Annotated in this window: 51 protein-coding genes and 1 pseudogene (1 of these 52 only partly in view); 20 read left to right on the forward strand and 32 right to left on the reverse strand. The window is 70.1% G+C overall.

Going from position 1 to position 56883, the window contains the following annotated elements; genetic code table 11:
* Window positions 1-232: 232 nt before the first annotated feature.
* The 11 genes from QSK25_RS23760 to QSK25_RS23810 form a co-directional block, all read right to left on the reverse strand.
* Window positions 233-1693 carry a UbiD family decarboxylase gene (locus tag QSK25_RS23760; protein WP_285641361.1) on the reverse strand — a complete coding sequence of 487 codons (1461 nt, stop codon included), beginning with the start codon at window positions 1691-1693 and terminating at the stop codon, window positions 233-235.
* Window positions 1677-2324 (reverse strand): UbiX family flavin prenyltransferase, encoded by a 648-nt coding sequence (locus QSK25_RS23765; RefSeq protein WP_352236269.1) that lies wholly within the window; start codon window positions 2322-2324, stop codon window positions 1677-1679. Before QSK25_RS23765 ends, QSK25_RS23760 begins: the two co-directional genes overlap by 17 nt.
* The gene (locus tag QSK25_RS23770; RefSeq protein WP_285641362.1) at window positions 2321-3364 is read right to left on the reverse strand and encodes an ABC transporter permease; all 1044 of its coding nucleotides are present in this window, start codon (window positions 3362-3364) and stop codon (window positions 2321-2323) included. The genes QSK25_RS23765 and QSK25_RS23770 overlap by 4 nt, the downstream gene beginning before the upstream one ends.
* Before the next feature lie 73 nt (window positions 3365-3437).
* Window positions 3438-4349, reverse strand: a complete 912-nt coding sequence (locus QSK25_RS23775) for an ABC transporter ATP-binding protein (protein ID WP_285641363.1) — start codon at window positions 4347-4349, stop codon at window positions 3438-3440.
* A 230-nt stretch (window positions 4350-4579) separates the two neighbouring features.
* The gene (locus QSK25_RS23780) at window positions 4580-6766 is read right to left on the reverse strand and encodes an MMPL family transporter (RefSeq protein ID WP_285641364.1); all 2187 of its coding nucleotides are present in this window, start codon (window positions 6764-6766) and stop codon (window positions 4580-4582) included.
* A 190-nt stretch (window positions 6767-6956) separates the two neighbouring features.
* Window positions 6957-7409, reverse strand: coding sequence for a winged helix-turn-helix domain-containing protein (locus QSK25_RS23785; protein ID WP_285641365.1), 453 nt, complete (start codon window positions 7407-7409; stop codon window positions 6957-6959).
* Window positions 7410-7480: 71 nt separating this feature from the next.
* Complete coding sequence (locus tag QSK25_RS23790; RefSeq protein ID WP_285641367.1) at window positions 7481-8413, reverse strand: ABC transporter substrate-binding protein; 933 nt, start codon at window positions 8411-8413, stop codon at window positions 7481-7483.
* A gap of 10 nt (window positions 8414-8423) precedes the next feature.
* Complete coding sequence (locus QSK25_RS23795) at window positions 8424-9149, reverse strand: amino acid ABC transporter ATP-binding protein (protein ID WP_285641368.1); 726 nt, start codon at window positions 9147-9149, stop codon at window positions 8424-8426.
* The gene (locus tag QSK25_RS23800; RefSeq protein ID WP_285641369.1) at window positions 9146-10018 is read right to left on the reverse strand and encodes an amino acid ABC transporter permease; all 873 of its coding nucleotides are present in this window, start codon (window positions 10016-10018) and stop codon (window positions 9146-9148) included. The genes QSK25_RS23795 and QSK25_RS23800 overlap by 4 nt, the downstream gene beginning before the upstream one ends.
* Before the next feature lie 196 nt (window positions 10019-10214).
* On the reverse strand, window positions 10215-11486 hold the full coding sequence (locus tag QSK25_RS23805) for an LLM class flavin-dependent oxidoreductase (protein ID WP_285641370.1): 1272 nt from the start codon (window positions 11484-11486) through the stop codon (window positions 10215-10217).
* Window positions 11487-11498: 12 nt separating this feature from the next.
* On the reverse strand, window positions 11499-12350 hold the full coding sequence (locus QSK25_RS23810) for an LLM class flavin-dependent oxidoreductase (protein ID WP_285641371.1): 852 nt from the start codon (window positions 12348-12350) through the stop codon (window positions 11499-11501).
* A gap of 177 nt (window positions 12351-12527) precedes the next feature.
* Between QSK25_RS23810 and QSK25_RS23815 the strand changes: the two genes are divergently transcribed.
* From QSK25_RS23815 to QSK25_RS23845, 7 genes are read left to right on the forward strand one after another with little or no spacing between them, the layout of a single operon-like run.
* Window positions 12528-13526: a DUF6745 domain-containing protein gene (locus QSK25_RS23815; RefSeq protein WP_285641373.1), complete on the forward strand. Its 999-nt coding sequence runs from the start codon at window positions 12528-12530 to the stop codon at window positions 13524-13526.
* Window positions 13527-13530: 4 nt separating this feature from the next.
* Complete coding sequence (locus QSK25_RS23820; protein WP_285641374.1) at window positions 13531-13923, forward strand: DUF8820 family protein; 393 nt, start codon at window positions 13531-13533, stop codon at window positions 13921-13923.
* 42 nt (window positions 13924-13965) lie between these two features.
* A complete protein-coding gene (locus tag QSK25_RS23825) occupies window positions 13966-14346 on the forward strand; it encodes a MerR family transcriptional regulator (RefSeq protein WP_285641376.1) in 381 nt (126 codons plus the stop codon).
* Window positions 14337-14645 (forward strand): thioredoxin, encoded by a 309-nt coding sequence (gene trxA / locus QSK25_RS23830; RefSeq protein WP_285641378.1) that lies wholly within the window; start codon window positions 14337-14339, stop codon window positions 14643-14645. The genes QSK25_RS23825 and trxA overlap by 10 nt, the downstream gene beginning before the upstream one ends.
* Before the next feature lie 19 nt (window positions 14646-14664).
* Window positions 14665-16248 carry a Na+/H+ antiporter gene (locus QSK25_RS23835; protein WP_285641381.1) on the forward strand — a complete coding sequence of 528 codons (1584 nt, stop codon included), beginning with the start codon at window positions 14665-14667 and terminating at the stop codon, window positions 16246-16248.
* 10 nt (window positions 16249-16258) lie between these two features.
* Window positions 16259-17263, forward strand: coding sequence for a gamma-glutamylcyclotransferase (locus QSK25_RS23840; protein ID WP_285641383.1), 1005 nt, complete (start codon window positions 16259-16261; stop codon window positions 17261-17263).
* Between the two features lie 16 nt (window positions 17264-17279).
* Window positions 17280-17846, forward strand: coding sequence for a dihydrofolate reductase family protein (locus QSK25_RS23845; protein ID WP_285641385.1), 567 nt, complete (start codon window positions 17280-17282; stop codon window positions 17844-17846).
* On the opposite strand, the gene QSK25_RS23850 is transcribed toward QSK25_RS23845, so the two are convergent.
* From QSK25_RS23850 to QSK25_RS23860, 3 genes are read right to left on the reverse strand one after another with little or no spacing between them, the layout of a single operon-like run.
* The gene (locus tag QSK25_RS23850; protein ID WP_285641386.1) at window positions 17839-19416 is read right to left on the reverse strand and encodes a hypothetical protein; all 1578 of its coding nucleotides are present in this window, start codon (window positions 19414-19416) and stop codon (window positions 17839-17841) included. The two genes, QSK25_RS23845 and QSK25_RS23850, sit on opposite strands and share 8 nt — an antisense overlap.
* A 59-nt stretch (window positions 19417-19475) precedes the next feature.
* Window positions 19476-19709: a DUF397 domain-containing protein gene (locus QSK25_RS23855; RefSeq protein ID WP_352236275.1), complete on the reverse strand. Its 234-nt coding sequence runs from the start codon at window positions 19707-19709 to the stop codon at window positions 19476-19478.
* A complete protein-coding gene (locus QSK25_RS23860) occupies window positions 19624-20472 on the reverse strand; it encodes a helix-turn-helix domain-containing protein (protein ID WP_285641388.1) in 849 nt (282 codons plus the stop codon). Before QSK25_RS23860 ends, QSK25_RS23855 begins: the two co-directional genes overlap by 86 nt.
* 131 nt (window positions 20473-20603) lie before the next feature.
* On the opposite strand from QSK25_RS23860, the gene QSK25_RS23865 reads away from it, so the two are divergent.
* Genes QSK25_RS23865 through QSK25_RS23890 form a run of 6 tightly spaced genes read left to right on the forward strand, consistent with a single transcriptional unit; the run spans window position 20604 to window position 26023 of the window.
* Window positions 20604-21731 carry an efflux RND transporter periplasmic adaptor subunit gene (locus QSK25_RS23865; RefSeq protein WP_285641389.1) on the forward strand — a complete coding sequence of 376 codons (1128 nt, stop codon included), beginning with the start codon at window positions 20604-20606 and terminating at the stop codon, window positions 21729-21731.
* Window positions 21728-22408 (forward strand): ABC transporter ATP-binding protein, encoded by a 681-nt coding sequence (locus tag QSK25_RS23870; RefSeq protein WP_285641392.1) that lies wholly within the window; start codon window positions 21728-21730, stop codon window positions 22406-22408. The genes QSK25_RS23865 and QSK25_RS23870 overlap by 4 nt, the downstream gene beginning before the upstream one ends.
* Window positions 22405-23595, forward strand: coding sequence for an ABC transporter permease (locus QSK25_RS23875; RefSeq protein WP_285641393.1), 1191 nt, complete (start codon window positions 22405-22407; stop codon window positions 23593-23595). Before QSK25_RS23870 ends, QSK25_RS23875 begins: the two co-directional genes overlap by 4 nt.
* 12 nt (window positions 23596-23607) lie before the next feature.
* Entirely contained in the window at window positions 23608-24096 is a 489-nt protein-coding gene (locus QSK25_RS23880) for a hypothetical protein (protein ID WP_285641395.1), read from the forward strand.
* Window positions 24096-24785: a response regulator transcription factor gene (locus tag QSK25_RS23885; RefSeq protein ID WP_502881893.1), complete on the forward strand. Its 690-nt coding sequence runs from the start codon at window positions 24096-24098 to the stop codon at window positions 24783-24785. Before QSK25_RS23880 ends, QSK25_RS23885 begins: the two co-directional genes overlap by 1 nt.
* Window positions 24782-26023, forward strand: a complete 1242-nt coding sequence (locus QSK25_RS23890; protein ID WP_285641397.1) for a sensor histidine kinase — start codon at window positions 24782-24784, stop codon at window positions 26021-26023. Before QSK25_RS23885 ends, QSK25_RS23890 begins: the two co-directional genes overlap by 4 nt.
* Here QSK25_RS23890 and QSK25_RS23895 read toward each other — a convergent pair.
* A complete protein-coding gene (locus tag QSK25_RS23895) occupies window positions 25979-27193 on the reverse strand; it encodes a YbiU family protein (protein WP_285641398.1) in 1215 nt (404 codons plus the stop codon). The two genes, QSK25_RS23890 and QSK25_RS23895, sit on opposite strands and share 45 nt — an antisense overlap.
* A gap of 89 nt (window positions 27194-27282) precedes the next feature.
* On the opposite strand from QSK25_RS23895, the gene QSK25_RS23900 reads away from it, so the two are divergent.
* Window positions 27283-28368: an ROK family transcriptional regulator gene (locus QSK25_RS23900; protein ID WP_285641400.1), complete on the forward strand. Its 1086-nt coding sequence runs from the start codon at window positions 27283-27285 to the stop codon at window positions 28366-28368.
* Here QSK25_RS23900 and QSK25_RS23905 read toward each other — a convergent pair.
* The 3 genes from QSK25_RS23905 to QSK25_RS23915 all read right to left on the reverse strand — a co-directional run bounded on the left by QSK25_RS23905 (window position 28331) and on the right by QSK25_RS23915 (window position 30873).
* Window positions 28331-29374, reverse strand: a complete 1044-nt coding sequence (locus QSK25_RS23905) for a DUF1684 domain-containing protein (RefSeq protein WP_285641403.1) — start codon at window positions 29372-29374, stop codon at window positions 28331-28333. The two genes, QSK25_RS23900 and QSK25_RS23905, sit on opposite strands and share 38 nt — an antisense overlap.
* Window positions 29371-30210 (reverse strand): class I SAM-dependent methyltransferase, encoded by an 840-nt coding sequence (locus QSK25_RS23910; protein WP_285641404.1) that lies wholly within the window; start codon window positions 30208-30210, stop codon window positions 29371-29373. Before QSK25_RS23910 ends, QSK25_RS23905 begins: the two co-directional genes overlap by 4 nt.
* A gap of 90 nt (window positions 30211-30300) precedes the next feature.
* Window positions 30301-30873 (reverse strand): XRE family transcriptional regulator, encoded by a 573-nt coding sequence (locus QSK25_RS23915; RefSeq protein ID WP_285641405.1) that lies wholly within the window; start codon window positions 30871-30873, stop codon window positions 30301-30303.
* Between the two features lie 48 nt (window positions 30874-30921).
* On the opposite strand from QSK25_RS23915, the gene QSK25_RS23920 reads away from it, so the two are divergent.
* Window positions 30922-32220: an MFS transporter gene (locus QSK25_RS23920; RefSeq protein ID WP_285641407.1), complete on the forward strand. Its 1299-nt coding sequence runs from the start codon at window positions 30922-30924 to the stop codon at window positions 32218-32220.
* On the opposite strand, the gene QSK25_RS23925 is transcribed toward QSK25_RS23920, so the two are convergent.
* From QSK25_RS23925 to QSK25_RS23940, 4 genes and pseudogenes are all read right to left on the reverse strand, one after another.
* The gene (locus tag QSK25_RS23925) at window positions 32207-33259 is read right to left on the reverse strand and encodes an FAD-dependent oxidoreductase (protein WP_285641409.1); all 1053 of its coding nucleotides are present in this window, start codon (window positions 33257-33259) and stop codon (window positions 32207-32209) included. The two genes, QSK25_RS23920 and QSK25_RS23925, sit on opposite strands and share 14 nt — an antisense overlap.
* A gap of 110 nt (window positions 33260-33369) precedes the next feature.
* Complete coding sequence (dgoD, locus tag QSK25_RS23930; RefSeq protein WP_285641410.1) at window positions 33370-34512, reverse strand: galactonate dehydratase; 1143 nt, start codon at window positions 34510-34512, stop codon at window positions 33370-33372.
* Window positions 34509-35189, reverse strand: a pseudogene (locus QSK25_RS23935) (SDR family NAD(P)-dependent oxidoreductase). The gene dgoD and the pseudogene QSK25_RS23935 overlap by 4 nt, the downstream one beginning before the upstream one ends.
* Window positions 35190-35199: 10 nt before the next feature.
* Window positions 35200-37215 (reverse strand): DUF8189 domain-containing protein, encoded by a 2016-nt coding sequence (locus tag QSK25_RS23940; protein ID WP_285641412.1) that lies wholly within the window; start codon window positions 37213-37215, stop codon window positions 35200-35202.
* A 73-nt stretch (window positions 37216-37288) separates the two neighbouring features.
* Between QSK25_RS23940 and QSK25_RS23945 the strand changes: the two genes are divergently transcribed.
* A complete protein-coding gene (locus QSK25_RS23945; protein ID WP_285641413.1) occupies window positions 37289-37882 on the forward strand; it encodes a bifunctional 4-hydroxy-2-oxoglutarate aldolase/2-dehydro-3-deoxy-phosphogluconate aldolase in 594 nt (197 codons plus the stop codon).
* Here the strand turns inward: QSK25_RS23945 and QSK25_RS23950 are convergent.
* From QSK25_RS23950 to QSK25_RS23965, 4 genes are read right to left on the reverse strand one after another with little or no spacing between them, the layout of a single operon-like run.
* Window positions 37869-39815 carry an alpha-galactosidase gene (locus QSK25_RS23950; protein ID WP_285641414.1) on the reverse strand — a complete coding sequence of 649 codons (1947 nt, stop codon included), beginning with the start codon at window positions 39813-39815 and terminating at the stop codon, window positions 37869-37871. The genes QSK25_RS23945 and QSK25_RS23950 overlap by 14 nt on opposite strands.
* On the reverse strand, window positions 39812-40636 hold the full coding sequence (locus tag QSK25_RS23955; RefSeq protein ID WP_285641415.1) for a carbohydrate ABC transporter permease: 825 nt from the start codon (window positions 40634-40636) through the stop codon (window positions 39812-39814). Before QSK25_RS23955 ends, QSK25_RS23950 begins: the two co-directional genes overlap by 4 nt.
* A gap of 1 nt (window position 40637) precedes the next feature.
* Entirely contained in the window at window positions 40638-41474 is an 837-nt protein-coding gene (locus tag QSK25_RS23960; RefSeq protein WP_285641417.1) for a carbohydrate ABC transporter permease, read from the reverse strand.
* Window position 41475: 1 nt separating this feature from the next.
* A complete protein-coding gene (locus tag QSK25_RS23965; protein WP_285641419.1) occupies window positions 41476-42738 on the reverse strand; it encodes an ABC transporter substrate-binding protein in 1263 nt (420 codons plus the stop codon).
* 76 nt (window positions 42739-42814) lie between these two features.
* Between QSK25_RS23965 and QSK25_RS23970 the strand changes: the two genes are divergently transcribed.
* Window positions 42815-43504, forward strand: a complete 690-nt coding sequence (locus QSK25_RS23970) for a FadR/GntR family transcriptional regulator (protein ID WP_285641422.1) — start codon at window positions 42815-42817, stop codon at window positions 43502-43504.
* Between the two features lie 77 nt (window positions 43505-43581).
* Window positions 43582-44502, forward strand: coding sequence for a sphingomyelin phosphodiesterase (sph, locus tag QSK25_RS23975; protein ID WP_285641424.1), 921 nt, complete (start codon window positions 43582-43584; stop codon window positions 44500-44502).
* Here sph and QSK25_RS23980 read toward each other — a convergent pair.
* From QSK25_RS23980 to QSK25_RS24000, 5 genes are read right to left on the reverse strand one after another with little or no spacing between them, the layout of a single operon-like run.
* Window positions 44495-44797, reverse strand: a complete 303-nt coding sequence (locus QSK25_RS23980; RefSeq protein WP_285641425.1) for a DUF6968 family protein — start codon at window positions 44795-44797, stop codon at window positions 44495-44497. The genes sph and QSK25_RS23980 overlap by 8 nt on opposite strands.
* 5 nt (window positions 44798-44802) lie before the next feature.
* Window positions 44803-47271: a DUF6493 family protein gene (locus QSK25_RS23985; RefSeq protein ID WP_285641426.1), complete on the reverse strand. Its 2469-nt coding sequence runs from the start codon at window positions 47269-47271 to the stop codon at window positions 44803-44805.
* The gene (locus QSK25_RS23990) at window positions 47268-49739 is read right to left on the reverse strand and encodes a DUF7825 domain-containing protein (RefSeq protein ID WP_285641427.1); all 2472 of its coding nucleotides are present in this window, start codon (window positions 49737-49739) and stop codon (window positions 47268-47270) included. Before QSK25_RS23990 ends, QSK25_RS23985 begins: the two co-directional genes overlap by 4 nt.
* Entirely contained in the window at window positions 49736-52153 is a 2418-nt protein-coding gene (locus tag QSK25_RS23995; protein WP_285641430.1) for a DUF7824 domain-containing protein, read from the reverse strand. Before QSK25_RS23995 ends, QSK25_RS23990 begins: the two co-directional genes overlap by 4 nt.
* Window positions 52150-53430: an SWIM zinc finger family protein gene (locus QSK25_RS24000; RefSeq protein WP_285641431.1), complete on the reverse strand. Its 1281-nt coding sequence runs from the start codon at window positions 53428-53430 to the stop codon at window positions 52150-52152. Before QSK25_RS24000 ends, QSK25_RS23995 begins: the two co-directional genes overlap by 4 nt.
* Before the next feature lie 103 nt (window positions 53431-53533).
* Here QSK25_RS24000 and QSK25_RS24005 point away from each other — a divergent pair, with 103 nt between their 5' ends.
* Window positions 53534-54955: an FAD-dependent monooxygenase gene (locus QSK25_RS24005; protein WP_285641432.1), complete on the forward strand. Its 1422-nt coding sequence runs from the start codon at window positions 53534-53536 to the stop codon at window positions 54953-54955.
* Here the strand turns inward: QSK25_RS24005 and lysA are convergent.
* A complete protein-coding gene (gene lysA / locus QSK25_RS24010; RefSeq protein WP_285641434.1) occupies window positions 54935-56245 on the reverse strand; it encodes a diaminopimelate decarboxylase in 1311 nt (436 codons plus the stop codon). The two genes, QSK25_RS24005 and lysA, sit on opposite strands and share 21 nt — an antisense overlap.
* Before the next feature lie 309 nt (window positions 56246-56554).
* Here lysA and QSK25_RS24015 point away from each other — a divergent pair, with 309 nt between their 5' ends.
* Window positions 56555-56883 carry the 5' portion of a nucleoside/nucleotide kinase family protein gene (locus QSK25_RS24015; protein ID WP_285641436.1) on the forward strand. The gene runs 301 nt beyond the window's last position, so only the first 329 of its 630 coding nucleotides appear in the window; its start codon is at window positions 56555-56557; the stop codon falls past the right edge of the window.

The raw sequence follows: 56883 nt of genomic DNA on the forward strand, positions 1-56883 counted from the left end.
GGTGAACACCCTGGCAGCGGTCCCCACCAGACCAGACGACAGATCTTCGGAAAGACACAAGGTCAGTCAAGCCACGAGTCAGACCAGCCCAGCGAGAACCACCACACACATCCTCACTGTCAAGCCCCGATCCCCATCGTCGCGAAGCGGCGATGAAACGACCCGGCTCGTCCAGAACGACGGAAGAGGCGTGTCCACACAGGACACGCCTCTTCCGTCAACGCAACAGTTCTCAGACCCAGTTCTCCACCACCCGCTGCTGCAGCTCGCGGGGGTAGGACGCAGCGAACGACGTGTGCCCCAACCGTTCCCCGATGGGCGGCAACAACCCGTCCAGCACGGTCCGCGGCCCCCACCCGCGCTCGTGCTCAGCCTCGGTGTGGCTGACGAACAACGGCAACACGGCACTGTCCAGGTGCACCCGCCCGTCAACCGGGTGAACGCGGGTGGCGATCGCCCAGGTGAGCTCGGCGAGGTTGGTGGCGTCGATGTCGTCGTCGAGCAGGTAGATCTGCGGGAAGTACAGCCCGGCCTTGTCGTAGAACAACGTCTGCCCGACCCACGTCGCCAGCTGCTCGCTGCTGGTCCCGGGTTCCACCAGGTCGCGCCAGTTGGGCGGCACGGTCACCACGAGCCACATGCCCGCGGCCTCCATCGGTGCCCACACGCGGCTGACCGGCAGTCCCGCCGCGCGCAGCCGCACGAGGCACTGGCTGGCGGCACCGACGCAGGTGACCGTGTGGTACTCGTCCGGTGGGCGGCCTTCCGCCACCAGCGGCCAGATCGGGTCGTCGCGGTGGGTGATCGTGTAGACGTGGAACGTCGGCTGCGGTGAGGACCCGACGGGCTGGTAGCCGGCCGCCTCGCCGAACGGTCCTTCCAGCGCGTCGCGTTCGGTGGACACGTGGCCCTCGATCACGACCTCCGCCGTGGCGGGCACCTGCAGGTCGACGGTCAGCGCCTGCACGAGCTCGATCGGCTCGCCGACCAGGGCACCGAGGAAGTGGGCCTCGTGGGCCGAGTCGGGCAACGGCATTCCCGCCACGTACGGGATGCCGGGCTCGGCGCCCTGCACCAGCGCGTACGGCATCGGCTTGCCGATGGCCGCCCACTGGTTCCAGATCTGCCCGATGTGCTGGCCGTTCGGCACGAGCGCCGTCATGCGCTTGCCGTCGATCTTCATCACGCGCGCGATGGACCAGTTCGTCCACGACCCGTCCGGGGTGCGGACGATCAGCACTCCCCACGTGTTCGCGTACCGGCCGCCGTCCTGCATGTGCACGATCGGGATCGGGAAGCTGTCCAAAGTGGCCGCCGGCCCCATCAGGACGTTGTCCTGACAGGGCCCCCTGGACACGACCACCGGCGCGATCGGCTCGCGGACGGCGGCGTCGGCCAGCGCGTCGACGATCTGGTAGCCCGAGCTGTCGGCGGGCAGCCCGAGCGACAGCGCGATCCTGGCGAACGGCAGGTCCTTGCGGGACGACATGGCCGCAGGCGCGCCGAGGATCCGCTGGCCCTCGCGGGCTCCCCTGATGTTGGTGAACAGCGGTGCGCGCGCACGGACCTCGTAGCTGCGTCTGGTGATCGCGGCGGTCTCCATGTCGCCGTCGACCTCGCGGGAGATCGTCACGAGGTCGCCGAGGTCCTCCAACGCGTTCAGGTAGCTGCGCAGATCAGTGAAGTGCTTCATCGCTGTGCTCCTTCCGCTCCCGGCGCGCCTCTCTGCCGCCGTCCCAGCGCGTCGTCAGGTCGTTGTAGACGTCGAACAGGTCGAGCACCCGGCTGGTCACGTGGTTGACCACGTCACCCATCCCGGTGGGGGCGTTGTAGAACGCGGGCATCGGCGGGACCATCACCGCGCCCATCCTGGTCAGTGCCAGCATGTTCTCGAGGTGGATCTCGTTGAGCGGTGTCTCCCTGGGCACGAGCACCAGCCGGCGGCGTTCCTTCAGGGTGACGTCCGCGGCGCGCGGGATCAGGCCTTCGCCGTAGCCCATCCTGATGGCCGCCAACGTCTTCATGCTGCACGGCGCCACGATCATCCCGTCCGTGCGGAACGAACCGCTGGAGATGGCCGCGGCCTGGTCGTGCGAGGAGTAGACGTGGTCGGCCAGCGACTGCACCTGGCGGACCGAGAAGTCGGTCTCCATCTCGATGGTCGCGCGGGCCCACTTGCTGAGCACCAGGTGGGTCTCCACCCCGACCGCGCCCAGCGCCTCCAGGACCCGGATGCCGATCGCGGCTCCGGTGGCGCCGGTCATGCCCACGACCACCCGGGACGGCATCCGGTTCCCACCGAAGATCCGCCCGCGGTCGCTCACGCGTCCTCCCAGCGGAAGAACACCGCGGCGAACACGCTGATGACGACCGTGAACCCGAGCAGCACGGCGCCGGGCACGAGCAGCGCGTCGATGCCCTTCCCGCGCACCAGGACGTCGAGCATGCCCTCGTTCATGTGCTTGAGCGGCAGCAGGTTCGTGAAGAACTTGACCCACTCCGGCGCCTTGTCCACCGGGAAGAAGCTGCCGCCCAGCAACGCCATCGGCAGCACCACCAGGTTCGCCGCGCCGGACACCGAGTCCTCGGTCTGGCAGACGGCACCCGTCAGCATGCCGACGGAGAAGAAGGCGAAGGTTCCCAGCACCAGCAACGGAATCGCGAGCCACCAGTCGTTGGACAGCTGGAGCCCGAACACCGGCAGCGTCGCCACGGCCACGAACAGCACGGCCTGCATCAGGGAGATGCCGGTCGCGATCGCCAGCCTGGCCGTGAGCACCGAGACGCGGCCGACGGGGGCGAGCTGGAGGCGCCGCAGCACCTGCTTGCGACGCCACGCCACCAGGGTCAGCGCGGAGCTGAACACGGCGGCGGACGCCACGCCCCAGGACAGGATGCCGGGCGTGAGGTACTGGATCGGGGCGTAAGCCGCCTCGATGGGTTCCTGCCGCATCGCGTACTTCGGCGTCGTGTTGCTCGCGCCGGCGTTGGCGCTCGCCACCGCCTCGGAGACCTTGGCGAGCGCCGGAGCGGTCTCCGGGCGGTCTCCGTTGGCGTAGCGGACGTCGACGCGGTCGCCCTGCGCCAGCACGACCGCGCCCACGTCGCCGTCGCGCAGCTGGTCGATCGCCTCGCCGGACTCGTCGAACCTCACCAGGTCGACGCCCTCGGCCTGCGACAGGGTGGAGACCACCTGGCCGTCGCCGACCACGGCGATCTTGACCGAACTGCCCATCCCCCCACCGAACAGCACCGCGAACACGACGAGGAACATCAGGGGGAAGAAGAAGGTGAGGGCCAGCGCTGCCTTGTCCCGGATCGAAGCCTTGAACATGGCCAGCGACAGGCTGGTAAACGCGGTCATGGCGCTGTCTCCGCTCGGAGGGCTGACGACGTCGGGGGCTCGGACACCGTGGCGACGCCGGTTGGGTGGACGTTCATTCGCGGTACGCGCGACCGGTGAGGTGCAGGAAGACGTCTTCCAGCGTCGCCGTCCGGACCTGGGCGTTGCTGAGGGCGTCCAACTCCCCCAGCGCCTTGATGGTCACGCCCGCGTCGGAGGTGGAGATGGTGACCGACACGCCGTCGTCCACGACGGCCTCGGCACCCGGCAGCGTGGTTGCCAGTTCCGCCGGCACCACACCGTGTTCGATGATGACCTGGGTCTGCGCGTTGAGCGCGCGCACGAGCTGGGCGGGCGGACCCATCGTCATGATCCGGCCGGAGTCGATGATCGCCACCCGGTCGCACAGGATCTCGGCCTCGTCAAGGTGGTGCGTGGTGTAGACGATCGTCTTGCCGCGCTGCTGGATGGCGCGCAGCACGTCCCAGAGGTTGCGGCGGGCCTGGGGGTCCAGCGCCGCCGTCGGTTCGTCGAGGAACACGATCTCCGGGTCGTGCACCAGCGCGCAGGCGATCGACAGGCGTTGCCGCTGCCCACCGGACAGCTTGGTGTCCTGCACGTTCGCCTTGTCCGTCAGGCCGACGAGCTCGAGCATGTCCACGGCCTTCGACTTGCTGATGCCGTACAGCGCGCCGAAGGTCTCGAGCTGTTCCTTGGACGTGAGGCGCTCGAAGAACGAGGACGCCTGCAACTGCACGCCGATCTTGCGCAGCAGTGCGGGATTGCGTGGCCACGGGCTCTCGCCGAGCAACCTCACGGAGCCGGAGTCCGGCTTCCGCAAGCCCTCGACGATCTCCAGGGTGGTGCTCTTCCCGGCGCCGTTGGGGCCGAGAAGACCGAAGAACTCTCCTTGTTCGACGCTGAACGAGACGCCGTCGACGGCCCTCAGGCTGCCGTACGACTTGCGAATGTCGCTCGCGACGACCGCAGGGCCGACTGCTTTCATGACGGAAACGCTAAGGCCAGGACCCCGGTGATCACACCGGCCCGAGCCGGATATAGGGGACCCCTAATGCGGATTCAGGGGGCTGACGTCCTCAAGCCCGTACCGCAAAAGCGGAAATGATTCCCCTAAACTCCGCACGATTTCATCCGCCCGGAAAGAAGAGCCCGCGAAGCACGCCAAGGAGGCCCTGGCGCGCGCCAGGACCTCCTTGGGGGGTACGGCTGAGGAACTCAGCCGACGGGTTGGGGTACGGACTGCCGGGGCGCCGCGTGGTCGTCGTCGTCATCGTCGACGTCGCCGCCCTCGTGGATCGCCAGCTTCTCCTGGATGCGCCGCAACGGACCGGGGGCCCACCACGCCGCGTCACCCATGAGCTTGAGCACCGCCGGCACCAGCAGCATCCGCACGATCGTGGCGTCCAGCGCGAGCGCCAAGATCATGCCGACCCCGACGAACCGCATCATGGCCACCTGCGAGAACGCGAACGCGCCCGTGACCACGATCAGCAGGATCGCCGCCGCCGTGATCACCCGGCCGGTCTTGGCCAGGCCGATGCCGACCGCCTCCTCGTTGGACGCGCCCTTGCTCTTGGCCTCGACCATCCGGGAGAGCAGGAACACCTCGTAGTCCGTCGACAGGCCGAGGATCACCGCCACCATCAGCACGACGATGCCCGAGTCGAGCGGCGACGGCGTCACGCCGAACAACGACGCGAGGTGCCCGTCCTGGAAGATCCAGACCAGCACGCCGAACGTCGCGGACAGCGACAGCGCGCTCATGACGATCGCCTTGATCGGCAGCAGCACCGAGCCGAAGGCGAGGAACATCAGGATGAACGTCGCCGCGAAGAACAGCAGTGCCATCCACGGCAGCTTGTCGCTGATCGCGTCGAGGCTGTCGACGTTCACCGCGGTCGGTCCACCGACCAGCACCTGGTCGGCGCCCTGCGGCCCGGCGAGCTTCCGCACGTCCGCGACGGCCTGCTTGGACTCGTCGCTGAGCGGTTCGCCGGTGAGCGTCGCGGACACCAGCCAGCGGCCGTCCTTCGGGCCGAGGGTCGCTTCCGCGGTGTCGACACCGGGCACGTCGGCGACCCGCTGCAGGTAGCTCTGCAGGGCCTCCTGCCCGGGATCGCCGGTGATGGCGATGTCGATGCCCGTCTTCGCGATCGCCGGGAAGGCGTCGTTCAACGTCTCGACGGCCACGCGCGACTCGTTGCCGACCGGGAGCACCTTCTCGGTGGCCTCGCCGAACTTGGCGTGCAGGAACGGCAGGCCGAGCGCGAGCAGGACCGCCACGATCGGGATCGCGAACAACCCCGGCCGCTTCATGACCTTGGTGCCGAGCCGGGCCCAGCCGGACCCGTGCTCGCTGCGCGCCATCCGCTTGCGCCACGGCATCGAGAACTTGTCGACGCGGTGCCCGAGGATGCCCAGCAGCGCCGGCAGCAGCGTCAGCGAGACGACCGCGGCGACCACCACGGCGGACATGCCGCCGTAGCCGAGCGACTTGAGGAAGGCCTGCGGGAACAGCAGCAGCCCGGCCAGCGCGGTGACCAGCAGCGTCGCGGAGAAGATGACGGTGCGACCGGCCGAGGAGACCGTGCGCTGCACGGCCTGCTCCGGTGTGCGGCCCGCGGCGAGCTCCTCCCGGAACCGGCCGACGATGAACAGGCCGTAGTCGATGGCCATGCCGAGCCCGAGCAGGGTCGCCACGTTGATGGCGAACGAGTTCACGTCGGTGCCCAGCGAGATCGCGTGCAGCAGACCGAGCGCGCCCATGATCGACAACATGCCGACGATCACCGGCAGCGACGCCGCGACCAGGCCGCCGAACACGATCACCAGCAGGAGCAGGACGAGGGGCATCGACACGGTCTCGGCGCGCACGAGGTCGCTGCCGGACATCTCGGCGATCGCCTTCTGGACCGGGATCTGCCCCGCGAACAACGCGGGCACGCCGTCGATCACGAGCTGGTCGTGGATCGCGGCGTAGTCCTTCAGCTGGGTGTTCGAGTCGGCCGCCTGCAGCGTGATCGCCACCAGCGCCTTCGACTTGTCCGCCGTGCCGAACGGGTTCGGCTGCGGCAGGCTCCAGTAGGACGCGACCGTCTTGACCTTGTCGGTCGGCAGTCCGGCGAGCTGCCGTTCCGCCTTCTCCCGCACGTCGGGCGAGTCGATCGTCGAACCGGTCGGCGCGGTGTAGATGATGACGATGTCGCCGCCCTGGCGGCCGAATGTCTCCTCGACGAGCTTGTTGGCTCTGATCGACTCACTTGTGGGATCGCCGAAGCCGCCTTCGTTCAGCCGCTCGAAAACTCCGAGGCCCCAAACGCCGCCCATCACGGTCAGCGCCAAAGTGGCGACCATCACCACCCAACGGCGCTTGTACGCAAGTGTTCCCCACTTAGCGAACAAGGTATTCCTCCTACTGTGGTGCTTCTTGACCGACCAGGCTCTATATTCTGAATGCGGTTCACGAATCTTTTCGTGACGCACTCGCCCAATTCCCGGTTTTCACAAGTTAGCACCGTTTGGAGCAATCGCCGGAAAGACTGTGGTCCCTAGCGGAAAGATAGGGGTACCGCATAGTGGTTCGGGGGTTGACTCATCCGGCGCGCCGGTCCGCCAGCCGCACCACGTTCGGATTCCCCTCCACCCGGAATCGCGCGCTCGACGCGACCAGGTACCCAACCCCGCGCACAGTCTGGATCACGTCGGCCGCGTCGCCAAGCTTTTGCCGCACCCTCCGCACGTGCACGTCGACCGTGCGCGCACCGCTGTAGTCGTCGTTCACTCCCCACACGGTGGCCAGCAGGTCACGCCGCCGGTGCACGCGGTCGGTGTGCGAGCACAGGTGCAGCAGGAGTTCGAACTCCAGCCGCGTCAGCTCGACCTGTTCCGCGTGCACGAACACCTGGCGGGTGTCCGGCAGGATCCGGACGTCGACCTCCTCGACGGACGCCTCGACCGCGGGGGCGAGGCCGGAGTCCCGCAACGCGCCGAGCAGCCGCAGCGCGGTGTCCTCGTCCTCGGTGTCGATGGTGATGCTGAACCTCATGTCACTACTCCTAGTGGTGTGGCCCCGGACGTCGCCGGGCGAACTCGCCCGGCGACGGTCCCGGTCGCGCCTCAGGTCTTCGGCAGGCCCTGCGGGTTGATCTCCGACGTCGGCACGGCCTCGTCGGACAGGCCCCAGCGCTTCAGCACCTCGGCGTACTTGCCGTTCGCGATCAGCTGGTTCAACGCCTCCTGCACGGGCGTGACGAGGCCGCTGTCCTTCTTCGTGGTGGCGGCGATCTTGCCCTGGACGGTGGCGCCACCGGAGAAGTTGCCGATCACCTCGGTGTCACCGGAGGTCGCGGCGTGGAAGGCGGAGACGGGGTTCGGGCCGAGGTAGGCGTCGATGCGGCCGGACTGCAACGCCAGGTAGTAGTCCGACGAGTTCTGGAAGTACTTGATGTCGGTGGCCTTCAGGCCCGCGGCGACGTTCTTCGTGCTCCAGTCGACGAGGATCTTCTCCTGGTTGGTCCCGGAGGTCACGGCGATCACCTTGCCCGCCACGTCCTCGGGTTCCTTCACCTTCCAGGTGCCGCCCTTCTTCGCCTCGAACGCCAGGGTGTCGAGGCGGTAGGTGGCGAAGTCGTACTTCTCCTTGCGCGCCTCGGTCACCGTGATGTTCGAGAAGCCGAGGTCGTAGGCGCCGCTGTCGAGGCCCACGAACAGGTTCTCCCACGACGACACCTCCAGCTTCGCCTTGAGGCCGAGGGTGTCGGCCACCAGGGAGGCGATGTCGGTCTCGACGCCGATCACCGTCTTGTCGTCGGTGGCGTAGAACCGCAGGGGCGGCGCTGTGCCGGCGGAACCGCCGATCGTCAGCTCCCCCTTGGATCTGAACTTCTCCGGCACCTTGGCGGCGATCTTGTCGTCCTTGACGGCGGTGACCCGCTTCTGGTCGGGGCCGAGGTTCACGCTCAGGCCGGCGACCTCGACGGGCTCCTCACCACCGGCCGTGCCACACGCGGCCAGACCGAACGCCAGCACGGCGAGAAGTACTTTGCGCACAACGAACTCCTTAGGACAGGACCTTGGACAGGAAAGCGCGGGTGCGCTCGTGGACGGGGTGGTCGAGCACGTCGGCAGGCGGTCCCTCTTCGACGATCACGCCCTCGTCCATGAACACGATCCGGTCGGCCACCTCGCGGGCGAAGCCGATCTCGTGCGTGACGACGACCATCGTGGTGCCGGAGCGGGCGAGGTCGCGCAGCACGTCCAGCACCTCGCCCACCAGTTCGGGGTCGAGCGCGGACGTGGGTTCGTCGAACAGCACGACCTTCGGGCGGGTGGCCAGCGCGCGGGCGATCGCGACGCGTTGCTGCTGGCCGCCGGAGAGTTGGCGCGGGTAGGCGTCGGCCTTGTCGGCGAGGCCGACCCGTTCCAGGAAGTGCCGGGCGTCGGCCAACCCGGCCACCTCGGCGACGTTCTCCAGCGCCGTCAGGTGCGGGAAGAGGTTGAAGTTCTGGAAGACGAACCCGATGTCCCTGCGCTGCTTGAGGATCTCGCGTTCCTTCAACTCGTGCAGCTTGCCACCACGCCGCCGGTAGCCGATCAGGTCGCCGTCGATGGTGATGTACCCGCGGTCGACCTTCTCCAGGTGGTTGATCGTGCGCAGCAACGTCGACTTGCCGGAGCCGGACGGGCCGAGCACCACCACGACCTCGCCCGCCGCGACGTCCAGCGACACCCCGCGCAGCACTTCGAGCGACCCGAAGCTCTTGTGCACGCCCAGAACCTCGATCACCGGCGGTCTCCTCGCGCGAAGTAGCGCTCGACGTGGTGCTGGCCGATCGAGAGCAGGGTGGTCAGGATGATGTACCAGACGGTCGCGACCATCAGCAGCGCGACGACGCGGGCGTTGCGGCCGTAGATGACCTGCACCTGGTAGAAGAGTTCGCCGATCGCCATCACGGACACCACGGACGTGCCCTTGAACAGGCTGATCACCTCGTTGGCGGCGTTCGGCAGGATCGAGCGCATCGCCTGGGGCAGCACGATCCTGCGGAACTGCCGCAACCGCGGGATGCCGAGCGCGGCCGCCGCCTCCAGCTGCCCGCGGTCGACGGAGATGACGCCGGACCGCACGATCTCCGCCGCGTAGGCCGCCTGGTGCAGCGCGAGGCCGAGGATCGCCGCGCCCATCGGGCTGATCAGCGAGATCGTCTCGAAGCTCACGAACTCCGGCCCGAACGGGATGCCGAGCGAAAGCCGTTGGTACAGGTAGGAGATGTTGAACCAGAACAACAGCTGCACGATCAACGGGATCGACCGGAACGCCCAGATGTAGGTCCAGCCCACCGCGCTCAGGAACGGGCTCTTCGACATCCGCAGCACCGCGACCACGATGCCCAGGGCGAACCCGAGGGCGGTGCCGGCCACCGTCAGCACGATGGTCGTGCCGACCGCGGTCAGGATCGACTGGGCGGTGAAGTACCGGGCGAACGTCGGCCAGTCCCACGCGGGGTTCGTGACGAGCCCGTGCACGAACTGGGCGGCCAGCACCAGCACGAACGCGACGCCGACCCAGCGCCACGGGTGGCGCGCGGGGACGACCGGTAAGGCGGAGAGGTCATCGTCCTTTGTGGACGGAGGCGTCAGGGTGCCAGAGGTCATGGGGAGTCCTTGCTGCGGCGAGGAACGTGAGACGAGCGAGATGAAGAGTCAGCTCGTGCGACAGCGGGAGGACAGGATCGAGGCGAAGTCCATCCTGTCCTCCCTTCCCTGCGCTCTTGAGGAGAGCACTCACTCAACGACGCTCACGTTATGTACCGGCCATCGCGGCGGGCAAGGACGTCCACTGGCTGAACAACTATCGGATACCGAGATGATCCCTCAGCGTCGGACCCGAGTACTCGGACCGGAAAACGCCGCGCTCCTGCAGCAACGGCACGACGGTGTCCGCGAACTCGTCGAGCCCGCCCGGCGTCACGTGCGGCACGAGGATGAACCCGTCCGCCGCGTCCTGCTGCACCAGGTCGTCGATCTGCGTGGCCACGGAATCAGCCGACCCGACGAACGTCTGCCGCGCGCTCACGTCGATCACGAGGTCCCTGATCGACAGGTTCTTCGCCGCGGCCTTCTCCCGCCACTCCCGCACGGTCTGCGCCGGGTCCTTGAACATCCGCACGCTCGCACGGCCCTGGGCGATCGTGTTCTCGCCGATCAGCGGTTCGACCTCGGGCAGCGGCCCGTCCGGGTCGTACGCGCTGAGGTCGCGGTTCCACACCTGCTCCAGGAACCGGATCGCGGTCGCCCCGCTGACCTGCTGCCGCCGCACCACCGCGGCCTTCTCCTGGGCGTCCGCGTCGGTGTCCCCCAGCACGAACGTGGCCGCCGGCAGCACCACCAGCTGGTCGTGCGTGCGCCCGTACTTCGCCAGCCTGCCCTTGACGTCGGCGTAGAACCTCTGCCCGGCCTCCAGTGTGCCGTGCCGCGAGAAGATCGCGTCGGCGGTGGCGGCGGCGAACTCCCGGCCCTCCTCGGAGTCCCCGGCCTGCAGGATCACCGGACGGCCCTGCGGTGACCGGGGAACGCCGAACGTGCCGCTGATGTCGAAGTGCTCGTCGGCGTGCTGGAACGTGCCGACGCCGGTGTCGAAGAGCTTCCACGCCGTGCGCAGGAACGACTCCGCGCGGCTGTAGCGGTCTTCCTGTGCGAGAAAGCCACCGCGCCGGAAGTTCTCGCCGGTGAACGCGTCCCACGAGGTCACCACGTTCCAGGCGGCGCGCCCGTCCGACAGGTGGTCCAGCGACGCGAACTGCCGCGCCACCTCGTACGGTTCGTTGAACGTCGAGTTGATCGTGCCCGCGAGCCCGAGGCGTGACGTGACGGCGGCCAAGGCCGCGAGCACGGTGAACGTGTCCGGGCGGCCCACGACGTCGAGGTCGTAGATCTGCCCGCCCTGTTCGCGCAGCCGCAGTCCCTCGGCCAGGAAGAAGAAGTCGAACTTCGCCCGTTCGGCCGTCTGTGCCAAGTGGACGAACGAGTCGAACTCGATGTGGCTGCCCGCCTGCGGGTCGCTCCACACCGTCGTGTTGTTGACGCCGGGGAAGTGCGCGGCGAGGTGGATCTGCTTGGTCATCTCCGCGCTCCTCTAGGCGAACTGGTTGGCGGGCCGGGCGAGACCGAGCCGGTCGCGCAGCGTCGTGTGCTCGTACGACGTGGGGAACAACCCGCGCTCACGCAGTTCCGGTACCAGCTCGCGGGTGATCCGGCGCAGGTCGCCGTGCAGCCGGAAGCCCGCGAACCCCTCCGCGTGCCACGCGGCGAGCTGGTCGGCGGAGACAGCGGCGTCGGCGTCTCGGAACACGAGCCTGTCGGTCACCGAGGGATCGTCGCCGAACACGATGTCCCCCACCGGCTCGGAGGCGGCGATCAGGGGATGCCCCTGCGGCGGGCGCGGTGTGATCGACGGCCCGCGCACCTTGAACCACCTGCCCTCGAAGTCGATGTAATGCAGCTTCTCCCGGTCGATGAACCGCCCGGTGGCCGCGTCGCGGATCTCCGCGTCGTCCTCCCAGCTGTCCCACAACCGGCGCAGCACCTCGGCGTAGTCGCGCGCCTCGTCCCAGAGTTCGGGTTCCGGCCCGACCGTGCGGCGCCCGAAGTGCTGGGCGTCGGCGGGATCCGGCGCGACCGTCAGCTGCACGCCCGCCCTTCCCCTGCTCACGTGGTCGAGCGTGGCGATCGCTTTTGACAGGTGGAACGGCTCGGTGTGCGTCACGACCGCCGTCGGCACCAGGCCGACGTGTGTGGTCAGCGGTGCGACGCGGGCGGCCGTCAGGACCGCGTCGAGCCCGGGCCGCCCGCCGAGCGAGTCGCCGAACGTGACGAAGTCGAGCGTGCCGTGCTCGGCCTCGCGCACGAGGCCGGCCCAATGCGGTGCGGTGAAAGCTTCTTCGCCGGTCGCGTCGAGCGCGGCGGCCAGGTGCAGTCGGGTGCCCACCGGTTCCCCTCTCGTCGTTTGTCCGCATTCTGGGCGCGCCGGGGACGCTCGCGCTGGGACGGCCACTGGGTGGGACGACTGGCCGCGGCGGGAATTTTTTCGTGGTTGCGCGACGCGGCTTCCGGGTGTCACGATCTTCCGCATGACGATCCGAAAGGGCGGTAACGCCCTCGCGCTGTGAGCGCACCGGGCGGGCTCGAGGCCCGCTCCACGGAAGTTCCCCGGCTCGGCGAAGACTGGCTCGCCCACGCGCTGAGCACCGCACCCGCTGATCGTCCGGCGGCCGAAGAGGCCGTGGCGACGCTGTACGCGTCCGTCGGCAGGCCGCCGCCGGAGTTCGTCTGGGTGCGCTCCCCCGCCGAAGCCGCGACGGTGTTGCCCGCCGGCAAGGCCGTCCGCACCGACGACTGGCAGACGGTCGAGGCGCAGATCGCCGCCCAGGTCTCCGACCTGCGGTTCCGGCTGCGCCGGCGGTCCGAGTGGCAGGGCGCCGTGAGCGCACTGCGTCCCGTCGTCCGCGAGGGCCTGGTCCCGGCCATCAACTCCACCCTGCCGGGCTCGCTCGGCGTGGGCTGGGCGGGCCAGCACGACGCTGACTGGCTGGCCGAGACCGACTCGGGCAGCGAACCCGCTCTGCTCGCGCCGTGGCAGACGCTCGCCCGCACGACCGGGTGGTGGTGGCCGCGGGAGGGCCGGTGTGTGATGTCCGATCGCCCGACGGCCGTCCACGTGGACGTGAACTCGTTGCCGCACAACGACAGCGGGCCCGCGATCACGTTCGCCGACGGCACGCGCGCCTACGCGTGGCACGGACGGACCGTGCCGCGCTGGGTCATCGACGAACCGGACGTCGTGCGGATCCTCACCGAACCCAGCATCGAGGTGCGGTTCTGCGCTGCGGAACGCCTCGGCTGGGAGAACTACGTCGAGCAGGCGCGGCCACCGTTGCTCGGCGCCGTGCCCGATCCCGGCAATCCGGGCCACGACCTGCGCCTCTACGACCTGTGGGACCAGATCAACCTGCTGCTCGTCGTGAACGGCTCGGTCGAGCGCGACGGCACCAGACGCCGATACGGGCTGCGGACCTGGCGCTGGGTGCGCGACCCGCTCGAAGCAGCAGCTCAGACCTATGGATTGCGTGCTGACCAGTACGCACAACTACTACGCCGTACCTAAAAACATGAACCTTGCTGAACTCGTCGACCGCACGAACGTCGACACGCTCGACCACCTCGAGCGCCAGGCCACCGTCCCCGTCGTCGACGGCCTCCAGGCCCAGGGTGACCTGATCGTCATCCCCTTCGACCTGCTCGACCCACCACCGTCCACAGAGGCCGGAACCGAGGTGCCACCCGAGGGCGTGCACCTCGTGGCGGCGCTCAACGGCGGCAACCCGCACGTCCTGGTCGCCGACCCGGGCACCTGCCGGTGGTCCCCGGACCGCGATGCGACCGTCGTCCAGAACTCCGCCCCGGTGTACCTGCTGCACCCCGAGCACGGCGGCACCGGCATCGCGCCGGGCCGGTGGCTGATCCGGCGGCAGTGGTCGGCGACGGGACTCGTCGCCGACTGAGGTTTGCCTTGACGTGCGCGTCAAGGTCTACCGTCGGTGGGCATGAGGATCGGCGAACTGGCCAAGCGAGCCGGCACCACCACGCGTGCGCTGCGCTTCTACGAGTCCCAGGGGCTCCTGGAGGCGCGGCGCGCGACCAACGGCTACCGCGAGTACGGCGACCACGACCTGCGGCTGGTGCGGGAGATCCAGTCGCTGCAGGCGGTCGGACTGTCCCTGGAGGACACCCGGCCGTTCGTCGCCTGCCTGCGCGCGGGGCACGAGTCCGGTGACTCGTGCCCCGACTCGCGGGAGGTCTACCGGCGCAAGCTCGCCGAGGTGGACGCCTGTCTGGAACGCCTCGGCGTGGTCAGGGAGTTCCTGCTGGCCAGGCTCGCCTTTCAGGACCCGTGCGAAGTACCCGAGGAGACCCGATGCAGCTGACCGACGCCACGTTCGCCGCGCAGACGCGGACGGGCACCGTGCTCGTGGAGTTCTGGGCGCAGTGGTGCGGGCCGTGCCACATGCTCTCCCCCGTGCTCGACGAGATCGACCGCGAACGCGACGACCTGACCGTGCTGAAGATCAACGCTGACGAGAACACCGCCACGGCACGGGACTTCCAGGTCATGTCGCTGCCGACGATGCTGCTGTTCCGCGACGGCGTGCCGATCCGCCAGATCGTGGGAGCGCGACCCAAGGCCCGTCTGCTGGCCGAACTGGATGACGCGTTGCGCGCCTGATCGGCCTATCTTCTAGCGCATGCTCGGTCTCGAACTCGTAGTGGTGCTGGGCGTGTGCATCCTCGCGAGCAGCGTCGTGTCCGGACGGCTGCGCGTGGCCGCACCCGTCCTGCTGGTGGTGTGCGGCGCGGTGCTCGGTTTCGTGCCCGCCCTGGAGGAGGTCAGCCTGCCTCCCGAGGCGATGCTGCTGATCTTCCTGCCGGCCTTGCTGTACTGGGAGAGCCTCAACACGTCGTTGCGGGAGATCCGCAGCAACCTGCGGCCGATCGTGCTGCTCAGCACGGTGCTCGTGCTCGCGACGGCCGCGGCGGTGGCGTCGGTCGCCCACGCCCTGGGCCTCGACTGGGGTCCGGCGTGGGTGCTCGGGGCGGCGCTCGCCCCGACCGACGCGACCGCCGTCTCGGCCATCGCGCGCGGCATGCCCCGCCGCACCACGACCATCCTGCGCGCCGAATCGCTGATCAACGACGGCACCGCGCTGGTGATCTACGCGATCGCCGTCGCCATCACCGTCGGCGAGCAGGAGTTCAGCACCGGTCGCGTCGGGCTCCAACTGCTGCTGTCCTACGCCGGTGGCGCGGTCGCCGGGTTGGTCGTGGCGTGGCTCGCGGTGCAGGTGCGCAAGCGCCTCGACAACCCGTTGCACGAGAGCGTGGTCAGCATCCTGACGCCGTTCGCGGCGTTCCTGCTGGCCGAGACGGTGCACGGGTCCGGCGTGATCGCAGTGGTGACGTGCGGGCTGACGCTCGCGAGGGTCGGGCCCCGGATCGTGCGGGCCGACACGCGGCAGATCAGTTACGCGTTCTGGGGCATCGCGACGTTCGTGTTGAACGGTGCCCTTTTCGTCCTGATCGGACTCCAGGCGCACAGCGCGTTGCGGTCGCTGGACGGCTCGCAGACCCTCGCGACGTTCGGAGCGATCGGGCTGGTGTCGGTGACCGTGGTCGGGACGCGGCTGCTGTGGAGTTACACGACTCCTTACGTGATCCGGGCTCTGGACCGCCGCCCGCAGCAACGGCTGCGCCGGGTCGGTGCGCGGCAACGACTCGCGTCGTCCGCCGCCGGGTTCCGCGGGGCGGTGTCGCTGGCGGCGGCCCTCGCCGTGCCGGAGACCGTGGTCGGGGGCGCGCCCTTCCCGTTCCGCGAGGAGATCATCCTCATCACTTCCGGTGTCGTGGTGCTGACGTTGATCGTGCAGTCGATCATGCTGCCCGCGATCATCCGGTTCTCGCAGCTGCCAGAGGACACCGCGCTGGACGAGGAACTCCGGCTCGCGCAGTCGACGGCGTCCGAGGAGGCCTACGAGGCGCTGCCGCGCCTCGCCGACAAGGTGGGCGTGTCCGACGTCGTCTACAAGCGGGTGCTGGCGGAGTACGAACACCACCTGGAAGTCGTGCGGGCCAAGGAAGCCGGCGACGAGGAGGTGGCCGCGTCCGAACTCCAGTACTCGGCGTTGCGGCTGGAACTGATCGCGCACAAGCGGGCGACAGTGGTGCGGCTGCGTGACGAGGCGGCCATCGACGACATCGTGCTGCGGACCATCCAGCGCAAGCTGGACGTCGAGGAGGTACGGCTCGCACGACGCGAGGTGGACGAAGACTAGATTCGGTCGCATGATCACTCCGCGGGAGCGCGTGCTGAACCGGGTGGCCGATCACCTCGCCGGGCAGGGGCGTCCGCTGCGGGTGGCGGTGGACGGCATCACGGCGTCGGGCAAGACGACCTTCGCCCGCGAGCTGGCCGCCGCCGTCGCCGCTCGCGGACGGTCCGCCGCACACCTGTCGATGGACGGGTTCCACCACCCGCGCGCCGTCCGGCACCGCCTCGGGCGGGACTCGGCCGACGGGTACTACCGGGACGCCTACGACTTCGCGTCGTTCTCCCGGCTGGTGCTCGCGCCGCTCGGCCCCGGCGGCGACCGGCGGTACCGGACGCGGATCATCGACCTCCGGTCGGACATCCCGGTGGACGAGCCTGCCGTGCAGGCTGCGGACGACCTGGTGCTGGTGGTGGACGGCAGCTTCCTGCAGCGGGACCTGGAGTGGGACGAGGTCGTGTTCGTGGACACGCCGTTCGCCGTCGCGTTCGAGCGCGGCACCCGACGCGACGCCGACCTGCTGGGCGGGCTGGACAAGGCCGCGCGGGCGTTCGAAACCCGATACCACGCGGCGAGCCGCCGCTACCTGGACGAGGTCGGGCCTGCCGCGCGGGCTTCCGTCGTGGTGGGCAACGCGGACGTCGCCCACCCGCTCCTGCACCGGATCGGCGGGCAGGCCGAAGCCGTGGTGAACCTGTTCTCGTACGGGACGCTGCAGACGCCGTCGGTGCAAATCGAACATTTCGGGCGAACGTTGGCGGGCAAGGAAGACGTGCTGCCTGGGTATCGACAGGACTGGGTGACGATCACCGACCCGGCCGTGGTCGCGGTCAGCGGGACGGACCGGCACCCGATCGTCCGGCACACCGGCGAGGCCGCGGACTTCGTCGCCGGGACGGTGCTGGAGGTGACGACCGCGGAACTGGCCGCGGCCGACCTCTACGAGGTGGACGACTACCGGCGCGCACTGGCGCGGCTCGGGTCGAGCGTGGACGCCTGGGTCTACCTGGCGACGGACTGACGGAAGGAATCCCGCCGTGCGGAAACTGGTCTACGGCATGAACCTGAGCCTCGACGGCTACATCGCCACGCCCGACGGCGGTGTCAACTGGGGTGCGCCGAGCGACGAGCTGTTCGAGTGGTGGCTCGAACAGGAGCAGGCCGTCGAGACGTTCCTCTACGGGCGCCGGCTGTGGGAGACGATGAGCTCCTTCTGGCCGACCGGTGACGAGCAGCCGGGCGCCACTCCGGCGCAGATCGCGTTCGCGCAGAACTGGCGGGACACGCCCAAGGTCGTGTTCTCCTCCACGATCGCCGACGAGACCCGCTGGAACACCCGCGTGGTGACCGGTGACGCGATCGCCGAGATCACCCGGCTCAAGTCCGGCGACGGCGGGCCGTTGCGGGTCGGCGGCGCGACGCTGGCCGCCGCCGCCATGCGGGCCGGGCTGGTCGACGAGTTCGAGATCGTCACCCACCCGGTCCTGCTGGGCGGCGGCAAGTCGTTCTACACCACCCTCGACAGCTCCGTGCCGCTCGAACTGCTGGAGACGCGGACCTTCTCCGGCGTGATCACGCTGAGCCGGTACTCGGTCGTCAGCTGACCAGGGACAGGCCGCGGCGGACCGGCTGCGGCTCGGTGGCGGGCGTGGCCGAGGGGATCTCGACCTCCTCGCCGCCGATCTCGCGGGTGATCCACGCACCCGACTCCACCATGACCTTCAACGTGCGGGTGTCGAGGGCGTTGACGCGGCCGTAGTACCACTCGTCGGTGGCGAGCGGGCCCATCCGGTCGCCCATCCGCTTCTTGATCTCGATCACGCGCTCGAACAGCGTCTGCACGAGGGCGGCGCGGTCGCACGGGCCGTGCAGGCCGGCGCGGATGCGGTCCTCGATGCCGCGCGGGGTGCCCTCGGCGTCGGGCATGAGCATGGTGGTCCAGGCGCGCGACTTCTCGCGGTACTGCAGCTGCTGCATGATGCCCTCGTGCTGGGCGAAGTCGGCCGCGCGGAAGGGCTTGCCGTTCCAGCGCTTCTGCAGGTTCACGGCCAGCGAGAGCGCGCTCTTGAGGCCCGTGTTGAGGCCGCGACCCGGCCAGAAGTGCAGCGAGTTGGCGGCGTCGCCGAGCAGGAAGCCGAACGTGTTCGGCGCCAGCTGCGCGGTGAACTTCGACATCTGCTGCATGCCGAGCGTGAACGAGTTGATGCCGACGACGTCCGCGACACCCACGCCGAAGAAGCGCAGGCCGTCGAGGATCCGGGGCCACAGGTAGGAGAGCTTGTCGACGGACGGCTTGAACACCGCGCGGTGCTTGTCGCACACGAACCGGCCGTTGGTCGAAGGCCGCATGGTGCACCCGAACTTGCCGATGCACGACACCGGGCCGCTCTCGCCGAGCGCGACGATCTCGGACGCCTCCTCGGCGGTGAGGCGCATGTTGATGAAGCCGCCGCCCATCGAGTTGAACAGGAACCTGTTCTGCGCCACCGTCAACGGCACGGTGTGCTCGTCGGGGGACTTGGCGGTGACGCGGATGCCGAGCACGCGCTCGTCCAGCGGCGAACCGTCCACGGAGAACAGTTCCCGGCTGGGGGTGCCGAACTGGTCCTTGAACGCCTCGCGGGTGGCGGACCGGGCGCCGTCGGCGATGGCGAGGACGTGCTGGCCGTCGAACTTCGCGGGCGGCGTGTAGGCGTCGGCGACGAGGTCGATGCCGTAGACGTCCTGCGCCATGTCGAGCAGCGCGTCCTCGATCCAGCGGATCTTGATGTTGCGCGGACGGCCCTTGGACGCCGGGGAGTCCGGGCCGAGCGGCCACATCTCGGAGAACTTGCCGGGCGCGAACAGCCGGTTCTGCACGGCGAGGGGTAGCGCCGCCCAGACGTTGCTCTGCAGCGTCACGACCTGCTCGCGGCGGTTGTTGCCGTCCGACAGGCCCTTCCACACGACCCGGCTGCCCGCCTGCTTCCAGCGGCGGTCGTGCACCCGGACCTGGACCGCGTCGCCCAGCTGCGCCTTGAGGGTGCAGGCGAAGGCGAGACCGACCGGGCCGCCACCGGCCACGTCCACCCGCAGCGGGGCGTTGCGCCGCATCGGCGTCACGCGGCTGCCCTGCTTCGGCAGCAACAGCGTCGGGCCGCACTGGCCGATCATCACGGTCTTCTCGTCAGCCATGGCCCTGTCCCCTCGTTCCCCGTTCGACAGCGAGTACACGTGTCGGACGGAGCAACGGTTCAGGGAGTTTTGAGGAAAATTTCCCAGGCGGCCGAACCGAAGGTCAGGACAGGTCCGGACGGGTTCTTCGAGTCACGGACCAGAGCCCCCGACGACAGCGACACCTCGACGCAGTCACCGTCCTCCGTAGCACCGCTGTAGCTGCTCTTACGCCAAACGCGTTCCTGCTGCATCGAAGTCCTCTCGCGGTCGGCCGACGTACTCCGCCAGCTTGCTCCGCGATTGTTCCTCATCCAAGGCAACCTCAGCCAAACGGTCGAACAGCAGACGAGCCCTCACGATCGCAGCAGGATCCTGCACGAACACGTTCACGAGGTCGCCCTCGATGAACGCCACTGGCATCGCCTTCTCGAACTCCCACAGCGTGCATCCCGAGGCCACCACCGGCGCATCGGCGGGCACGACTCGAACCAGGTGCACGTTGAACAGCAGTCGCGCGTACTGGTCTTCCATGACACGAGGACCACCCACCTGCGTCTCCAGCGCGTGTTCGTGGATGTAGAAGAGGCACTTCGGCCGGTTGTGGCGCCGAAGGATCGACTGGCGGTCGGTCCGAGACTGCACCAATGCCGGGATTCTCTCTTCGGTGACGAACCCGCCCATCCGGTAGAGCGCGTCCGTGTACTCAGGGGTCTGCAGGAGCCCGGTGAGCGACTGCGGGTCGTACCGCATGATCGTCTTGGCCGTGGACTCCGCCATCGCCAGCGCGCGGAGGTTGTCCGGCACCAGAACGATGTACTCGTCGAACGCACGGCTGAAGCGGCGCTTGAAGTCCTCGAAGAAGTCGATGTCCTTGCCCAGCATGGAGAGGTACTGGACGAGGTCGATCTCGCTGGGGCGGTACTTGCCGTTCTCCAGGGTGGAGACCTTGCTCGGGTCCCAGCCCAGCTTGAGGGCGAACGCGGCGCCGGTGAGATCGGTGGACTTCTCGCGCACTTTGCGGAGTTCTTCGCCCAGGTCCCTGCTGTACGCGGTGGACGGAGTGCTGGTGGCCATAAGCCCGACCGTAGGGGTTGCTCGAAAAGCAACAAGGTGCTCATTCGGGTGAAAACGGTCGGGCTGATCTTCAGCTCGCTGCCAGGAAACTCGCAGCCCGGACACAGCTTGGCGGACGACGATCCCGAGCCATGACTCGACGTCGCAGATCCTTGGTGATCAACGGACTGCTGGTGGTGGTGCTCCTCGGTGCCGGTGTCGCCGGTTACCTGGTGTTCTTCGGTTCCTCCGGCAATGCGCAGTCCACCACCTCCGCCCGCACGGCCGCTGCCGCCACCCGTGACGTCAGCGAGGTGGTGACGGCGTCCGGGACGGTGCAGAGCTCCTACAGCGCCGCGGCCTCGTTCGGCGCGAGCGGCACGGTCACCGAGATCAACGTCAAGGTCGGCGACGTGGTGACGAAGGGCCAGCAGCTCGCGAAGCTCGACCCGACGCAGGCGCAGCTCCAGGTCGACATCGCGCAGGGCAACCTGAACGCGGCCCTGGAGAAGGGCACGGGCACCACCGCGTTGCTGACCGCGTACCGGCAGACGCAGCTCGCGCTCCAGCAGGCCAAGGACAACCTGGCCGCGACCGTGCTCACGGCGCCCGGTGACGGCACGATCACCTCCGTCACGGGAGCGATCGGGCAGAAGGTCGGCAGCGGCAGCACGTCCAACAGCAGTTCGAGCGGCACCACGAGCACCACCACGACCACCTCCGGGTTCGTGGTCGTCACGGACCTGAAGAACCTGGTGGTGAAGGCGAACGTCTCCGAGTCCGACGTCAGCTTGCTCAAGGCCGACCAGGCCGCGACCGTCACCGTGAACGCGATGGCGGGCACGCCGATCCAGGCCAAGGTCACCACCGTCGACCTCACCCCCACCACCGCGAACAACGTCGTGCAGTACGGCGTGAGCCTGGCGCTCACCCAGCCGCCCGCCGAGCTGAAGCCGGGCCAGTCGGCGAGCGTGGAGGTCACCGTGGCCTCGGCGACCGGGGTGCTCGCGGTGCCCGCGGCGGCCGTGCAGACCGTGAACGGCGCGAGTTCGGTGGCGGTGCTGCAGAACGGTGCCGAGACGCGCAAGACCGTCGAGATCGGCGTGCGCGGCGACCAGTACGTGGAGATCAAGTCCGGCCTGACCGCCGGCGAGGAGGTGGTGCTCCCGCAGGTGAGCACCTCCAACAACACGAACCGCCAGCAGCAGGGCACCGGGCAGTTCCCCGGCACCGGTGGCGGCAACCGCAACGGCGGCGGGTTCACCGGGACCGGTCGATGAGCCCGGTCATCGAGGTCCGCGACCTCCGCAAGACCTACGGCGCGGGCGACACGGCCGTGCACGCGTTGCGGGGCCTCGACCTGACCGTGGAGAAGGGCGAGTACCTCGCGATCATGGGCGCGTCGGGGTCGGGCAAGTCGACGTTGCTGAACATCCTCGGGTGCCTCGACGTGGCGTCGTCCGGCCAGTACCTGCTGGACGGCATCGACACGGGCGAGTTCGACGAGGAGCAGCTCTCGTTGCTGCGCAACAGGAAGATCGGGTTCGTCTTCCAGTCGTTCAACCTGGTGCCGCGCACGACGGCACTCGCGAACGTCGAACTCCCGCTGGTGTACGCGGGAGTTCGGCGTGCCCAACGTCGGGAACGGGCGTTGGCGGCGCTCGACCTCGTCGGTCTGAAGGACCGCGTGCACCACCGGCCGAACGAGCTTTCCGGTGGCCAGCAACAACGTGTGGCGATCGCGCGGGCGCTGGTGACGTCGCCGGCGATCGTGCTGGCCGACGAACCGACCGGCAACCTCGACACCGAGTCGAGCCGCGACGTCCTCGGCATCCTCGACCGGCTCAACGCGAGCGGGCGGACGGTCGTGCTGATCACGCACGAGGACGAGGTCGCCGCGCACGCCATGCGCACGGTCCGCGTCGTCGACGGCCGGGTCGCGGGGGTGCTGGTGTGAGGATCTTCGAGATCGCCGCGTTCGCCGTGCGCGGCCTGACCGCCAACAAGATGCGGTCCGGGCTCACCACGCTCGGCATCCTGATCGGTGTCGCGTCGGTGATCATGCTGATCGCGGTCGGCAACGGCGCGTCGAGCGCGGTGGAGCAGAGCATCTCCGGGCTCGGCACGAACATCCTGACGATCAGCCCGCAGCGCGCCCAGCCCGGCGGCACCGCGAAACCGCTGACCGCGGCCGACGCGGCCGCGCTGGTCGGCCCGGACTCCCCCGACGTCAAGTACGCCTCGCCGGTGGTCTCCGCGCAGGCGACGGCCGCGTACGGCGACACGACGCACGACGTCGGGCAGTTCATCGGCTCCGACCCCCAGTACTTCAGCACCACGAACAGCGCGGTCGCGTCCGGGAACCTGTTCTCCGCCAACGACGTGCAGCAGGCGCGCAAGGTCGTCGTGATCGGCTCGACGGTCGCGACGCAGCTCTTCCCCGGCACCGATCCGGTCGGGAAGCCGATGCTGGTCAACAACATCCCGTTCACCGTCGTGGGCGTGCTGGCGGCCAAGGGGTCCAGCGGGTTGCAGGACGCGGACGACGTCGCGGTGGCTCCTCTGACCACCACGCAGAACGCGCTGACCGGGTACGGCAGCCTCACCCAGATCGTGGTGCAGGCGCAGTCCGCGGACGCGTTGCCGAACGCGCAGGCCCAGGTGACGACGATCCTCAACGGGCGGCACAAGGTCACCGACACCGCCGACTACCGGATCCTCAGCCAGGACCAGCTGCTGACCGCGCGCACGGCGACCACCGAGACGTTCACGGTGCTGCTGGCGTCGGTGGCGGCGATCTCGTTGCTGGTGGGCGGGATCGGCATCACGAACATCATGCTGGTGACCGTCACCGAGCGGATCCGCGAGATCGGCATCCGCAAGGCCGTGGGCGCCCCCCGTTCCTCGATCCTCGGGCAGTTCCTGATCGAGGCGACGCTGCTGAGCCTGTTCGGCGGCTTTCTGGGGGTGGCGGCGGGGGTGATCGGCAGCCAGTTCACCATCGCCGGCATCCAGCCCGTGATCGTCCCGTCGTCCGTGCTGCTCGCGTTCGCCGTCTCGGCGTTGATCGGCCTGTTCTTCGGCAGCTACCCCGCCTCCCGCGCGGCGAAGCTCCGTCCCATCGAAGCTCTCCGGCACGAATAAGGAGTTTCCGCTGTGACCAACCCACTCGACCAGCCGCTGGAGCACGACCTCTCGGCGGAGCTGAAGGAACGCAAGGCAGGCGTCGGCAAGACCACGGTGATCCTCGGCGTCGCGGTGCTCGCGATCGTCGCGTTCGTCGGCGGTGTGTTCGTGCAGAAGTCCTTCGGCGCCGGCGAAACGCCCACCCGCCAGAACGCGGCCGGGCGCCAGTTCCCCGGCGGGGGCACTCCCCCGTCGGGCACCAACCGGCAGGGCGGCGGGCAGTTCGGGCGCGGCACCATCGGCACGATCGACCACGTCGACGGCACGACCGTCTACGTGAAGACGCAGAACGGCCAGGTCGTCAAGGTGTCCACTTCGGACTCCACGAAGGTCGAGATCTTCTCCGAGGGCAAGCTCTCCGACCTGAAGGCCGGTCAGCAGGTCGTCGTGCAGGGCCAGGCGGGCTCCGACGGCACGGTGAACGGCCAGACGATCACCCAGCGCCCGGCCACCGGCTGATGCGGGATTCCCGGGTGGAACGGGGCCGGTTGCTCGTCGTCGAGGACGAGCCCGCCATCCGCGAACTGCTGTGCGCCAGCCTGCGGTTCGCGGGGTTCACCGTGGCGAGCGCGGCGACCGGTACCGAGGCGTTGACGGCGGCCCGTTCGGAGCTGCCGGACCTGGTGCTGCTGGACGTGATGCTGCCCGACCGGGACGGGTTCGAGGTGGTGCGGCGGCTGCGTTCGGACGGCGTTCGCGTGCCGGTGCTGTACCTGACCGCGCGCGACGGCGCGGATGACCGGATCACCGGGCTGACGATCGGCGGCGACGGCTACATCACCAAGCCGTTCAGCCTGGAGGAGGTCATCGCCCGCGTGACGGCCGTGCTGCGCCGTACCCGTCCCGGCTCCGCAGAGCTCCTGACCTGCGGTGACCTGTCGCTCGACGTCGACAGCCACGTGGTGCGGCGCGGCCCGCGGGTCGTGGAGCTCTCGCCGACGGAGTTCCGGCTGCTGCACTACCTGATGCGCAACAGCGGACGCGTGCTGTCGAAGACGCAGATCCTGGACCAGGTGTGGTCGCACGACTTCGACGGTGACGTCGGCGTGGTCGAGTCGTACATCTCCTACCTGCGGCGCAAGGTGGACTCCGGCGAGCCGCGGTTGATCCACACCGTGCGCGGCCTGGGGTACATGATCCGCCCATGACGTTGCGGGTGCGGCTGGTGGTGGTGCTCGTCGCCCTGGCGGCCGCGGGCCTGTTCAGCACGTGGCTGATCGGCTCCACGGTGATGGAGCGCTACCTGCTCGGCCAGGTCGACGCGCGGCTGGACCGGGTGGTGGCGGTGCCGCGCGCGTTCCCCCTGCGCGACAACGTGATCGTGCGCGACTCCTCCGGCGTGGTGTCGGGCACGGCGTTCGACGGGTTGCCGGCGTTCGGGGAGCTGGTGCCCGGCTCGCACGTGACGGTGGGGTCGCGGCGGGTGGTGGTGCGCGACCTGGACGGCACCGAGCTGATCGCGTACGCCGACCAGTCCGAGGTGGATCGGGCGGTCGACGACCTGAGGCTGGCGTTCCTGCTGATCTCGCTGGGGGCTTTGGTCCTGGTCGGGATGGCCGGGTACGCCCTGGTCAGGGCTTCGACACGGGCGTTGGAGGAGGTCGAGCAGGTCGCCGGGGAGATTGCGGCCGGTGACCTGTCGCGGCGGGTGCCGGTGCGGCGGCCCGGGTCGGAGGTGGGGCGGCTGGCGTCGGCGTTGAACACGATGCTGGGGCAGATCGAGTCGGCGTTCGCCGCGCGGGTGTCGTCGGAGAGGCGGATGCGGCAGTTCGTGGCGGACGCCTCGCACGAACTCCGCACGCCGCTGACGTCGATCCGCGGGTACGCCGAGCTCTACCGGCAGGGCGCGGCTACTTCCGCGTCGGAGGTGTTGCAGCGGATCGAGGACCACGCCGCCCGGATGGGGGTGCTGGTCGACGACCTGCTGCAACTGGCGCGCCTCGACTCGGAGCAGCCGTTGGTGCTCGCGGAGGTCGACCTCGTCGTGCTGGTGAACGACGCCGTCGTCGACGCGCGCGTGCACCGGCCGGTGTCGCTGGAACTGCCCGCCGGACCGGTGCGGGTCGAGGCGGACGAGGCGCGCGTCCGGCAGGTCCTGACGAACCTCCTCGACAACGCCCTCATCCACACCCCACCCGGGACGCCTGTCGACGTCCGGCTGACGGCGACGTCGTTCGAAGTCGCCGACCGAGGCCCCGGCATGACCACCGAACAGGCCGCCCGAGCGTTCGAACGCTTCTACCGCGCCGACCCCGCCCGCGGGCCGGGCGGCACCGGTCTGGGCCTCGCGATCGTCGACGCCCTCGTCGTCGCCCACGGCTGGCGGATCGAGCTCGACACCTCACCCGGCAACGGCGCTGTGTTCGGCGTGGTCTTCGGGGCGTGAGCGGTTGGGCCAGGTGCGTTCGTAGTGCTCTTCCGGGAAGTCGCTGGGGCTAGACCCTGTCACGTGCGCTAGATGGATTTGCTTTTGATAGAGGTTGTTACGTTCGCAAGAGGGTGCAGCGGGGATGTACATGACGTTGCCCCAGCCCTGCTGGTCCTGGACGGGCGCGACGCTGTGGATCATGTCGCAGTGCCACCAGACGCTGTCACCGGCGTGAACGTCCGGAATTCCCGTTAGAGCCTCCAGCAGGAGTGAGTGGTACTCGCTGCTGACCGGGAAGACCTGGTTGACGGTGACGCCGCACATCTCGTCGTCGGGGACGTCGTCGAGCAGCGGTCGCAGCATCAGGTACGCCATCGCGCCGGGGATCGGGACGGTGTGCAGCACGCCCTGGTCGTGGGCCATGTCGGAGAGCGCGGTCCAGCCCTGGAAGGTGCGGAAGACCGAGCACATGGTGGTGCCGGGGTACTGCGGGCCGGTGGTGCGATGGGCGGCGTCCCACGGGTCGTACTGCTCGGGCGTGCCGTCGAACAGGTGCCGGAACGCCTGCTGGTACTCCGCCGTCATCCAGAGGTCGAGGGTGCCGGGGTCGAGGTGGGTGCCGAGGCCACCGGAGTCGGTACCGGGCGGGCGGCGGCGGATGCGGTCCGGGTAGCCGACGTCGGTGGCCGGGTCGAACCAGCCGTCGTGGTGCCAGAGGCCGTTGAGGAAGCGCTGGACGGTGGCCATCCGCGGGTGGCTGCGCGCCTCGGCCTGGGCCGGCGACCAGTAGATCGGGTAGATCTCGGGCTTCGAACCGACGCTGCCGAAGAAGTCGTCGCCCGGGCCCCGGTACTGGGCGAAGAAGTCGTTGGACTCGACGTAGTCGACGATGGAGGCGTCCCAGGCCAGCGCCTGGTCGCGGTCGAAGTGGTTGCGGACGACGAGGCAGCCGCGGCGTTTGACCAGGTCGGGGTCGGCGTTGCCGGACTCGATGTCCGCGTGGTCGAGCTCCGGCCAGCCCTGGCCGGACTTCACGTCCTCGACCTCGCGCCGGATGCGGTCCTCGACGACCGCGAACACCTCTTCGACGGTGCGACCGGACGCCTCGATGCGGGCGCGGATCGCTTTCTTGATCTCTTTGACGGCTCCGGGCAGGTCGGCGGGCGTGGTGTCCCAGTTGGGCAGCATCGCGACTTCCTTCCAGTAAGGCCTCCTAACTTGGAACGATAAGCGTGTCGCGCGGTTGTAGGCAAGACCCCTAACTAGAATCCGGCGTCGTGACCAAGCCGTCGCAGGAGCTGCTGCGCTCGATCTCCGACGAGCACGTGCTGCGGACGTTGATGTCCGCACGCAAGCTGACGCGCGCCGAACTGGCGGTGGAGACCGGGTTGTCGAAGCCGACCGTGAGCGAGAGCGTGCGCCGCCTGGTCGAGAGCGGCCTCGTCGCCGACACCGGCGAACGCACCCGCGGCGGCCGCGGCAAGGGCAGGGTCGGCTCGTTCTACGGCCTCGCCGAGGACATCGGCGTGGCCCTGGTCGTGACGATCGCGCCGGACGGCGTGACGGCGGAGTGCGTCGACGCCCACGGAGACGTCGTGGGCCGCACGCACCAGCCCGCCGCCGCGGCCGACGTCGCGGCCGTGCTGCCTTCCGTGGTCGCGGAAACCGTTGCGGCGCACAACGTCCGGCTCTGCACGGTGAGCGCCGCCGACCCCGTCGACCGGGCGACCGGACGGCTCGTGCACCTGCCCGACTCGCCGTTCCTGGTGGGTGAACTGGACCCGGTCGCGATGCTGTCACCGTTGCTGCACGGGCCTGTCCTCGTGGACAACGACGTGAACTGGGCGGCCCAGGCCGAACACGCCGCGCTCGGCGTCGCGGACTTCGCCTACCTGTTCCTCGGCGAGGGCCTGGGTTGTGCCGTCGTACTGGACGGCGAGGTGCGGCGCGGCCGGTCCGGGCTGGCCGGGGAGATCTCGCACCTGATCACGACCGGGCCGTCCGGGGCGACGCCGTTCATCGAGGTGTTCGGCGAACTCGGGCTGCGCCGACCGGGGTCGACGGCGATCGACGTGCCACGACTGCTCTCCGCCGACTTCGCCGTGCTGGCCGGGGCGATCGCCGGTGTCGTGACGGCGCTGGTGACGCTGACCGACCCCGAGGTGGTCGTGGTCGGCGGCTCGTGGGGTCCGGCGGTGCTGGACGCCGTCCGGGCCGAGTGCTCGCGGTCGCCGCGTCAGGTCTCGCTGGTCGCGGCTTCGGTCGAGGCGCCCTCTCTGGCCGGCGCCCGGGCCGCCGCCGTGGAGGCGTTGCGGACCGCGCTGGTCAGCCTGGCAGGCTCGCGTACTCCTCGATCCTCGTGATGAGGCCGTCCTCGAAGCGGAAGTAGACGGCGGCGTCCACTCGGAACAGTCCACCGTCCTTCGTGGCGACGTTCACGACGTGCTGCTGCAACACCTCTCCCGGCTGTTCGAACTGCCTCGTGATGTCGTAGCGCATCGACTCGATCGGTTCGATCTGCGCCCGCATGCCGGCGATGTTCTCGCCGATGCCGGAGTCGCCCTTGCCGTCGTTGTGCCAGACCGTGGCGTCGGCCGAGCACATCGCCCTCGCCTCGGTCCACTCGCGGTTCTCCAGGTGGCGCAGGTAGGTGGTGGCCCTGGCCTTCAGGTCGTACATGAGCGCTCGTTCTCCTGCTTCGACTCGGATCGGGAGGTGGTTGCCGGGCGGGGACAGCGGGCAGGTGAAGACGGCCGGGACCAGGTGGTGGTGCGAGAGGGTGGCCTGGTTGAAGTCGACCGTGAACCTCGTGCCGGGTTCGTGTTGCGGCAGGACGAGCCAACGGCCGATACCCGGCGTCCCGGCGCCGCTGGTCTCGTCGGTGAAGACGACGAGTCGTTGGCCCGGCATGGTTTCCAGGACGGTGAGGACGTGCTCCTCGCCGTCGATCGTGACCGCCAGGTCCACCGGCGCGTTGACCGGCCGGGTGGTGCGGGGCGCGGTCAGGTGCTCGACCTCGACGTACCGATCCTGTTGTGCCGCACGGAATTCGCCTTCGAAGACCCAGGCCGGGTCGTAGGAGTAGGTGTCGATGCCTTGCAGGCCTGACTGCGCCAACGCCTTGTCGTCCTTGACGACCACGCCGTAGAAGCCGTCGGCACCGCCGGTGAGCGCCGTGCGGCCGTCGGCGAGTTCGGTGACGCCGTCGACCTCGGTGTCGTTGAAGGTCAGGGCGCCCCCGACCACCCGCCACCGTCCCGGAACGCCGGGGAGTTCCACCGGCCGGTCGCTCACGGTCCCCTTGGCGACGACCTTCACCTTGTCGGTGATCTCGGCCAGCCTGGCCTCCCGCCACTGCTCGTAGGTCACTTCCGGGCCGTCCAGACGGTGCGTTCGGTGTGCAGGGCCAGGTCGTCGCGGCCGAGGGCGGTTTCCAGGGCCTCGGGGGCGAGTTGCCTGCCCAGCACGACGCGGGCGTAGCGTTCCACGGCCGCTGACCGTTCGATGTGGACGGTGATGGTGCGTTCGTCCTCGACGGTGAAGCCCGCCCCGACGAGCTTCGGGCCCCAGTCCGCACCGCGGTGCGGAAGGCGCTCGTCGGGGCCGTCCGGGGCCTGCTCGGGGAAGAACCGCGGCATGCCCGCGAGTTCGACGACGGCCAGGACGCCGTTCGGGGCGAGGGTCTTGCGCAGCTGGGCGAGGGTGTGGGCCGGGTCGGCCATGTGGTGCAGCGACGCCGAGGCCCAGACGAGGTCGGGGGTGCCGAGGTCCGGCCAGTCGGTGTCGAGGTCCGCCAGGACGGTGTGGATCCGGTCGGCCACGCCTCGTTCGCCCGCCTTGGCGCGCAGGCGCTGGAGGTGGTCCAGCGAGGAGTCGACGGCGGTGAGGTGCGCCTCGGGGAAACGGTCCAGCAGGGCGAACGTGCCCGCGCCCGTGCCCGCGCCGAGGTCGACGATCTGGGCGGGGCTCGTCACCGGGAGGCGGTCGATGATCTCGGCGGTGTGGGTGGCCAGGAGCTCGGCGTCGAGGTCGAGGATCTCGGCCTGGTCGACGCCGTCCGCGTGACCATGCCCGTGGCCTCCGCCGTGCCCGTGGCCATGTCCGTGCCCGTGGCCATGTCCGTGGCCTCCGCCATCCCCGTGCCCGTGGCCATGTCCGTGGCCTCCGCCATCCCCATGCCCGTGGCCGTGTCCGTGTTCGCTCATGCCCCCAACGTAGGTCGGCCATGCGCCTCGTGCACGACCCCTTGCGCAAACGGCAAGAAGCTCAGCTCGCGCGGTGCCGTCCGCGCAAGATCACGCCTTCTGCCTGTCGGCGTGGTGGCCGCGGCGCGCCTCCCGGTCGAAGATGCCGAGGATCTCGCACGGTCCCCCGGCCGTGCCGATCGCGTGCGGGAGCATCGTCGGGAACTCCGCGGCCTGGTTGGTCTCGACCCGGAACCGCCGGTTGCCCAGCAGCAGGACGGCCGTGCCCGACAGCACCACCAGCCACTCACGGCCGGAGTGGGCGCGCAGCGAGGCCGGGTTGTCGGGTGGCGGGGTGGTCATCCGCTGGCGCATCACGGTCATGCCCGGTTCCGCCTTGATCGGCCAGCGCATGGTGCCGTGGGCGCCGTCGAGCATCGGGCTGACGATGACGTCGTCGGTGTCGGTCTCCACGAGCTGGTCCAGTGACGTGTCGAGGGCGCGCGCCAGGGTCACCAGCTGGTCGAGGGCGAGGCGGCGCTGGCCGTTCTCGATGCGGCTCAGCGACGACGGGCTGAGCTTCGCCCGCGTGGCCAGTTCGTCGAGCGACCAGCCCTGGGCCACGCGCAGGGCGCGGATCCGCTTGCGCACGAGGCCGTCCAGATCGCCGTCTTCTTGCGTCATGCGCACGATCGTATGTCTGTGGGGCAAACGCCGCCTAGCTTCGCCGGCATGACCAGAACGAAGACCCTGATCGCGGTGTGCGTGGCGTTGATGGCCGTGATCTCGTCGGTGACCGGCCTCAACGTCGCCCAGCCGCACCTCGCCGCCGAGTTCGGCGCGTCGCAGAGCACGGTGCTGTGGATCATCAACGGGTACGTGCTGACGCTGGCCGCGTTGCTGCTGCCGCTGGGGGCCGCCGGCGACCGGTGGGGGCGGCGGCCGGTGCTGATCGGCGGGCTCGTGGTGTTCGGGGTGGCGAACGTGGTGGCGGGCCTCGCCCCGACGGCCGGGGTGCTGCTGGCGGCGCGGGTGGTGGCCGGGGTCGGGGCAGCGACGATCATGCCCGTCACGCTGGCGGTGATCACCTCGACGTTCCCGGAGAAGGAACGCGGGCGCGCCATCGGCGTGTGGACCGGCGTCGCGGGTGGCGGCGGGTTGCTCGGGATGTTCCTGTCGGCGGTGCTCGTCGACGTCGCGAGCTGGCGGTTCCTGTTCGTGCTGCCCGTCGCGCTCGTGGTCGTCGCGGTGGTGATGGCGGTGCGGGAGGTGCCGGACTCGCGGGAGGTGCGGCCGTTCGACGTGGTCGGCGCGGTGACGTCCGCGGTCGCGGTGACCGGGTTGATCTACTTCCTGCACGAGGGCGGCCTGTTCGGTCTCGCCATCGGGGCCGTGGCGGCGGTGGCGTTCGTGGTGTGGGAGTTGCGGCATCCCGTGCCGTTGCTGGACATCAGGCTGTTCCGCGAACGATCGCTGGCCACCGGATCGCTGGTGCTGCTGGTGGTGTTCGGCGTGCAGGCCGGGGTGTCGATCGTGCTGTACCCGTTCTTCCAGACCGTGCTGGGGTGGTCGGGGCTGGTGGCGACGGTGGCGTTGCTGCCGATGGCCGGCGTGATGATGGTGGTGTCCGGCCTGGCGCCGCGCCTGGCCGAACGGGTGGGCGCGCGCGTGACGATGAGCGCCGGAATCCTGTTGGGCGGCTTGGGGTTGGCGTCCATGGCGGTGTTCGTGGACGGCGGGTACCTCGCCGTGCTGCCGGGCATGATCGCGATGGGCGCGGGCATGGGGCTGTCGATGCCGCCCGCCACCGAGGCGATCACCGGTTCCCTGCTCCAGGAGCAGCAGGGCGTGGCGTCGGCGTTGAACGACGTCACGCGCGAGTTCGGCACGGCGCTCGGGATCGCGTTGCTGGGAGCGATGGTGGCGAACGCGGTCGACGCCGGCGGGTCCTTTGTGGAGGGATGGCGGACCGCCATGTGGGCCGGCGTGGCCCTCATGGCGGTCCTGTTCGGCGTCGCTATGCGTCGATGAGCAGGTCGAGCAGCTTCTGCGGGGCGTCGTCGCCGAAGAGGCTCTGCACGGTGACCTCGGTGTCGGCGGCGGTCTTGGCCGCACGCTCGAACATGGCCTTCTCGTAGGTCGCCAGCGCGGTCTCGACGTCGGACGACGCCAGCGCCGACGCCAGCTCGGCGCCGTCGAGCATGGCGAGGTTCGCGCCCTCACCGTTGGGCGGCGACAGGTGCGCGGCGTCGCCGACGAGCGTCACGCCCGGCACGCGGTCCCAGCGGTGGTCGTTCGGCAGGGCGTGGTGGGCACGCAGGAGGGGCGTGGTGTCGGTGTCGAGGATCAACGACCGCAGCTCCGGCGCCCACCCCTCGAAGTGCCGCGCCACCTGGACGGGATCGGTGACGTCGAACGTCTCGAACCACTCCAGCGGCCGGTGGAACTCGACGTAGGTGTGCAGCAGGCCGCCCGCCTCGCGGTGGGCGAAGATGCCGCGGTCCTTGCCTGGCGCGAAGAGCGACCCGCCCCCGACCGCCTTCGCGGTGGCCGGGTACCGCGTGTCGGCGTCGTGGATGAAGGTCTCGACGAACGCCGACCCCGCGTACACCGGCCTGGCATCCGACACCAACGGCCTCACCCGCGACCACGCCCCATCGGCACCGACCAGCACGTCGGTCTCCAGCACGCCCGGGTCCGTGACCTTGCTCCCCCACCGCACGGTGCCGGCCGGCAGCGAGTCGAGCAGCATCTGCCGCAGGTCGGCGCGCTGCACCTCGGGCCGCCCGCCGCTGCCGTCGTCGGCCTTCTCGAACAGGACGGTGCCGTCGTTCTCCAGCACCCGCATGGCCTGCCGCCCCGGCAGCACCAGCCGTTGGAACTCCTCCATCAGACCGGCGGCCTCGACGGCGATCTGCCCGTTGTAGTCGTGGATGTCCAGCATGCCGCCCTGCGAGCGCGCCGTCGGCGACTCCTCCGCCTCGTGGACGACGGACGGGATGCCGTGGACGTGCAGCACGCGGGCGAGCGTGAGACCGCCGAGTCCGGCACCGATGATCGTGACGCGCATGGAAGTGACTCCCCTGGTCGGACCGTGCCGCCTCCCTGACGGCACGACCAGGTTCACCCCCGGCGCTGGCAGCCCCCGCTCACCTCACTGGCAGTGGCTGATAGCGCCTGTCACCACTCGGCGAACGAGCCGTCGTCGTGCCGCCAGATCGGCGACCGCCACGCGTGCCCGACCTCCGCCGCCCGCCGCACCGCCGCCTCGTCGACCTCCACCCCGAGACCGGGCCCCGTCGGCCGCTTCATCCAGCCGTCCACCGGCCGCACCGGCGCCATGTCCACCAGGTACGCCGGGTCCGTCCCGTTGTAGTGCATGCCCGCGCTCTGCTCCTGGATCAGGAAGTTCGGCGTGGTGAACGCGACCTGCAACGACGCCGCCAGCGAGATCGGCCCGAGCGGGCAGTGCGGCGCGATCGACGCCCCGTACACCTCGGCGAGCGACCCGATGCGCCGCAACTCGGAGATGCCGCCCGCGTGCGACGGATCGGGCTGCACGACCGCGACCCCCGCCTCCAGCACCGGCTTGAACTCCCACCGCGAGAACAACCGCTCCCCCGTGGCGATCGGCACCGTCGAAGCCTGCACCACCGACGCCAGCACCTCGGCCGGGAGCTCGGGCAGCACCGGCTCCTCCACGAACATGGGCTGCACCTCCTCCAGCATCCGCACGAGCCGGCGCGCCATCGCGGGCGACACCCGGCCGTGGAAGTCGATGGCGAGATCTCCCTGCGGTCCCAACGCCTCCCGCGCTTCACGAGCCCTCAGCAGCACCGCCTCGGCATCGGCCGGCGAGGCGATCGGCCGCATCTCCGCCGTGGCGTTCATCTTCACCGCGGAGAACCCCGCCGCGACCTGCCGCGCCACGGCTTCGAAGACGCCGTCCGGCCGGTCGCCGCCGACCCACGAGTACGCCCGCACCCGGTCGCGCACCGGCCCGCCGAGCAGTTCGTGCACCGGCAGTCCGCGCGCCTTGCCCGCGATGTCCCACAACGCGTGGTCGTAGCCGGAGAGCGCCGACGACAGCACGGGGCCACCGCGGTAGAAGCCGCCCTTGCGCAGCACCTGCCACATGTCCTCGACCCGCAACGGGTCCTGGCCGATGACCAGGTCCGACAGCTCGTGGACGGCGGCGCGGACGGTCTCCGCCCTGCCCTCCACCACCGGCTCACCCCAGCCGGTCACCCCCTCGTCCGTGCTCACCTTGAGGAACAACCAGCGGGGCTCGACCAGGAACGTCTCGACCGCCGTCACCTTCATGAGGAGTCCTTTGCCGCGGACCAGCCGCCGTCGACCAACAACTCCGCGCCCGTCACGAAGGACGCCGCCGGAGACAGGAGGAATCCGATCACCGAGGCCACCTCGGCCGGGTCGCCGAGGCGGCCGGCCGGGGTCGCTCGGGCACTGCGTTCCCGGTCCTCGGCGGAGACCCGGTCCCACGCCGCCGTCAGCACGGGACCGGGCAGCACCGCGTTGACGCGGACGTCGGGCGCGTACTCGACGGCGAGCTGGCGGGTCAGCGCCACCAGCCCGCCCTTCGAGGCCGCGTAGGCGCCGTGGCCGGGGATGCCGAAGTGCGCGTGCACGGACGAGACCAGCACGACGGAACCCTTGCGCTGCCGCAACGACGGCAGGCACGCCCGCAGTCCGTGGAAGGCGCCGCCGAGGTTCACGGCGAGCTGCCGTTCTCACTCGGAGGGGGTCGTGAGGTCCAACGCCTTCACCGCGACGGTGTAGGCGTTGCTGACCAACGCGTCCACCTCGCCGTCGCACAGCTCCAGGGCCCGCTGCCACACGGCGGGATCGCTGACGTCGCCCCGCACGGCCACGTCACCGCGCAGGTCGATGCCGACGACCTGGTAGCCGTTGTCCGTCAGGTGTTCCGCCGTCGCGGCGCCGATTCCCGCCGCCGCACCTGACACCACCGCGCGCTTCATGCACGTTCTCCTAGAGCTTCTGCCGGTAGACCTTGTTGTCCGGACCGCGCACGACCGTCCACGCGGAGCCGTCCGGACCAGCAGTAGCACCGACGGCGCCGACGAGCGAGTTGCTCGGGAACTCGCCGCGCTTGAACCAGCCGCCCCAGACACCGGCGGAAGCGTTGACCTGCCACAGGGTGTAGTCGCTGGCCCGCGCGAACAGGTAGATCCGGTCCTGGTACTCGACGAGGGTGGGGCTGCCGGAGATCACGCCTCCGAGTGACGTCCACTCGCCGCCCGCGACCGGGCGCACCCAGACGTTGTCGGCGGCGGTGCGGACGGCGACCTGGCCGCCGGCCACGCTCGGCCTGCCGTAGATCGGGGCGCCACCGGGAGCGCCGAGGGAGCTCCAGGAACCACCGGCGTGCTTCCACACCTCGCCGTCTTCGCCACGCGCCACGATCGTGCCGTCAGGAGAAACCGAGGGCGCGTCGGTGAGCTTGCCGCCCAGGGACTTCCACGCATCCCACTGTCCGTTGTGGAGCGTGCGCTGCCAGAGCCGGTTGTCCACACCGCGGACCGAGACTTCGACGTCGGTGCCGACCGTGCGGACGGCGGGCTGGCCCTGGATCGCCTTGCCGAGCGAGGACCACTTGCCGTCGCGCAGCATCCGCACCTCACCACCGGCACCCCGGCTGAACACCAGCGCCGAGTCGCCGACCCGCGCGATGGCCGGAGAAGCCGTGGCGTCCGAACCCACGGCCTCGCCGGGGACGAGGTCGGTGCCGCGCAGCTTGAGCATCGCGGTGCCGTGCGGCGGGACCGTCACCGTGTACGAGCCGGAGACAACGCCCCGGTCGGCACGAGCACGCAGGTCGCGGACCGAGACCGGCCCCTTCAGGCCCGCGTCGGCGACGTTCACCGTCATCTCGGCGGGGACGTCGCGGCGGTTCAGCAGCACGACGGAGCGTTCGCCCTTGCGGGCCAACACCTTGCTGTAGACGTCGGTGTCGCCGGTCGAGGCCACGCGGACGCCCTGGATGGCCAGGGGGTCCTGGTTGACGGCGAGGATCTCCGGGTTTTTCAAGGTCGCGATCATCGACGCGGGCAGCGTGCGCGGGTCCGAGCCGACGATCAACGGCGAGGACATCTGCGCCCACATGACGAACTGCGAGGTCGACTCCTCCTCGTTGAGCTCGTAGGTGCCCTGCTGCGTCTTGCGCATCGGGATCAGGTAGTCCGGGTCGTTGTAGCGGCCGGGGCCGTTGGACTCGGGGTGCGCGGCGTTGCGGTCCATGTTGCGCAGCACGTCGCGCCAGATGCCCTCGTACGGCGTGCCGAACGCGATGTCGGTGCTCGTACGCCAGGAATCGCCGGTCAGCGGGCCGAACGTGTAGGAGAAGTCGGCGGTCTGGTCGGGGGTGTGCGGAACGCCCCACTCGTCGGTGACCGGGTTGCAGATGTTGAGGATCATCGGCCGCCCGGCCTTGCGCAGCGCCTTGCTGAAGTCCGCGTACGCCTGGGCGGGCTTGAGGTTCGCCGCGATGCCGCACAGGTAGTCGACCTTGACCGCGTCGAACTTCCAGTCGGCGAACCGCTTGGTGTCCTTCTCGTAGAACCCGCCGCCACTCCCCGCCGCGCAGTTCTTGCCGTCGGACGGACCGGCATCGGTGTAGATGCCGGCCTTGAGCCCCTTGGCGTGCAGGTCGCGGACGAGCTTCGGCAGGCCGCTCGGGAACTTCGCGGGGTCCTCCTGGAGGTTGCCCTGAGCGTCACGCGGGGTCGGCGCGGTCCAGCCGCCGTCGATCCACACGATCTGGTACCCGGCGTCGCGCATGCCGCTGCTCACGAGGAAGTCCGCGATGCTGCGGATCTCCTTCTCGCTGGGCGCGCCCAGGCCGTAGTAGGTGTTCCAACCCATGTACGGCGTCTTGGCCGCACCGCTGTCGTAGTAGGTGGGCGCTCCTTGGTCGTCACCTGCGTATGCGGGTGACGCCACCAGGGACATCAGGGCGACTGCCAACGCGACTCTGCGAACCGACATGGTCGTGAGCCTCCCTCCTGCTCGCCCTCAGGTCAAGAATAATTCGTAATTTATGTGTAGTAGGCTGGCGCCCGTGAGCTACCGCTACGAGATCACCCAGGCAGTCGTGCGGCAGGGCGTCATCGCGATCATTCGCACCGCCGACACCTCCTCCGCTGTTCAGGCCGCCGTTCCACTACTGGACGCGGGCCTCACGTCACTCGAGCTGCCGCTGACGAACCCCGGCGCGCTGGACGCGATCCGGCAGCTGCGGACCGACTACCCGGAGGCGACCATCGGTGCCGGGTCCGTGCTCGACGAGGCCTCCGCCGTCGCCGCCGTCCGGGCCGGAGCCCAGTTCCTGGTGGCGCCCAACCTCGACGCCGCCGTGATCCGGGCGGGCCACCGCTACGGCGCCGCGGTCCTGCCCGGCGCGGGTTCCGTCTCCGAGGTCGTGCAGGCGCTCGAAGCCGGTGCGGACGCGGTGAAGGTGTTCCCCGCGCCCACCCCGCAGTGGGTCAGGGACGTGCTGGCCGTGCTGCCGTACGCGCCGCTCGTGCCGACCGGGGGCGTCGCTCCGGCGGACGTGCCTGGCTGGCTCGCCGCCGGAGCCGTGGCGTGCGGGGTCGGGTCGGCCCTCGCCCGCACGCCGATCGACGACATCAAGGCCCTGATCAGGCAGGCCTGAGCACCACCACGTCGGCGTCGTGCGCGGCGGTCCAGTCGAACGGGACGCCGACGTGGGTCAGGTGCGCCGCCGAGTACACCTGGCCGTTCTCGTCCACGTAGGACTCGGCGGTCAGGTCGCGCAGCCTCACCCGCGACGACTGGCCGGGCACCACCGGCACCCCGGTCAGCGAGCCCGTGTGCCACGCCAGCACGACGACCCGGTCCTCCGCGCTGTACTGCACGGCGTCCCCGAGCAACCGCACCTCGCCGCCGTGGACGACGTCGCGGACGTCCTTGTACCGGGCGATCAACGCGGCGGCTTCCGCTCGCTCGGCCTCGGACCAGTGCCGCACGTCCGCGCCGATGCCGAGCACACCGGCCATCGCGAGCACGAACCGGAACTTCAGCGACCGCGGGCGCGCGTCGAAGAAGCCCGGCGCGTCCGTCACCCACGACGACATCAGGTGCGGCGCGTGCATGTGCAGGAACCCGTGCTGGATCTTCAACCGGTCGAGCGGCGCGGTGTTGTCGCTGGGCCACACCACGTCGACCATGCCGGTCGTGGCCAGGTCGGTTCGGCCGCCACCACCCGCGCAGCCCTCGACCAGCACGTGGGGGTGCCTTTCACGCAGGTGCTCCAGCACGCGCCAGTAGTTGCGGACGTGCGCGTCGTCGAGCTCTCCGGACCGTTCCGTGGCCGGGCGGTTCATGTCCCACTTGAGGTAGCTGATCCGGTGTTCGGTCAGCAGCCGGTCCAAAGTGGAGACCACGAACTCGTAGACCTCGGGCAGCCCCAGGTTGAGCAGCATCTGGTTGCGGATGAGCGTGGGCTCGCGACCGTCCACCTTGTACACCCAGTCCGGGTGCTCGGCGTAGAGCCGCGATTTCGGGCTGACCGACTCGGGTTCGACCCAGAGCCCGAACTCCAGTCCCAGCCCGCGCACCTCGTCGACGAACGCCCCGAAATCCGGTGACTCCGGGTACCAGTCGCCGAGACCGCCGGTGTCGTCGTGGCGGCCGGCGAACCAGCCGTCGTCCACCACGAACAGCTCGACGCCCAGGTCAGCGGCGATCCGGGCCAGCTCCAGCTGCCCGGGCAGGTCGACGTCGAACCCCGTCGCCTCCCAGGAGTTGTAGAGCACCGGCTTGCGGGCCGGACGGGACCGCAGCCGGTCGTAGGCGTGCCAGACCCGGGACAGGTCGTCGGTCGCGTACGCCAGCGCCAGTTCGGGCGTCACGAACGTCTCCCCCGGCCCGACCACGACCGGGCCGAGCATCCCGGCACGCACGCGCGTGAGTCCGGAGGGCTCGACCTCGGCCGTGATCTCCCAGGAACCGGACCACGCCAGCGAGACGCCCCACGTGTCGTCCACGGACAACCAGGGCGCGTAGTTGTGCCCGGGAACGCCGTAGGAACTGCCGATCCGGAACCCGCCCGCGGGCAGGGACACGTGGTCCAGCTGGAACTCGCGGGCCCACTCGCCGTGCAGGAACGCCAACCGGGGTTCCCGCACCGGCAGGCACACACCCGCCGAGCCGAGCTTGGTGAGCCGCACCGGCTCATCCCGCAGGTTGGTGACCTCGACCCATCGCGACAGCACGTCCACCGTCGGTTCGGGCCGGTAGCAGAGCACCACCCTCAGCTGCGCGACCTCGTCTGCGAACGCGAGCCGCAGCACGCCGTTCGTCTGATCCCCGCGCTCGAACCTCAGCCACGAGTCGCCGTCGATCTCCAGATCGGCGCCGGTGAACGGGCGCTCGCCGCGCGGCGCGTACTCGATCGGCGCCGCGTCGGCCTCGGTGATGAAGTGGACGTCGCCCCGGTTCGCGTAGGCGGACGGGCCGACCTCCACCCCGTGCGGCCCCCAGGCCACCAGCTCGGCCCAGCGGCCGCCGGGTTCGATCGCCACCGTGTAGGACGTGGTGGCCATCCGCAGCGTCCACTGGCTCATTTGACCGCTCCCACCGCGAGTCCGGAGATGAAGTGCTTCTGGAACCGCAGGAACACCGCCACGGTCGGGATCGCGGCGATCACCGACCCGGCCGCGATCACGTTCCAGTTGGAGACGTACTGGCCCTGCAACGCGAGCAGCGCCGGGGTCACCGGCATGACGGCCGAGGACCGCAGCACGGTGATCGCCCACAGCAGGTCGTTGAAGATCCAGGTGAACGCCAGCGCCGCCAGCGCGGCGAGCGCGGGCCTGGTCATCGGCAGCACGATCCGCCAGAAGATCTGCACGGGTCCGGCGCCGTCGATGGTGGCGGCCTCCTGCACCTCGTTCGGCATGGCGCGCATGAAGCCCTGCAGCACGAACGTGTAGAAGCCGAGCCCGAACCCGACCTGCACGACGATCAGCGCGAACAGCGTGTCGTAGATGCCGAGCACCTCGGTCAGCTTCGACACCGGCACCAGCAGGATCTGCGGGGGCAGCAGGTTGCCCGCGAGCATCAGCAGGATGATCGTGCGCCGGCCGGGGATCGCGAACCGGCTGAGCGCGTACGCCGCCGCCGACGCCAGCGCGAGGGACAGGAACACCGTCGGGATCGTGACGACGACGCTGTTCCACATCGCGCCCGCGCCGCCGTTCGTCCACGCGTCGGCGAACCCGGCGAACGTGAACGACCGCGGCACCGAGGCGAGGCCGTTGGCGGCGATGTCGTCGAAGCTGCGGACGGCGGTGATCAGCACGGCCACGATCGGCAGCAGCCACAGCACGGAGATCGTGCCCGCGACGGCGTGGAAGAGGCGGCCAGAAGAAGCGCTACTCGACATCTCAGTTCTCCCGGAACGCGCGGACGAGGTAGGTCACGATCACGCCGAACGCCAGCAGGAAGATGACCACGGCGAGCGCTGAGGCGTAGCCGAGCTTGAGCGACTGGAACGCGGTCGAGTACATGTAGGTGCTGAGCAGCTCGGACGAGTGGTACGGGCCGCCGCGCGTCATCGACCACACCACGTCGAACGACCGCAGCGAGTCGATCACGATCACCGACAGCACCACCGAGTTGACGCTCGACAGCTGCGGCCAGGTGATGTGGCGGAACTTCTGCCACGCCGTGGCACCGTCCAAAGTGGCCGCCTCGTACAGGCCGGGGTCGATTCCCTTGAGGCCCGCCAGGTACAGCACCATGACGTACCCGACCTGCCGCCACAGTGCCGGCACCAGCACCGCGTAGATCGCCGTGTCCGGGTCGGCCAGCGGACTGCTGTCGAAGATCGCGCCCGGCTGGTAGAGCACCTGCCAGATCAGCGACGTGGCGACGAGCGAGAAGACGACGGGGATGAACAGCGCGGCGCGGTAGATCCCGACGCCGCGGCGTTCCTTCTGCAGCAGCACGGCGATCCCGAGGCCGCCGATCGCGGACAGGCCGCCGAAGAGCACGAGCCAGATCGCGGTGTTCGTGACGGCGGTGTGGAAGACCGGGTCGTCGATCATCCTGGCGTAGTTGTCGAGCCCGACGAACCGGGGCGGCGAGACGCCGTCCCAGTTCGTCAGCGCGAGCCAGAAGCCCTGGATCGCGGGCCAGAAGACCCAGAACCCCTCCACCAGCAACGGGATGAGCACGAACAGCAGCAGGATCGGAGGGACCCTGGTGGAGCTCCTGGTCATGTCAGCTCGACCACACCTGCTCGGCGGCCTTCTGCCACGTCGTCAGGATGGACTCCAGCTGGTCGGGCTGCTGGAGGAACTTGACCAGCGCCGCGTCCGCCGTCGGCTGCAGCGCGTCGCTGGAGTCCCGGTTGAAGAACTGGGTGATCTCCGCGGCCTCCTTGAGGTGCTGGCGGCCCTTCGTCACGAGCGGTGTGCCGGAGTCCTTGGCGTTCGGGTGCGTCGGCAGCACGGTGCCGGACGAGGCCTTGATGTAGACCTCCTGCCCCTCGGCCGTCGCCGCGTACGTCAGGAACTCCTTGAGCTCCTTGACGTGCGGGGACTTGGCGCTCGCGAAGAACCCGTCGGTCGGGCCCTCCTCGGCCAGCGGCACGTTCGGGTCGATGATCGGGAACCGGAAGAAGTCGATGTCGTCGATCGCGTCCTTCGGTGCCGCGTCGGCGAAGAACGCGCCGGTGAGCAGCATGCCCGTGCGGCCCTGGAGCATCGCCGTGGTGGCGTCCTGGAACCCGATCGCGGTGCCGTTGGGGTCGGTGTAGGGCAGCACCTCACGCCACGGCGTGAAGATCGCCTTGACCTTCGGGTCGTCGAAGCGCTGCTTGCCCGCCAGCAGTTCGCGGTGGAACGGCGCGCCGTTGACGCGGATGTTGAAGTAGTCGAACCAGCTCGACGCGGTCCACGGCGAGTCGGAGCCCGCGCCCATGCCGAGCGGGATCACGCCCTTGCCCTGCAGCACCTTGCAGAGGTCGACGAACTCGGTCCACGTCTTCGGCGGGGTGACGCCCCACTTGGCGAAGTTGGACTTGCGGTAGAAGAAGCCCCACCAGTAGTACGTCGTCGGCACGAACACCTTGCCGCTCAACGTCTTGAACGACTGGGGGTAGTCACCCATCGTCTGCCAGACGTCGCTGATGTCGAGCAGCAGCCCCTTCTCCTCGTAGCCCTTGAGCAGCGCTCCGGGGTACCAGGTGAAGAGGTCGGGCGGGTTGGCCGAGGTGAGGTAGCTCGGGAGCTGGGTCCGGAAGGTCTCGGAGGCCACGGTGTTGACCGAGGCCTGCGCACCCTTCTTGTCGTTGAACGCCTTCACCAGCGCGTCGATCGCCGCTTTGGCAGCAGGCGCCGACAGGTTCGACTGGATCGTGGCCGTGCCCGCGGCCTGGGTGACCGGGCCGGAGGACGCCGAGGTGGCGCAGGAAGCCGTGCCGCTGACCAGCAACCCGGCTCCCGCGGCGGCGGTGACGCGGAGGAAGTGACGCCTGTCCATGGCGGACAGATTGCGCGCAGGTCATGATCATGTCAAGAATAATTCATAATTTATGATGTGCCGTATGATCGCGAGCATGAGCGAGAAGCGGCTGCGGGGCGTGCACGGCCAGACCGTTGAGGCACTGGCCGGTCGGATCCTCGCCGGCGAGATCGGCGAGGGCGACACCCTCGACCTCCCGGCGTTGCGCGAGGAACTCGACGTGTCACTGACCGCGCTGCGCGAGGCCCTGAAGGTGTTGTCGGCCAAGGGCATGATCGACGCACGCCAGAAGCGCGGCACGTTCGTCCAGCCGCGCTCGTCGTGGAACCTCCTCGACACCGACGTGATGCGCTGGCAGACCCAGGCGGGCAACGCCGACCACGGCCTGTTCGACGAACTGACCGAGATGCGCGTGATCGTCGAACCCGCCGCCGCCCGCCTGGCCGCCGAACGGGCTTCGGACGCCGACATCGAGGCGTTGGCGGCCGCGGTGGACCGCATGGCGTCGGCCCGCGACCTCGCCGCGACCGTCCGGGCGGACCTGGACTTCCACCGGCTGCTCATGGCGGCCACGCACAACGCGTTCCTGACCCAGGTCGAGCGGATCATCGCGATCGGCCTCGCCGAACGGGACAAGCTCGTGCACGGGACCGTCGAGGACGACCCGGTGCCGTCACACCGCGCCGTGCTGGACGCGATCAGGGAACGTTCACCCGAAGCGGCCTACGAGGCGATGCGCGCGCTGGTCGACAAGTCGGGCGCCGACCTCGACCGCCTGCGCTGAGTCTTAATCGATACGACACCATCGGGTACCGTTTCAACGGTTGTGAAAGACATTCACGTCCGTCAGCATCGGGCCTCATGCGCCTGATCACGCTCGCCGTCGCCGTCGTGCTCGCGATCTCGGCCGCCCCCGCGGCTGCGGCACCCGGACTGAAGATCGCCACCTACAACGTGTTCATGCTGTCGCGGAACCTGTACCCGAACTGGGGGCAGGTGGCGCGGGCCGACCTGCTCGACAGCTCCGGGGTGCTGGCCGGGCAGGACGTCGTGGTGGTGCAGGAGGCGTTCGACAACGCCGCCTCCGACCGGTTGCTCGCGAACCTGCGCGACACCTACCCGCACCAGACGCCGGTGCTCGGGCGGTCCAAGTCCGGCTGGGACGTCACCAGCGGTGCCTACAGCGACTCGACGCCGGAGGACGGCGGGGTGGCGGTGCTCAGCCGGTGGCCGATCACCACGCGGGTGCAGCACGTCTACCGCGACGCCTGCGGGGCCGACTGGTTCTCCAACAAGGGGTTCGCGTACGTGCGGATCGAGGCGCCGGGCGGTCCGGTGCACGTGATCGGGACGCACATGCAGGCCGAGGACTCCACGTGCACGAGCGCGCCGGAGGGGTACCGGGCGAAGCAGCGGGCCGAGATCAAGGCGTTCCTGACCGCGCGGAACATTCCCGCCGCCGAACCCGTGTACGTGGCCGGGGACCTGAACGTGATCAAGGCGAGTGCCGAGTTCCCGCGGATGGTGTCGGAACTGGGGGCGCACACGCCCGAGGTGGGTGGGCACCCGTTCTCGTGGGACTGCGCGGACAACAGCGTCTGCCGCGACCAGTACGGGCCGGAGTACGCGTCGGAACACCTCGACTACGTGCTGACGGTGCAGGGTCCCTTGCTGCGCAACGAGACGCGGCGGGTGAAGAGTCCCGAGTGGTCGATCTGGTCGTGGGGGCGCAAGTACACCTTCACCGACTTCTCCGACCACTACCCCGTGTTCGCTAGCTGAGCACGGGAGCGACGGTCAGGCCGAAGTCGCGCATGCCCATCCAGTCCTCGCCGGCGCCGGTCTCGGCCAGCTTGATCCGCACGGCGTAGATGCTCAGCAGCAACGCCTGGACCGAGTCCACGCCGTAAGCGGCGTCCACCGGTTCGTCGCCGATCTGGTGTGGACACTCCCAGTCGCCGTTCTCGCTCAACGGATCGGGGCGCGGGGTGCCGAACCGGATCACCACCTCGAGGGGTGATCCGTCCGGCGTCTTGCCCTCGATCCGTCGTTCGGCGATCACGGTGCCCAAGTCCATGCGACTCAGCCTAGCGTCGCCAGGAGCCTCTTCGCCTGGACGACCGCCTTGCCGGACCCCTTGCGGGCGGCCACCTCGGCGAGTCCCGCGATGTCGCCGGACGCCTCGACGCGCTGCGCCAGTTCGACGGCGAGCTCGATCAGGTCCGCGACCCTGTTGTGGGAGAACGACTTCGGGAGCGCGACGGCGAGTGCGTCCCAGATCTGCTGCGCGGCACCGGAACGGGCCGCGTCGCGCAGGCCAGGGGCCAGGCGGTTCATCGCCAGTTCGCCGCGTTCCAGGAGACGGCCGAGGTGGTCGCCGAGCAGTGCGCCGTCGAGGTGGTCGCGGGCGGCGAGGATCAGCAACGCGTCCACGGCGTGGGCTCGGCCCGCGGTCTCGGCGGCGCCCAGGCCGTAGGCGAGGGCGAGGTGGGTGGCGACGCCCGCCGGTCCGTCGGTCTCGGCCAGCGCGGGCAGCACCCGGCCGAAGTCGCCCTCCTCCCTGCCGTTCGCGAGGAGCGGCACCAGGTAGGCGGCGACGGTCTCGCGCTGGGTGGGGAGTGCGGCGGGCCAGGAAGTGAGCATCGCGCCGTCGTTGCTGTGGACGCGCCAATAGCGCTCTGGGTCGGACAGCCCGGGGGTGAGCGTCACGAGGAGCTTCCACTCCAGGGTCTGCTCGGTGACGTAGAGGTGCTCGGTCTCGCGGGTGCGCTCGACGACCTCGGCGATCGGGTCGGTCCGGTCACCCAGCCACGCCCGGAGGAGGCTGCCGGACTCGCTCGTGAGTGAGGCGAAGTCCTCGGGACGGGCGTCGCGGGGCAGGCGGTGGCAGGCCTGGTGGAGGTCGTCCGGCCACGGTTCCCAGTTCTCCGCCTCGGCTTTGGCGAGCCGTTCGAGCAACGTGGCCACGTCGAGGAGTCCGGACGTCGTGGTCGGCGTCGACACCAAGGCCGGGCGCGGGGACTTGACCAGGCCCTTCGCGATCTCGTGCATCCGTGCGGAGAGCAGCAGGGTGAGCGCGGTGCCCGGTTCGGCGGGTGCGAACCTCGTCGCACTCGCCTCGGCCTCGCTGATCGGGGTCAGCGGCTGGGCCGGAGCGCCGATGATCGAGACGAGCACCGCCCAGCAGTCGCCGCGGCTGCGGGCGGGGTTGGTCTCGTAGACATGACTGCGGCAGGTGTAGGGGTACTTCTCGTAGATCGGGGCGAACGCCTGGGCGACCGCGTCCCTGTCCTGCCAGGAGAAGCGGACGACGGCCTCGATGATCCGCTCGGTGGTGACGGCGTCGGGGTCGCCCGCGTTGCGGCTGAACAACGCCCTGGCCTCGCGGGCGAGTTCGTCCAGGGTGGCGATGGGCTCGGGCCACGGCGTGGGCGTGAACTCGGCCAGCGCGACCGCTTCCTCCGCCACCGCCTGGACGCCGAACCGCTGGGCGAGGTCGGCGGGCAACTGCTCGGCGAGGGTGAGGAGTTCGGCGCGGGTCTCGTCGCCGACCTGGATCCCCGCGACGAGCTTCACGGCCTGGCCGCGCAGGTCGTCCGACGCGTGCGTGAAGAGGTCGGCGGCGGTCAGCGCCACCTCGTCCGGGTGGGCCTTGGCGTGGTTGGCGAGCCACGCGAGCTGGGCGCGGACGAGCTTCTTCTCGGTGCGGCCGAACACCCAGCGGCTCGCCTCGGTCAGCAGGCCGAAGTCGAGCTTGCCCGCGTCGTCCACGCGTTTGAGCTGGTCCTGCGCGGCCGTGGCGACGGTCGAGCGCGAGTCGGGCAGCATCGCCACGTAGTCACGCGCGTGCGCGGTGGCCTCCTCGACCGTGACGCCGAGGGCGCGGTGCAGTTCGAGCAGCCCGGTCACCTCGTTCTTCGGGCCGCCCGCCTGCAGGTTCGCCAGGCACCTGTCGACGAGCAGACCGCGGTCCGCCGTCGCGACCAGGAACGCCTGCACCGGCCGCGCGTCGCCGAAGTACGCGCCCGCGCCGGGCGCCTCCAGCAGGCGGGGGAACAGGACCTCGAAACCCGGACGCCAGTACCGGTGACCGCTGCAGGCGAGGAAGTGCAGCAGGAAACCGTCCGAGTCGGGCGGGGTGTCCCCGCAGAACTCCACGACCAGGCGCATCAGGTCAGGCCGGGAGGGCTCGCGGGCGGGCATCTTGGCGGCGAGCCGGGTGGTCAGGTCGGGCAGCCACGGGAGTTCGCGGTGTCGCAGCACGCTGAGCAGGGTGGTGGTCGCGTCCTCCGGGCTGTCGTGGTGCGACCAGATCGCGTGCCGCAGCAGCCACGGCGCGAGCGTCGCGGCGCTCTGCAGCAGGCCGGCGCCCGCGATCGCCAGGTGTTCGCGGTGCTTCCACGGGATGTCGCTCGCGCGTTCCGCCTTCTCGAACGCCAGCAGGTCGGGGACCAGAGCCTTGCGTTCGGCGGGAGTGAGGGCGTTCAGCGCCTCCCCGAGCGGCACGAACTCGTGCGCCTCGATCAAAACCCGGATCCTGTCGAAACTCACGCCTTCTCCCCCAGTGCCTCGGCCAGCCGCCTGGCCTGCACGACGATCTTGCTCGATCCCTTGCGCGCAGCGACCTCCGCCAGTCCCCCGACGGTACCGGCGGGCTTGAGCCGCTGGGCGAGTTCGACGGCCAGTTCGACGGCGTCCGCGACCCGGTTGTGCGTCCACAGCTGCGGCAGCATGGCGACCAGTGCGTCCCAGACCTGGTGTGCCGCACCGGAACGAGCGGCGTCGCGCAGGCACGGGACGACCCGGTTCAACGCGATGCCGCCCTGGGCCGCCAGCATGCCCACGACCTCGCCGAACGCCTTGCCGTCGAGGTGGTCGCGCGCCGCGAGGACCAGCAACGCGTCCACGGCGTACGCGCGGCCGACCGTCGCCTCGGCGCCCAGTCCGTACGCGAGCGCGAGGTGCGTGGCGACGCCGATCGGGCCGTCGGTCCCGGCGAGCGAGGGCAGCACGGGTCCGTCGTCGCCCTTCGACCCGGTGCGGGTCGCGAGGTGCGGCACGAGGTGGGCTGCGACGACTTCCCGTTGTCCCGGCAGGACCGCGGGCCAGCAGGAGAGCATGACCTCCCATTCGCTGTAGCCGTACCAGAACAGCTCCGGTTCGGTCAGCGCCGGCGCGAGCGTCACCAGCACCCGCTTCTCCTGGCGGGGCGCGGCGATGTGGCCGTACGGCCTGGCGCGGGTGCGGTGCACCAGTTCGGCGACCGGGTCGGACGTCTCGGCGAGCCACTCGCGCAACCAGACGCCCGTGGTCCCGCCCAGCGACGCGAAGTGCTCGGGACCGGTGCCGCGAGGAAGCCGGCGGCACGCCTGCCGGAGGTCGCCCGGCCACGGTTCCCAGCCCTCCTCCTCGGCCTTCGCGAGGCGTTCGAGCAACGTCGCCGGGTCGATCCGCCAGGACAGGTCGGTCGGCGTCGACACCAGCGCCGGGCGCGGCGACCGGACGAGTCCCGTGCCGATCTCGCGCAACCTCTTCGCGAGGTGCCTGCCGGGGCTCTCCGGACCGGTCCGCCCGAGCACCGCCGCGCGATCGAACTCCTCGGGCGCGGACACGGCCGCGAAGATCGCGAAGAACATCGACCGGCAGTCGGGCGACGGGCGATCGAGGTACGGCTGCAGGTCGAGGCGGTTGCGGATCCAGGAGTGCCTCTCCAGGAACGGGTCGAGCGCCCGCACCACCGCTTCCCGGTCCTGCCAGGTGAACCGGACCACGGCCTCGATGATCCGCTCGACGAGCACCGGGTCGAGGTGCGGGGTGTTGCGCCCGAACAACGACCCCACCTCGCCGGTCAGCTCGTCGAGCGTCGCGATCGGATCGGGCCACGGCCCGGCGGTGTGCGGGGCGAGCGCGGAGACCTCGTCGGCGACCGTCTCGACGCCGAGCTGGGCCGCGAGGTCGGACGGCAGCTGCTCGGCGAGGGAGCGCAGCTCGCTGCGGGTGGCGTCACCGATCTTCGGTTCGCACCGGGCGACCAGCTTGACCGCCTGGCCGCGCAGGTCGTCCGAGGAGTGCGCGAACAGTTCGGCCGCCGCGAGCGCCACACCGTCCGGAGTGGACTTGACGTGCTTGCCGAGCCACGTGAGCTGGGTGCGGATCAGCTTCTTCTCGGTGCGCCCGAACACCCAGCGGCTCGCGTCGGCCAGCAGCTCGAAGTCGAGCCGTCCGGCCTCGTCCAGGAGCTTGAGCTGCGCCTGGGCGAGGGTGGCGACGGTCGACCGCGAGTCGGGCAGCATCGCGACGTGGTCCCTGGCATGCTCGGCCACCTCGTCCAGCGTCACCTGGACGACCTCGTGTAGAGCCAGGAACCCGTCCATCTCCCTGGCCGCGCCGCCCTGCTGGAGCCGGGCGAGGCAACCGTCGAGCAGGACGGCGCGGTCGGCCCGGTCGCGCAGGAACGCCCGCCACTGCGGGACGGTCGCGAAGATCGCTCCACTGCCGGCGACCTCCAGCAGCCGCGGGATCAGCGCGTCGAACGCCGGGCGCCAGCGCGTGTGGCCGCCGAACTCCAGGAAGTGCAACAGGAACCCGTCGGCGTCCGGCGGGGTGTCACCGCAGAACTCCAGCACGAGCCACAGCAGGTCGGGCCGCCGCGTCCGGGCGGGACCGGGCATCCGGGCGGCGATCCGCGTCACCAGGTCCGGCATCCAGGCGAGGTCGCGGTGCCGCAGCACGTCCAGCGCCACGGTGATGCCGTTGTCGTCCCTCATCCGGTTCCACCAGACCTGGTACCGCACGAGCCACGGTGCCATCGTGGACGCGGTGGGCAGCAACCCGCAGCCCGCGACGTGCAACGCCGGGTGGTGCCGCCAGTTCTGCCGGCCCGCGCGGTGCTGCTTCTCGAACGCGATCAGGTCCTTCGCGCACTCCTTGCGCTCCTCGGGAGTGAGGGTCTTGAGCACCTCGCCGAGCGCCAGCAGCTGGTCGGACTCGATCAGCGCCTGAATCCGGTCGAACGTCACGCCTTCACTCCCAAAGCACTCACGAGTCGCTTCGCCTGCACGACGGCCTTGCTCGATCCCTTGCGCGCGGCCACGTCCGCGAGCCCCTCGACGTCACCACCGGGCTTGAGCCGCTGGGCGAGTTCGACGGCCAGTTCAAGGACGTCGGCCACCCTGTTGTGGGCCCAGAGCCGCGGCAGCATCGCCGTCAGCGCGGCCCAGACCTGCGGTGCCGCACCGGAACGGGCCGCGTCGCGCAGGCCGGGCAGCACGCGGTTCAGCACGACGTCCCCGCGTTCCAGCACCTGACCGGCGAGGTCACCGAGCAACGCTCCGTCGAGTTGGTCGCGGGCGGCGAGGAGCAGGATCGCGTCCACCGCGTACGCGCGGTTGAGCGTCAGCTCGGCACCCAGGCCGTACGTCAGGGCGAGGTGCGTCGCCGGACCCGCGGGGCCGTGGGACTCGGCGAGCATCGGCAGCAGCGGGCCGTCGCCACCCTTCGTGCCCGTGCGCGCCCGCAGGTGCGGCACGAGGTGGGCGGCCACGACGTCGGGCCGCGTCGGCAGGAGCGACGGCCACCACTCCATCATCGGGCCGCTCTCGTCCCAGTGCCGCAGCTGGTTCTCCGGCTCCTCCAGGCCCGGCGTGACCGTCGCGTACAGGCCGGTGTCCTTGATGTCGTAGCCCTCGTAGGCGAACGTCCGCTCGGCCAGTGCGATCACGGCCTCGGACTCGAACGACGGCAGCCGTTCGAGGGCTTGCCGGAGGTCGCGCGGCCACGGCTGCCAGCCCTCGGCCTCCGCGCGGGCGAGCCTCTCCTTCAGCACGGCCGGGTCGATCAGGCCGGACGCCTCGGTCGGCGTCGACACGAGTGCGGGCTTCGGCAGGTGCACGAGTCCCTTGGCGATCTCGTGCAACCGCCGGGCGAGCCGGTCGGCGATCTCGCCGTTGCCCTCCTGCGTGGTGCGCCAGTTGCGGGCGAGGTCGATGGTCTCGCTCACCGGCTTCTTGAGCTTCTTCGGCTTGGCCCGCGCGGCCAGGACGATCTCGAAGAACTCCGACCGCGGGTTGCACGCACCGTCGTCGTTCCAGCCGGGGTGCTGCTCGCGGTAGCCGAGCCAGGCGTGCTTGTCGAACACCGGCTGGAGGGCGGCGGCGAGCGCTTCCCGGTCCTGCCAGGCGAAGCGGACGATCGCCTCGACGATCCGCTCCGCTGTGGACGGTTCCAGGCGATCACGGCCGACCGCGGCCATCAGCTCGCCGGTCAGCTCGTCCAGGGTGGCGATCAGCGCGGGGAACGGCCGGGACTCGAACGCCACCAGCTCGGCTCCGGAGTCCTGTTCGGCGCTGACCCCGAGTTCGCGGGCCAGGTCGTCCGGCAACTGCTCGGCCAGCGCACGCACCGACGCCTGCGTCTCGTCGCTCGCGTTCCCGAGGTGCTTGACGATCAGCTTCACGGCCTGGCCGCGAAGATCAGCGGATTCGTGTGCGAACAGCTCCGCGAGCGTCAGCACCACCTCGTCCGGGCGAGCCTCGGCGTGCTTGCCGAGCCACGTGAGCTGCGCGCGGACGAGCTTCTTCTCGGTGCGTCCGAAGACCCAGCGGCTCGCGTCGAGCAGCAGGTCGAAGTCGAGGTTCCCGGCCTCGTCCAGGGACCTCAGCCGCTCCTGCGCGAGTCCGGCGACCGTCGACCGCGAGTCCGGCAGCATCGCGAGGTAGTCCCGCGCGTGAGCGAGAGTCTCGTCCTGCGTGACCTTCAACGCCGCGTGCAGGCCGAGGAAACCGTCCATCTCGCCCGCCGTGCCGCCCTGCTGCAACCGGGCGAGGCACACGTCGAGCACGGCCTGCCGATCGGTCTGGCGCACCAGGAACTCGACCCACCCGCGCCGCTCGACTCCGAGCACCACTCCCGCGCCCACCGCCTCCAGCATCCGCGGGAGCAACGGGTCGTAGGCGGACTTCCACTGCGGCACGCCGAAGTCCATGAGGTGCAGCAGGAAGCCGTCGGTCCGCGGTGGTTCGTCGCCGCAGAACTCCACGATCAGGCGCGAGAGGTCCTGCCGCCACCGCTCGCGCGACGGGATCTTGACCGTCAGCCTGGCGATCAGGTCCGGCATCCACGACAGGGCGCGCTGCCGCAGCACCTCGATCAGCGTGAGGACACGGGCATCGGACTCGAAGTCGTGGTGCAGGAAAATCGGGTAGCGGAGCAGCCACGGCGCGAGCGCGGAGGCGTTGGGCAGCAGGCCCGCGCCGGCGATCGAGAGCTGCTCGCCGTCGTCCCAGCGGCGGTCGCCCCGGCGATGTTCCTTCTCGTACGCCACCAGGTCCTTGGCGTACGCCTTGCGTTCGTCGGCGCTCAGGGCGATCAACGCGTCACCGAGTGCGCGCGGGTCTTCGGACTCGATCAGCGCCTGGATCTGCGCGAAGCTCACGCCCTGCCCCTGACCATGTCCGCGGCCAGCACGTGCTTGCACTTGCCGCGGCCGCCGCGGTACTCGGCCCACCACTGGCAGGTGCAGGCGTCGCCGTTGACGCGGTACGCACCGACGACGGCGGTGTCGCCGTCCCAGCTGACGGCGTTCTGCTCGACGAGCGCCTTCGCGTTGCGCAGCCTGGGGTTCATGGCCTGGACGTCGACGCCGCCGTACGGGAGTTCGCGGTGGAAGTACGAGGCCTCGGCGAGGTCGTAGCCGACCCGCCCGGACGTGCCGAGCTGGGCGAGCGCGTCCCTGACCCGCGCCGGGGTGAGCCCCGATCGGTCCGCGAGATCCGCGATGTCCACGCGGGGCTCGAAGTCGAGCAGGGCGCCGATGAGTTCGGCGTCGGTGTCGCTGTCCCCGGCGGCCAGGCCGTCGAGGACGGCGCCCTCCCCGGACAGACCGCGGGTCACCTCGGGCGACAGCACCAGCGTCAGGCGTTGCGAACCGAGGTCGACCTCCCAGCCGCTCGCGACCGGTAAGCCGGCGGCGGGCGGACCGTAGAGCCGGACGGCCTTCGCGAAGCGCAGCAACGGGATCAGCGTCTCCAGCCGGTTCGGGCCCGCGAGGCACACGGCGTTCGCGGACGCGGTTCCGCTGAGCCGCAACGACTTCCCGGACGGCACCACCCACACCGCGGCCCGGCTCTTCGGCAACGTCTTGAGGAACCTCTGCGCGTCCATCGGCGAGAGCTCGGCGCGCAGGTCGAACTTCGACGTCAGCACCTGGGTCTCGGCGAACCCGCGCAGCCAGCGCGGCGGCAGCGGCACCTTCTTCTCCACCACCGCGCCGTCGAGCGTGCCGACCTCGACCTGGTCGGGGCCGACGGTGAGGTGCAGCGGGTCGCCCTTGGTGACGCGGGCGAGCGCGCGCCGCAGCGGCTCGTTGACGTCGACGTTCGTGGTACCGCGGTCGTGGACCTCGCCGTCGAGGGCGTCACCGAGGACGTCCAGGCGCGCGTACACCCCGCAGCAGCCGGAGAACGACTCGAACCGCAGCCGGTCGCCGTTGCACGTCACGACCGGATCGCGCAGGCGTTCGTTCGTCGGCTGGAAGTACCGGGTGCCCGCGACCTTCGCGATGGCGAGCAACGCCGTGGCGGCCTGCTGCGAGTCGCCGAGGAACCCGGTGAAGAACCGCGGGTTCGGTGCCCTGCCGCCGGAGGTCTGCAGGCCCAGAGCGCGGCGCTGCTCGTCCAGCCGGGAGTCGGCCACGTACGCGTACGAGTGCATTGCGCCACTCTAGAGAACAGGTGTTCGAGCGAGAGCCCGTTTGATCAACCCGGGCGGAATGTCGGTTGCGGGCCTCGCCGGGCAGGATCACACTTCGCGGCCGATGACTGAACCCGTGGATTTCGACGTGATCATCGCGGGGTGCGGGCCGACCGGTGCCGTGCTCGCCGCCGAACTTCGACTGCACGACGTGCGGGTGCTCGTCGTGGAACGCGAGACCGCTCCCCCACCGTCGCTGGTGCGGGTGGTGAGCCTGCACGTGCGCAGCCTGGAGCTGATGGCGATGCGCGGGCTGCTCCCCCGGTTGCTCGCCCTGGGCCGGCGGCGCCCGGTCGGCGGGGTGTTCGCCGCGATCCCCACGCCCGCGCCTCCCGGCCTCGACTCGGCCTACCAGCTGGGGATGCCGCAGCCCGTGGTGGACGGCGTGCTCGAACAACACGCCGTCTCGCTCGGGGCGGAGGTGCGGCGCGGGTGCGCGGTGGTCGGGTTCGCCCAAGGCGACTCCGTCACCGTGGAACTGTCGGACGGTTCCTCGGTGCGGTCGCGGTACCTCGTCGGGTGCGACGGGGCGCGCAGCACGGTCCGGAAAGCGCTCGGTGTCGGGTTCGTCGGCGAGCCCTCGCGCAACGACACGTTGATGGGTGAGCTGGAAGTCGGGGTGCCGCACGAGGAGGTCGCCACCCGCACCGCCGAGATCCGCGCGACGATGCCGTGGTTCAGCGTGAGCCCGTTCGGCGAGACGTGTCGCGTGATCGTGCCGGCCGTCGGGGTCAGCGAGAACCGCGAGGCCACCGTGGACGACTTCAAGCAGGCGTTGCGGGCGATCGCGGGCACGGACTTCGGCGTGCACTCACCGCGCTGGCTGTCGCGGTTCGGGGACGCGACCCGGCTCGCCGAACGCTACCGGGACGGCCGGGTGCTGCTCGCGGGCGACGCGGCGCACATCCACCCGCCCGCCGGTGGCCAGGGCCTCAACCTCGGCGTGCAGGACGCGGTCAACCTCGGCTGGAAGCTCGCCGGGCTGCTCGCGGGCTGGGGGTCCGAGGCGTTGCTCGACACCTACGAGACCGAACGGCGGCCGGTCGCCGAGGACGTCCTGACCAACACGCGGGCCCAGGTGCTGCTGGCGTCCTCCGAACCGGGCGCGCGGGCGGTGCGCAGGCTGCTCACCGAACTCATGGACCTCGACGCGGCGAACCGGTTCCTGATCGAGAAGATCACCGCGATCGGGATCCGGTACGACTTCGGCTCCGCCGCGGACCTGGTCGGGCGCCGGATGCCGGACGTCGCGCTGTCCGAGGGCACGTTGTACGACCGGCTGCGGCTCGGCCGCGGGACGTTGCTCGATCCGAGCGGGCAGCTGACCGTCAGCGGTTGGGCGGACCGGGTCGACGTCGTCACGGATTCCACTGTGGACGCTCCGGTGCTGCTGCGGCCGGACGGCTACGTCGCGTGGGCCGGCGACGGTCCGCTGGAGGCGTGTCTCGCCCGCTGGTTCGGCCCGTCAGAGGTAGCGGCGCAGTAGGTCCTCCTCGGTCTCGCGGCGCACGATCGGGCGGGCCGTGCCGTCGTGGACCGCGACGACGGGCGGGCGGCACACCTGGTTGTAGTTGGAGGCCAGGGCGTGGTGGTAGGCGCCGGTGACGGGGACGGCGAGCAGGTCGCCGGCGTGGACGTCGTGCGGGAGCAGGACGTTCTCGGCGAGCACGTCCCCCGCCTCGCAGTGCCTGCCGACCACCGTCACCGGCGCGGGCCTGCCGCCGCGGCCGATCAACCGGACCGCGTACTTCGCGCCGTACAGGGCGGGGCGCGGGTTGTCGCTCATGCCGCCGTCGACGGCCACGAACGTCCTGGTCGAGCGCTTCACCGCGCACACCCGGTAGAGCGTCACACCGGCGTTCGCGACGATCGACCGGCCGGGCTCGACGAGCAGCCGCGGCGGTGGCACGCGGTGCACGGCGCACTCGTAGTTGAGGGCGCCGATGATCCGGTGCGCGAACCCGGCGAGGTCGAAGCCGGTCTCGCCGGGCAGGTACGGCGCGCAGAAGCCGCCGCCGAGGTCGAGCTGCTCGATCCGGGTGCCGCAGGAGGCGATCAGGCCGACCATCCGGCGCACGGCCTCCTCGTAGCTGGCCACGTGCCGGACCTGCGAGCCGATGTGGCAGTGCAGGCCGACGAGCCGGAGCGAAGGCTGTTCGACGACCTTGAGGATCGCCTCCAGCGCGGCGCCGGACGCCAGCGAGAAACCGAACTTCTGGTCCTCGACGCCGGTCGCGATCTTGGCGTGGGTGTGCGCGTCGACGCCGGGCGTCACCCGGACCACGACCTCCTGGCCGTGCGTGGCCAGCGCGCCGAGCTGGGCGATCTCGTCCAGCGAGTCGACGACGATCCGGCTGACCCCGTGCTCCAGTGCGGCCTTCAGGTCCTCGGCCGTCTTCACGTTGCCGTGCATGATGATCCGGCTCGGCGCGAAGCCCGCCTTGCGGGCCAGCGCGAGTTCCCCCGCCGAGGAGACGTCGAGAGACAGGCCCTCCTGGTGCATCCACCGGTAGACCTCGGGGCAGGGCAACGACTTGCCCGCGAACACGACCTCGGCGTCCGGCAGCGCGGTGGTGAATGCGCGGGCCCTGGCGCGGACGGTCGTCTCGTCGAGGATCTGGCACGGGGTGCCGAAGCGGGCCGCGAGCTGCGTGGCCGGGAGTCCACCGATGACGAGGTCCTGACCGTTCAGACTGGTGCCGTCCGGCCAGAGACCCTCTTCCAGCACCGGTTCGGTGGAGCATCCGATGCTGGGCAACAACTCGGCGAGTGTCATGCGTTCAGCACACGCCCGGCGCCCTCCCGTGCCCAGGTCCCGGACGGGACCCTGACACGGGCGGGCTCCGCTTTGACGCGATCCTGACGGCGCCGGTGGCGGGTGCCACAGTGGTTTCCAGTGCTCGCGACAGCCCATCGGCGTGCGCGGTGCCTCCACGGAGACCTTCGCGATGTCTGCGGGAACCCTCTTCCGGTCTGCCGGGCCCCGGTGGCGGCCCCGGCTGACGACGGCGTGCCTCGGTGGGACCGGCTTGGACGAGGAGTCGCTCTCACGCCCCGCTCGTCCACTCTGTGGCATCGTGCGGAGGTGGACGAAGTAGCTGATCTGTTGCCGCAACGGGGCCTGGTCGCGGTCGACGGCGTAGACGGGGCGGGCAAGACGACGTACTGCGACGCGCTGGCCCGCGTGCTGCGGGCGCGCGGCCGTGAGGTGGTGCGGGCGTCGGTGGACGACTTCCACCATCCGCAGGCGATCCGGTGGCGACGCGGGCGGACGTCGCCTGAGGGGTTCTTCCTGGACAGCTTCGACTACGAGCGGTTCACGGCGCGACTGCTGGTGCCGTTCGCACAGGGGCGGCCGTTCCAGCGGGCGAGCCACGACCTGGCGTCCGACGAGTACGTGGAGGCGCCGTTCGA

It is taken from the genome of Lentzea sp. NBRC 102530, from assembly GCF_030269365.1.
Lineage (GTDB): Bacteria > Actinomycetota > Actinomycetes > Mycobacteriales > Pseudonocardiaceae > Lentzea.

Coding starts and splice junctions, on each gene's coding strand:
- QSK25_RS23760 (WP_285641361.1), bottom strand. CDS start 1,693: ATGAAGCACTTCACTGATCTGCGCAGCTACCTGAACGCGTTGGAGGAC.
- QSK25_RS23770 (WP_285641362.1), bottom strand. CDS start 3,364: ATGACCGCGTTTACCAGCCTGTCGCTGGCCATGTTCAAGGCTTCGATC.
- QSK25_RS23775 (WP_285641363.1), bottom strand. CDS start 4,349: ATGAAAGCAGTCGGCCCTGCGGTCGTCGCGAGCGACATTCGCAAGTCG.
- QSK25_RS23785 (WP_285641365.1), bottom strand. CDS start 7,409: ATGAGGTTCAGCATCACCATCGACACCGAGGACGAGGACACCGCGCTG.
- QSK25_RS23800 (WP_285641369.1), bottom strand. CDS start 10,018: ATGACCTCTGGCACCCTGACGCCTCCGTCCACAAAGGACGATGACCTC.
- QSK25_RS23805 (WP_285641370.1), bottom strand. CDS start 11,486: ATGACCAAGCAGATCCACCTCGCCGCGCACTTCCCCGGCGTCAACAAC.
- QSK25_RS23820 (WP_285641374.1), top strand. CDS start 13,531: ATGAACCTTGCTGAACTCGTCGACCGCACGAACGTCGACACGCTCGAC.
- QSK25_RS23825 (WP_285641376.1), top strand. CDS start 13,966: ATGAGGATCGGCGAACTGGCCAAGCGAGCCGGCACCACCACGCGTGCG.
- trxA (WP_285641378.1), top strand. CDS start 14,337: ATGCAGCTGACCGACGCCACGTTCGCCGCGCAGACGCGGACGGGCACC.
- QSK25_RS23835 (WP_285641381.1), top strand. CDS start 14,665: ATGCTCGGTCTCGAACTCGTAGTGGTGCTGGGCGTGTGCATCCTCGCG.
- QSK25_RS23840 (WP_285641383.1), top strand. CDS start 16,259: ATGATCACTCCGCGGGAGCGCGTGCTGAACCGGGTGGCCGATCACCTC.
- QSK25_RS23850 (WP_285641386.1), bottom strand. CDS start 19,416: ATGGCTGACGAGAAGACCGTGATGATCGGCCAGTGCGGCCCGACGCTG.
- QSK25_RS23855 (WP_352236275.1), bottom strand. CDS start 19,709: ATGAGGAACAATCGCGGAGCAAGCTGGCGGAGTACGTCGGCCGACCGC.
- QSK25_RS23860 (WP_285641388.1), bottom strand. CDS start 20,472: ATGGCCACCAGCACTCCGTCCACCGCGTACAGCAGGGACCTGGGCGAA.
- QSK25_RS23865 (WP_285641389.1), top strand. CDS start 20,604: ATGACTCGACGTCGCAGATCCTTGGTGATCAACGGACTGCTGGTGGTG.
- QSK25_RS23870 (WP_285641392.1), top strand. CDS start 21,728: ATGAGCCCGGTCATCGAGGTCCGCGACCTCCGCAAGACCTACGGCGCG.
- QSK25_RS23885 (WP_502881893.1), top strand. CDS start 24,096: ATGCGGGATTCCCGGGTGGAACGGGGCCGGTTGCTCGTCGTCGAGGAC.
- QSK25_RS23890 (WP_285641397.1), top strand. CDS start 24,782: ATGACGTTGCGGGTGCGGCTGGTGGTGGTGCTCGTCGCCCTGGCGGCC.
- QSK25_RS23895 (WP_285641398.1), bottom strand. CDS start 27,193: ATGCTGCCCAACTGGGACACCACGCCCGCCGACCTGCCCGGAGCCGTC.
- QSK25_RS23910 (WP_285641404.1), bottom strand. CDS start 30,210: ATGAGCGAACACGGACACGGCCACGGGCATGGGGATGGCGGAGGCCAC.
- QSK25_RS23915 (WP_285641405.1), bottom strand. CDS start 30,873: ATGACGCAAGAAGACGGCGATCTGGACGGCCTCGTGCGCAAGCGGATC.
- QSK25_RS23920 (WP_285641407.1), top strand. CDS start 30,922: ATGACCAGAACGAAGACCCTGATCGCGGTGTGCGTGGCGTTGATGGCC.
- QSK25_RS23925 (WP_285641409.1), bottom strand. CDS start 33,259: ATGCGCGTCACGATCATCGGTGCCGGACTCGGCGGTCTCACGCTCGCC.
- dgoD (WP_285641410.1), bottom strand. CDS start 34,512: ATGAAGGTGACGGCGGTCGAGACGTTCCTGGTCGAGCCCCGCTGGTTG.
- QSK25_RS23940 (WP_285641412.1), bottom strand. CDS start 37,215: ATGTCGGTTCGCAGAGTCGCGTTGGCAGTCGCCCTGATGTCCCTGGTG.
- QSK25_RS23950 (WP_285641414.1), bottom strand. CDS start 39,815: ATGAGCCAGTGGACGCTGCGGATGGCCACCACGTCCTACACGGTGGCG.
- QSK25_RS23955 (WP_285641415.1), bottom strand. CDS start 40,636: ATGTCGAGTAGCGCTTCTTCTGGCCGCCTCTTCCACGCCGTCGCGGGC.
- QSK25_RS23960 (WP_285641417.1), bottom strand. CDS start 41,474: ATGACCAGGAGCTCCACCAGGGTCCCTCCGATCCTGCTGCTGTTCGTG.
- QSK25_RS23965 (WP_285641419.1), bottom strand. CDS start 42,738: ATGGACAGGCGTCACTTCCTCCGCGTCACCGCCGCCGCGGGAGCCGGG.
- QSK25_RS23970 (WP_285641422.1), top strand. CDS start 42,815: ATGAGCGAGAAGCGGCTGCGGGGCGTGCACGGCCAGACCGTTGAGGCA.
- sph (WP_285641424.1), top strand. CDS start 43,582: ATGCGCCTGATCACGCTCGCCGTCGCCGTCGTGCTCGCGATCTCGGCC.
- QSK25_RS23980 (WP_285641425.1), bottom strand. CDS start 44,797: ATGGACTTGGGCACCGTGATCGCCGAACGACGGATCGAGGGCAAGACG.
- QSK25_RS24000 (WP_285641431.1), bottom strand. CDS start 53,430: ATGCACTCGTACGCGTACGTGGCCGACTCCCGGCTGGACGAGCAGCGC.
- QSK25_RS24005 (WP_285641432.1), top strand. CDS start 53,534: ATGACTGAACCCGTGGATTTCGACGTGATCATCGCGGGGTGCGGGCCG.
- lysA (WP_285641434.1), bottom strand. CDS start 56,245: ATGACACTCGCCGAGTTGTTGCCCAGCATCGGATGCTCCACCGAACCG.